We start from the raw sequence: 56,301 nt of genomic DNA, 5'->3' as shown, positions 1-56,301 counted from the left end.
GTGCGGCGGAGGAGGCGGCCGCCGATGCCGTGCGCGGGTGGACCGAACTGCTCGGAGAGAGTGAAATGCGCGCGTTGTATACGCGTTTGGTGCGCATTGCGCCCTACGGTCCGATCAAGCCCGCCTGGTGACGGTCGACCGACCGCGACGGTCATCCCGGTTATCACTGGAAGTTTTTACTGACGCGTAACTTCACAGTTCTGCTACTCGACCGTAACTTGACGAGTGAACAGCATCCTCGTGATCCGGATCACAGGGCGTAGACCCCCACAACTCCCTTGAGCCGCAAGGAGATCACCCGATGCTGCCCTGGAAGCGAGTACTCAGACCCCTGGCCGCGCTGCTTCTGACCACCGCGGTAGCGGTCGTCCCCGCCGCGACAGCGCAAGCCGCCTCCGCCCCCAGCAGTGGCTGGAACAACTACTCCTGCAAGCCGTCGGCCACACACCCCCGCCCCGTCGTCCTCGTCCATGGGACCTTCGGGAACTCCGTCGACAACTGGCTGGCCCTCGCGCCCTACCTGACCAGCCGTGGGTACTGCGTCTTCTCCCTCGACTACGGGCAACTGCCCGGTGTCCCCTTCTTCAACGGCCTCGGCCCCATCGACAAGTCGGCCGCACAGCTCCAGGTCTTCGTCGACAGGGTGCTCGCCGCGACCGGCGCCGCCAAGGCCGACCTGGTGGGCCACTCGCAGGGCGGCATGATGCCCCGCTACTACCTCAAGTTCCTCGGCGGAGCCGCCAAGGTGAACGCCCTCGTCGGTATCGCCCCCGACAACCACGGCACGAACCTCAACGGCCTCGCCAACCTGCTGCCGTACTTCCCGGGCGCCGAGGACCTGCTGTCGACGGCGACTCCGGGACTCGCGGACCAGGTCGCCGGCTCCGCGTTCCTGACCAAGCTCAACGAGGGCGGCGACACCGTCGCCGGCGTCCACTACACGGTCATCGCCACCAAGTACGACGAGGTGGTCACGCCGTACAACTCGCAGTACCTGAGCGGTTCCGACGTCCACAACGTCCTGTTGCAGAACCTGTGCGGGCTCGACTTCTCCGAGCACGTGGCCATCGGGCTCTTCGACCGGATCGCCTACCACGAGGTGGCGAACGCCCTCGACCCGGCACACGCCTCCGCCACCACCTGCGCGTCCGCCTTCAGCTGAGCACGCCGCCGGGGGCTGTCCGGCCTGAGCCGCCGGTCAGCCCCCGGAGTCGTCCCGCGTCCCAGGACCTGTCCGCGCCCTAGCGGCCGTGCCGTCCGTCCGACGCCGCCCGCCGCCGCACCGAGGCGAACAGTGCCGCCGCACCGAGCGCCAGGGCGGCGGCTCCGCCGATCGCGATGTACGAGGTGGAGGCGTCACCGCCGGTCTCGGCGAGGCTCTCGGAGGAACCGGCGGCCTCCGGTCGGTTCTCCGCCGAGTCCGCAGCGGTCCGGGTGTCCTCGGCGGAGTCCTCGCCCTTGCCGCCCTTGTCGTCCTCGGTCATCCCGGCGGCGTCCGCGCTCGCGGTCGGCTCCGCCGACGTACTGGCGTCGTCGTCCCCGTGGCCGTGGTGCTCCACGGTCGACTTGTCGCCGCCGTCCGCGATCTGCTCGTCGGAGGGCGCGGAGGCGCTCGGCGCCGGAGCGCCGCCGCCCGCGTCACTCCCGCCGAACGCGACGTCGGAGCACGAGTAGAAGGCCTCCGGGCTGTCCGAACGCTGCCAGACCGCATACAGGAGCTGCTTGCCCGAGCGCTCCGGGAGGGTGCCGGAGAAGGTGTAGAAGCCGCCCGAGGCGGCCGGGTCGGTGACCGTCGCGACCGGGTGCGCCAGGTCCAGGTCGTTCCAGGCGAGTGGCTGGGACGGGTTGTAACCGGCCTTCGTGATGTAGACCTTGAACGTGCCCTTGTGCGGTGCGGTCACCCGGTACTTGAAGGTGTACGAGCCGCTGCTCACGCTCGTCGCGGGCCAGTCGGAGCGTGCCAGGTCGAGCCCCTTGAACTCGTCGTTGTTCGCGCTGCACAGCTTGCCGTCCGGGATGAGCTCCTCGTGCCGCCCGTTCGCGTCGCCGATGCGGATGCCGTTCCAGTCGTAGAGCGCCTGGGTGCCGCCCGCCGCGACGGCCGCCTTGCAGGCGTCCGACCTGGGGCTCTCCGGACCCTCCGCGTAGCACTGGGACACGCGGCTCACCGGGTCGCCCATCGAGCCGTGCGCCGAGGCCGGCGCGGCGGCCAGCGCGGACAGGGCGAGCGGGGCGATGCCGAGGGCGGCGACGCCGGCGGCCTTGCGGCGTGCAGACATGGGGGAACTCCTCGAACGGTTCTGGTGAGTGGGGAGAGTCCCGCACGGCGTTCCGTGCGGGGGATCCCGTGGGGGGGGGCGATCAGAAAACTAGCCCCTGGAAACCGTGGAATCGCCTGCTGGAGGCGGGTGATGGAGATCCTTATGGCGCCGTTAAGGGAGTGCTGAGACTGCGATCAGGTAGGTAGCGTTCAACGCATGACAGAGACGTCCGAGGAGTACGGGGAGACGCCCGAGGGGTTCGGAGTGCGGCCGGCCGTCGCTGCCGACGTGCCCGTCGTGAAGGCCGTGATCGACGCCGCGTTCCAGCCCTACGTCGAGCGCATCGGGCGCGTCCCGGTGCCCATGGAAGCGGACCACGCCGCCAACGTGGCCGCGGGGCGGGTGTTCGTCACGGGGGAGCCGGTGACGGGGCTCGTGGTCGTCGAGGAGCGCCCGGACCATCTGTATCTCGACATCGTCGCCGTCCGCCCCGATGCCCATGGCCGGGGCATCGGCGGACGGCTGCTGCGCTTCGTGGACGCGCACGCGCGTGCGCTCGGGCTGGACGAGATCAGGCTCTACACGAACGCGATGATGTGGGAGAACCAGAAGATCTACCCGAGATACGGGTACGCCATGACCGAGCGGCGCGTGGAAGGGCCGTACGACCGGATCCACTACGTCAAGCGGCTGGTCTGACGGCGTCCACCACGATGCCGCCGATCCGACGGTGTCCACCGCGAGCCGTTGACCCGACGGTGTCCAGCGCGCGCCTTGATCGCACGGCTCCCGTGGGCCGTGGCGGGCGCGGCGGCTCAGCCGTCCGGCCACCAGGTGCGCGCGATGTCCTTTCGGACCTCCGGGCGCTCGGCGGGGCGCTCGTCGGGCTCGTCCCGTACGCGGCGGGAGTCCGACTTCCTCAGGGGCTTCTGCACGGTCACACGGCGCATGGCTGCCTCCTTGCGTCTACCGGATTCCGCGGTTGTACGGAGGTAGACCCTTTCGGGGAGAGTTCCTCATCGGTCGCGTTCTGTCTGTGGCGGCGGTCACCTGGCGATGGTCGGAGTGGTCACCCGTCGACTGTCAGTGGCGGGTGTCACCCTGGGGCGCATGGTGAGTAACAGTGGCATGAATCCAGGGGCGGGCGTCGACTGGGACGCGGAATCCGTCACCTTCGACGAGGAGCCCGATCACGGCCTGCGTGACCCCCTGGTCCGCGACGCCTGGACCGCCCGCCTGCGCGAATGGCTGCCCGAGCGACCCAGCGATGTGCTCGACGTGGGCTGCGGAACCGGCAGCCTGTCACTCATCGCCTCCGAGCGAGGGCACCGGGTCACCGGGGTCGACCTCTCGCCCCCCATGATCGACCTCGCCCGCGCCAAGCTGGCCGGTCGTGACGCGGCGTTCCTCATCGGTGACGCGGTGGCACCACCGGTCGGCGAGCAGCGCTTCGACGTCCTGCTCAGCCGCCATGTGCTGTGGGCGCTGCCCGATCCCGAGCGCGTGCTGCGGCACTGGCGCGGACTCCTGCGCCCGGGAGGGCGCTGGTGCTCGTCGAGGGCGTGTGGGGGACCGTGAGCCCGGTCGGCATGTCCGCCGAGCGGCTGACCACCCTGCTCCGGCCTCTGATGTCCGGGGCCGCGGACGCCGCCGGCCTGCGCGTGGAGCCGCTGTCGGCCGACGCGCGGCTCTGGGGCAGGGACGTCGACGACGAGCGGTACGCCGTGGTGGCCACCTTCTGAGCATCGCCGCCGTCCGGCCTCGTCGGCCATGCCCGGGCCCCAGGAGCCAGGACCAGGGACCTGGGCGGCCCGGGACCCCTGGGCGGCCCGGGTCCGTTCGGCAGGTCCCGCCGGCTATGCCAGGAGTGCTTCGAAGCCGCCCTCGCGGGCCAGGTGCTCGAGCTCGTCCAGGGCCTTCTCCGCGGCGGCCGCGGCCGCCGGGTCGGTGGTCGCCAGGCCGCTCTCCGCGAACTCGTCCTCGTCCAGGCGCAGTACGTCCGTGCCGTCGGCCGAGCGCCACAGGTCCAGGTCGAGATCCTCGACGACCAGCCGGCCTCCGGAGACGGTGGCCGGGCGGGTGATGTCGCAGTACCAGCCCTTGCGTACGCCCGCGGAGTCGCGGACCTCCTTCACCGCGTACCAGCGGTCCCGCCAGTAGTACTCGGTGAAGACGTCGCCCTGCTCGAACCGTACGAAGCCGAAGTCGCGGGCGGTGTCGCCCGCCCACGGTGCGCGCACGACCACCCGGGTGCCGTCGTCGGCGAGCAGCTCGGCCGGGTAACTGATCTTCGTACGGCCTGCCTTGACGAGCACGATCTCCAACGAGCCGGGCGTGTCAGCCGAGGTCACGGACATACTTCACCTCCGTCGCGCAGATGTCGTAACCGAACCACTTGTTGATCGCCAGCATCGGCCCGTTGCCGGTGTCGTTGCCCGTGAACGCGTCCGTGAAGCCGGCCGCGCGGGCCCGGTGCAGGGAGTCGTTCTTGGCGAGTTTGGCGAGACCCCGGCCCCGGAAGGCGCGGCCGGTGCCCGTCATCACGGTGCCGTAGCGGGTGCCGCCGTCGGTGCGGGCCGCGCTGAACGCCGCCGGGCGGCCGTCGACGAGCGCGACGGAGGTGAGCTCATGGCTCAGCAGAGGGTGCCGCCAGGTCTCCGTCAGCCAGGCCTCGTAGTCCGTGAACTCGCGGTCGACGTCGCTCGGTTCGTCGAGGAGCGTCTCCGCGTCCAGCGTGAACAGCGGTCGCGGGTCGTCCGCGAAGTCCGCCGCGGTGCGCAACTCCACGCCTGGTGGCGGGGTCCGGAGCGGCGGCAGGGAGCCGTTCGCCAGATCGAGGCGGAGGAAGTGCGCGGAGCGGGCCGCGCGATACCCCCGCCTCTCGGCGAAGGAGCGGTACGCGGGCGCGTCCAGCACCCAGGCGTGCAGCCGGGTCGCGCCCAGGGCGGCGAGCCGCTCCTCGGCGGAGCGCGCCAGCAGTGAACCCGCGCCGCGCCCCGTCCGCTCCGGGTGGACATAGACGTTGACGTAACCCTGGCCGGGCTCCGGGCTGTCGTACACGAGGCCCACCTGCGCGGTGCCGATCAGCTCGCCGTCCTCCTCGGCCAGCAACGGCTGGTAGTGGGAGTCGGGATGGGCCTGCTCCAGGTCATAGGCGATGGACTCGGGGGTGAAGAGCATGAACGGGAGGGCCTGGTGACGGATACGGGCGAACCCCGCGGCGTCCGCCGGGTCCCCGCGGCGCAGCTCACGAACGATCACGGTCATGGCATCGCACGCTACGCGTGGGCCGTGTGAGGATGCCTCTCATTTTCCGGCGGGTACGGCGGATTCGCTCTCCGCGGGTACGGGACAATCGCTGCGTGACCCTGAAGATCCACATCGCAGAGGGGGCCGCGCCGTACGAGCAGGTGCGCGCCCAGATTTCCGAGCAGGCACGGTCCGGCGCGCTGCCGGTCGGCTACAAGCTGCCCACGGTACGGGGGCTGGCCGAGTCGCTCGGCCTCGCGGCCAACACCGTGGCCAAGGCCTACCGGGCCCTCGAGTCGGACGGGGTGATCGAGACGCGCGGCCGCAACGGAACGTTCGTCGCCGCCGCCGGGGACGCCGCGTCACGCGAGGCCGCGTCCGCCGCGCAGGCCTACGCCGATCGGGCGCACCGCCTCGGGCTGACCGAGGCCGCCGCGCTGGACGCCGTACGGGACGCCCTGCGCGCGGCGTTCGAGGAGAACTCCTAGGGCCGTGGGTCCCCCTCCGGGCGTCCTGGGACTGTCGAGCCCCGACGTCCTGGAACTGTCGAGCCTCCGGACGTCCGGGGACCGCCACACCCTTCGGACCCTGGGACCCGGGGCCCCTCGGGACCCGGCGCCCCGGACCGGGGAGGGCCGGGAGCCCCTGGGCCGCTACAGGTACAGCCCCGCGTCCGCGCCCTCACGCTGATCCGGTACCGACGTCGGCGTCGTACCGCGGCGCAGCGCGTAGAGCTCCGCGAGGGTCGCGCCCTCGCGCGAGACGCCCTCCTCGGTGCCCAGCCAGCCCACCGCCTCCCGGCGGGTGAGCGGTCCGACCTCGATCCGGGCGAGACAGCGGCCTGGGCGGACGACGGCGGGGTGGAGTCGCTCCAGGTCCTCGTTCGTCGTGACGCCCACCAGGACGTTGCGGCCCTGGCCTAGCAGCCCGTCGGTGAGGTTGAGCAACCGGGAGAGGGCCTGGCCCGCGGTGTGCTTCGCCTCGCCGCGGATCAGTTCGTCGCAGTCCTCGAGCAGCAGGAGCCGCCAGCGCCCCTTGCCCGTGCCGTCCTCCTCGCCGATCGCGATGTCCATCAGATAGCCGACGTCGGAGAACAGTCGCTCGGGGTCCAGAACACAGTCCACCTGACACCAGTCGCGCCAGGAACGGGCCAGCGTACGCAGGGCGGAGGTCTTGCCGGTGCCGGGCGGGCCATGGAGCAGCAGCAGACGGCCCGCGATGTCGTCCGGGGTGGTCTTCATCAGGCGGTCCATGGCGTCCGCCACCGGTGCCGTGTAGTTGGCGCGGACCTCTTCCCACGTACCCGCCGAGATCTGCCGGGTCGTGCGGTGCGGGCCCCGGCGCGGCGACACGTACCAGAAGCCCATCGTCACGTTCTCCGGCTGCGGTTCCGGCTCGTCCGCCGCGCCGTCCGTGGCCTGCTTCAGCACCTTCTCGGCCAGCTCGACGGTGGTCGCGGTCACCGTGACGTCGGCGCCCCGGTTCCAGCGGGACACCAGCAGGGTCCAGCCCTCGCCCTCGGCGAGGGTCGCGCTGCGGTCGTCGTCGCGCGCGGAACGCAGCACCCGGGCGCCCGGGGGCATCAGGGTGGCCCCGGACCGTACGCGGTCGATGTTCGCCGCGTGCGAGTGCGGCTGCTCGCCCGTCGCGAAGCGACCGAGGAACAGCGCGTCGACGACGTCCGACGGCGAGTCGCTGTCGTCGACGTTGAGCCTGATCGGCAGAGCGTCGTGTGGGTTCGCAGACATGTCGCCATGATCTGTCACGCGGGCGCCCCGTGCACCCGGTTTCCGCGGTGCGTCGCGTGTGTCGCGTGTGGTGCCGCCCTTCCGGTGTATCCCTTCCGTCCTGTTACAGGGCTGTGGTGAACGAGATCTGTCCCGCGCCGGATTCCCCCGGTTACTGTGGCCCATGATGGGACGTCATGGGTGGAATTCGGGGGCGGGACGATGGCGCCTCACCGCACTGATCGGCGTGGGGCTCGCCGTGCTGGCCCTGGTCGTGACTCTGATCAACACCCTGCCGGGAGACGGCGGGAGCACCGCGGGCACGACCCGCGACGGGGACAAGGTGCACGGCACCCCGGTCACTCCGCCCGAGTCGCCGCGTCCGGAGGTGGGCTGGGGCTTCACCCACACCCAGTTCAGCGCGGACGAGGGCAGTGACGCCGCCACCGAGCGGGTCGAGGGGCTGCTCGGCGGGAACCAGGTGTCGCTGCCGCAGAACCAGCACATCATGGGCTGGGGAGCGGGCAACCCCGAGCCGTCCGAAGGGCGTTACGACTTCTCCGAGATGGACAGCCGTATCGACTTCGTCCGCAGGTCGGGCGGCACTCCGATCGTCACGCTGTGCTGTTCCCCGGACTGGATGAAGGGCGGCAAGTCCGGCGCCGACAAGACGAACTGGAGCCAGTCCTCGCTGGAGACGGCTCCGGAGCCGTCCCACTTCGCGGACTTCGCCGCGCTCGCCGCGACCGTCGCCAAGCGCTATCCCGACGTACGGCACTTCATCGTCTGGAACGAGTTCAAGGGCTTCTGGAACGACAGCGAGGGCCGCTGGGACTACGAGGGCTACACCAAGCTCTACAACCTGGTCTACAAGGCACTGAAGAAGGTCGACAAGGACATCATGGTGGGCGGTCCCTACCTGGTCATGGACAGCTTCGACCCACGTCAGACCCAGGACGCGTCCCCGACCGTGAAGGGTGCCTGGGGTGCCATGGACCAGAGGGTCCTCGACGCCTTCGACTACTGGAACGAGCACAAGACGGGCGCCGACTTCGTCGTCGTGGACGGCTCCAGTTACACCAACGACGACGACATGCTGCCCGACGAGTTCGCGGCCGCCGACAAGTTCACGGCCGTCGGGAAGTGGGTGCGCGAGCGGAGCGGTCTGCCGCTGTGGTGGGCCGAGTACTACGTCGAGCCGGCCGACGGCAAGGACGAGCGCAAGGGCTGGTCCGAGACCCGCCGCGTCGCCGTCCAGGCCGGCGGCATGATCGCGATGGTCAGGGGCGGCGCCTCCTCCGGCTTCTACTGGAATCCGGAGAAGGAGAAGGGCCCGGCCTGCGCCGGCTGTCTGTGGACCCCGACCGACACCGCGGGCGGGGGGAAGGAACTCCCCCTGTACGACCTGATCTCCCGCTTCGGCAAGGCGTTCCCGCCGGGGACGGCGTACGAGAAGGTCTCCGTCGCCGCGGACGACAGGCCCAACGTGCGCGTTCTCGCCTCGGACCGGACCGTCCTCGTGGTCAACACCCTGGACCGGTCGATCGACGCGAAGGTCGACGGGAAGCGGTTCGAGATGGGCGCGTACGAGGTGAAGTGGCTCAGCCGGCAGTCCGGTTGAGCCGCTTCAGCCACGTCCACCGCTCCGCGCTCACTTCATCGTGAGGAACCGCTGCACCAGTGAGGCCAGCAGCACCGCCAGCAGAGGCAGCGAGAACCAGAAACTGCTCTGCAGCCACTGCAACTGCCGTACGCCGGGCCGCACCGCGACCCGTACGACCTCCCGTGCCGTCAGCAGCACGATGAGGGCGACGGCCGCGAGCCCGCCGACGACCGACCACGGCGTCCACGTCACCTGCGGCCCGATCGGACCGGGCTCGGCCCGCTGGACCTCGCCCTCGGGCTGCTTGCGCAGCGTGTACATCGTGACGTCGTCGTTGACCAGGACCTTCTTCAGCTCCTGCCGGTCGTCGAGGTTCGTGATCAGCCTCGACTCCCAGGTCGCCGAATAGCCCACGTCCAGCTGGAGGTAGACCACCTGGCTACGGTTGATCATCAGATACGAGTTCGGGCCCGCGTCCTTGAGCGCCTTGACGAGCCCGGACACCAGCACCGGGTCGGCGGGCGCGAGGGTGGGCACGTACTGCACCTTCTCCATGTCCCTGGCGCCCCACGGCATCGCGGGTGTCACGTTGTCGACCGTGTCGTTGCTCAGCCACAGCAGCCGGACCGTCGGATCGTCGTGCGCGTAGACGTAGTTCATCGCCGTGACCTCGCCCGGCCTGATCCGCTCGAACGGTTCGTTGCCCCAACGGGCCACCAGGAAGCCGCCCATGAGCAGCAGGCCGGCCATCAGCGCGGCGACCGGCGCGAGGCTCACCCGGTCCTTCTCGCGCTCCTTCGCGGTGACTCCGGTGCGCGGGAAAAGGGCGAGTCCGGCGAGCAGGGCCGCGCCCGGGACGGCGAACATGAAGACGCGCAGGGCCATCTCGCCGCCGTACGACTGCATGCCGAAGCCGAGGAACGGGACGAAGGTGAGGACGAGCAGCGACCGCTCCCGGTACTTGTGGTCGCGCCGCCGCCACCAGCCCCAGCAGGCGAAGGCCATCACACCGCCGGCCAGCAGCACCCGGGTGTACAGCACCAGCTTGTGGGTCGAACTGCCGCCCTGGATACGGCCGGAGACCGACGTCGACACATTGCTGCCGACGCCGCCGACCCCTCCGAACAGGTCGTCGAAATGGCCCGACCAGTACGGCTCGGCCATGAAGCCGACCCAGACGGCGACCAGGACGGCGAACAGGATGGGCAGACCGCGCAGTTCGGAGCGCCCGACGAGGACGAGGACCGCGAGGACGCCCAGCATCACGAACGGCGTGAGCTGGTGCGCCGGGACGGTGGCCGCGAACAGCCCGATCAGGATCATCAGGAGCACGGCCCGCTGCCGGCGATCCGTCGGCTCGACCTCGGCCTCGCCGGGCCGCCGCACCGCCCACAGCATGCGCGGCGCCCGGAACCACACGAGCAGGATCGCCACGAACACGAGATACAGCAGGTAGGTGAAGCCCTGCGGGGAGAAGTAGTCCTGGCCGACCCAGGCGCAGAGGGCGAAGAACCAGATGCCCGTCCACTTCGCGCGCCAGCTCGCCCGCATCGAGCGGACGAGCAGGAACATCGGTGCCAGATAGAGGAGTTGGATCGTCAGCGGCCACCAGCGGATGACCTCGGAGAGGTCGGTGACCCCGCAGGCCTTCGCGACGAACGCGGCCACGGCGAAGAATCCGGGCCAGCTCCATCGGGCGTCCAGATCCGGTACGGCGGACCCCGTGCGGTCGATGTAGTCCAGGAACCCGAGGTGCTGCCAGGCGGTCGCGAACCGTGGTTCGGTCTCGATCACGGCCGGCAGCGCGTGCAGGGACACGACCGTCGCGAGCAGCGTGATCAGCAGCAGGCCTCGGTGCTCGCTGTCCGTCCAGAGCAGCGACGCGAACACCGTGACCAGCAGGGCCGCGCCGATCAGGGTCGGGAGCGGGAGCACCGAGATCAGGCCGAGGCCGCCCATGCGCGCCAGGGAGCCGTCGTCGAGGCTCAGCACCGGAACCCAGTACAGGAGCAGCGCCGAGATCAGGAGACAGCCGAGGACGACGCCGGGCTTCGACGGATGCAGGACGCGCTCGCGCAGGGACAGGGGTGGATCGCTCGGTGGCCGCCGGTCGTCGGTGGCCGGTCGGCTCTCGGCGGCCTGCCGGGCCTCGGCGGGCGAGTCGCCGGACGCCGTGCCCCGCGTTCCGGACAAGGCGCCCCCGGGCCCCTGCGCGTCGAAGGGGGCGTCGACCTCCGGTGTCTCCGACGGGCCCAGCGATGCCTCCGAGCCCGGCTCACGGGCCTCGACCGGCAGACCCACGGACGGCTGCCGCCGCGCCCACGTCGGGCGCCGCACCGCGGGTGTCCCGGTCGGCGGGGTGCCGGGCCCCGGGCGGACGTCGGGCCTGCGTTCCTGGTGGTCGAAGTCGATGTGGAGGCCGAGGGCGAGGGTGTCGGAGTCGAGGGCCCAGGCGGGGCCGCGCCTCGGCTCACGGGGCTCCGCCGCGGCGACCTCGCGCGTCCCCAGGTCGGCGAGGTCCCCGTCCGGCGCCGCGTCCTCGGGCAGCGCGGCCGGCGGGGCGGTACGTACGATCTTGAACAGCTTGGGCGCGGCGATCGCCACGATCACCGCGAGGCTGGAGATCTCGGCGACGCCCGCGCCGGTCAGCCCCATACGCGGCAGCAGGATCACCGTGAGGCCGAGTACGAGCAGGCACAACAGGCCCTGGAGATAAGCGAGTCCCGAGGTGCGGCTCTGGGCGCGCAGGACGGCGAAGTACGTCTCCATGACGACCCGCAGCAGCGCGCCGACGGCGAACCAGCGCAACAGCGGTGTGGCCGCGTGCGCGTAGCCGTCGCCGAACACATGCAGGATGAACGGGGCGCCGAGGAACAGCAGTCCGCACACCGGCAGCATGATCCGTGCCATGCGCCTGAGGGCGGCCCGGGTGTTGGCGGCCAGCCGCGCCGGGTCGTGCGACCCCTCGACGGTCAGCGAGGCGCCCATGTTGATGGCGAGCAGGTTGACCGTGCCGCCTATGGTCGTGGTGATGTAGAAGTACGCGTTGTCGGCGGAGCTGACCTGCGAGGCCACGATCACCGGGACGAGATAGACGACGGCGAGCGAGAACAGCGAGCCGGTGTAGTCGCCGGCGAGGAAGCGGCCGATCTCCTTGAACGACGGCGGCTTGGTGTGGTCCTTCGTCGCCTTCACATGCCGGGGGACCAGCCGCCGGAACACCAGCAGTCCGAGCGGCACCACCGACAGGGCGATCGCGGCGACCCAGGAGGCGAAGACGCCCGAGGTGGGCAGCGCGGCGGCCAGGGCGACCAGCAGCACCAGCTTCACCGCGGAGAACACGGTGTTGCCCACCGGCACCCACAGCGCGCTGCGCAGCCCCGTCAGCACGCCGTCCTGCAGTGTCAGCAGCGACCAGGCGATGACCGCGACGACGAAGCCGAGCCCGTGGAGCGGGCCGTGCAGGAAGCGGTACGAGGGTCCCCACAGATTCAGGGTGAGCAGGAAGACTCCGGCGGCCAGCGCCACGACCACCGAACTGCCCGCGTACGTACGGAAGATGAGCCGACCGGTGGCACGCCCCGCGACCGGGATGAAGCGGGCGAGCGCGCCCGTCAGCGTCACCGCGGTCACGCCGGCGAGGAGCTTCATCGCGGCGATCGCGGCGGAGCCCTGACCGACCGCCGCGTCGGTGTAGTAGCGGGCGGCGATCAGCCAGTACCCGAGCCCGAGCACCGCGGAGATACCGGTGTTGAGCATCAGGGCGTAGGCGTTGCGGAACAGCTGGCTGCCTCCGCCGCCCTCCTTGCGGCCCCGGCCGGGCAGGCGGAGGCGGCGGCCCGGCCGCTGCTCGGGTGCCTCGGGCGTGGGCGTGGAAGCCTGGGTCGTGGTCGTCGTGTCAGACACGGGAACGGATGGCCTTCCGGCGGACCTGTCGTGCTCTTCGGACCATGGCGTACCCCTTGGTGAGGGCGCGGTCCCGGGCGAAGGTGCGGGCGATCGCGCGGCCCTCGACCAGCCGCTCGAACTCCTCGATACCGGTCGTGCGGCGCACGGTGACGCGCTGCAGGGCGTACGGGCCCTGGCGGCGGCGTGCGAGACCGTTGCCCACGGCGAGCGACTGGGCGAACCCCGCCGCACGCACCGTACGGCGCACGCGTGAGCTGGAGTAGCCGTAGGGGTACGCGAACGAGACCGGGCGGGAGCCCAGTTCGTCGGCGATGATCTCCTTGCAGCGCAGCAGCTCGAACCAGAGCGCGTCGTCCGCGATCCGGTCGAGCTGCGGATGGGTGTGGCTGTGCCCGCCGATCTCCACCTGCTCCCCGGCGAGCCGGCGTACCTGGTCCCAGTCGAGCATGGCGTCGAGGCCGCCCCCGGTGTCGTACGCGCCCCTGATCCACCCCGTCGATACGAACAGGGTGGACGCGAAGCCGTATTTGGCGAGCGCGGGCAGTCCGTGCAGGTGCACGCCCTCGTAGCCGTCGTCGAAGGTGATCAGGACGGGGCGCGCGGGCAGCCGGCCGCCCGAGCGCCAACTCGACGCCAGCCGAGCGGTGTCGACGGGCGTGAAGCCGCGGTCGTCGAGCAGCGCCATCTGCTCGGCGAACGCCTCGGGGGAGACGGACAGCGCGCGGGTCGCGTCGTTGGGCGACCGCGCGATCGAGTGGTACATCAGGATCGGTACCGGTTCGGTCATGCCGCCGCCCCCTCGTCGTCCTGAACCCCCTCGACCGCCGCGACCGGGACCACGGAGAACGCGGCGCCGCTCCGGCGGGCCCGGAGACTCCCGAGTACGTACCCCCCGGCCGCGGTCAGTACCCCGGCGACGATCGCGCCCGCGCGGCCCGCGCCGCCCGGACGCGCCAGGGCGGCGTCCCGCAGCCCGCGCAGCACTCCGGCCGGCAGCACCCGCGTCGTGTAGCGGCGCTCCGACTCGAGTCCCTTGCCCGCGCCGACACTTCGGGCGACCAGGGCCTTGGACAGCCCTTCGGCGTAGGCGCGGGTACGGAAGTAGCCGAAGTGCTCGCGGGCCTCGGGGACCCGGTGGTGGATGACCGCGCGGTCGTCGATCAGCAGGATCGCGTCCGGCCGGGCACGGCTGAGACGGATGCACAACTCCGTCTCCTCGCAGCCCAGCGGGCGTTTGTCGCCGTCCCGGCCGATGCCGGTCGCGAAGCCGCCCGCCGCGTCGAACGCCGTCCGGCGGAAGGAGGCGTTGCCGCCGAGGACGTTACGGACCCGTACGCGGCCCGGCGCCAGACCCTTGTACGTGCAGCCCACCACCCAGTCGAACTCCTCGGGGAACCAGGCCGGGCGGCGGCCCGAGGCCCAGACGGGCAGGGTGCGGCCGCCGACGGCCATCACCCGCGGGTCGGCGTAGCCCTCGGCGAAGTGCCGCAGCCAGTCCCGTTCGGCGACGGCGTCGTCGTCGAGGAACGCGATGACGTCCCCGCGCGAGGCGGCGATCCCGGTGTTGCGGCCGGCGGACAGGCCACGGGGGCCCGCGTTGGCGAGCACCCGCACCCCCTCGGTCTCCTTGTACTCCTTGGTCAGGCGCTCCAGGAGAACGGTGTTGTGGTCCACGACCAGCAGCGTCTCCAGGGCGCGCAGGGACTGCGCCCGCACCGAGGAGACCGCCGCGAGGATGTCCCCCCAGCGGTCCTCGGTGTAGACGCAGATCACCACGGAGATGTCCCGCGTGCTCAAGACACCTCTCCTTGGCCGGAGTCGAGCTGGGCGGCGTGCGGCCTGCGGCGCAGCGCACGCCGGTTGGACCGCTCCTTGAGGATCACCTTGAGCACGCGCAGCCCGTCCCGCACGGCGCGCAGATTGCTCGTGCCGTGGATGCGGAGGTACTCGTGGCTCGGGATCTCCTGCACCTTGAGCCCTGCCTTGACCACCCGGATGTTCATCAGGGTCTCGACCTCGAAGCCGGTGCAGTCGAGTTCGATCTTGTCGAGGCAGTGCCGCCAGAACGCGTTGTATCCGTAGCAGAGATCGGTGTAGCGGGCGCCGAACTTGGCGTTGACGGTCGCGCAGAGCATGCGGTTGCCGAGCTTGCGGATCGGCGTCATGTCGGATGTGCCGCCGCCGTTCGCGAACCGGGAGCCCTTGGCGAAGTCCGCCCCGGACACCAGCGCGGAGACGTACGACACGATCTCGTGGCCGTCGGCCGAGCCGTCCGCGTCGACCATCACGATGATGTCGCCGGTGCACGCCTCGAACCCGGTGATCAGGGCGTCTCCCTTGCCCTTCCCGCGCTGCTCGACGACCTTGACGTCGGGCCACAGCTCGCGGGCCACTTCGACCGTGTTGTCGGTGGAGTTGCCGTCCACAAGAACCACTTCGTGTATCCATGAGGGAAGTGTCTTGAAGACGTAGGGGAGATTCTCCGCCTCGTTCATGGCGGGAATCACGACGCTCACCGGTGGCGCGATGGCCAGGTGAGAAGAGATCGGCCGGTACTTGGCGGCCATCGACGGATCATCGCCCGAGATCGCTGGGCGCAGGACTGAGCTCATGAGTCTGGTCCCTCTCGTCCGGTGGACCGCCCGCCCCTGGGCGGTCCGGTTCTTTGTCCGGTTCGAAAGGGGGGTTCTCACTGACGGCATGCCGAAATGAATCTCCGTGCATGCCGGGTGAGCTGGCAAAGCTGGCCGGCTCCGAAAAGAGAAGCCGGTCGCGCGGCACGACTCGGCACAGGTTCGGTCACCGAGTACGGCACCCCCCAACCGCGCCCCGCGCCGGGAACCATCGCGGTCCCTGAGCCCTCCCCTGGAGCCGCTGATGATGGACCGATGCGGGTGAGATGTACGACGGTATTGACGAATGCGTCTGTATGGCAAGACCTGGAACGAGGCCTCACGTTTTTGTTGGTTTGACCGTTACACGACGCCTCGAACGGATTTCTCCCATCCGTTTGAGGATCCCGCAGGTCGGCTCGTACGGCTCCGGCCGGGTGTCACCACCCACCCCTCGGGTACGCGGATGTGCTGTTCCCCCGGGGAGTCTTCGTCATTCCGGCCCCGATGCCTCAGGGGTCCGTCCGGCCGTCGCGCGTCGGCGCCATCGCCGCGCCGACACCAGCAGGAGAATCAGCGAACTGAGTGCGGCCACGGTCACGATCCCGCCGGGAACCGACCACCGGTGCACGGCGATCATGCCCTGGGCAACCAGCATGTTCAGGGTGACCGCTCCGGCGACGGACGCGAGGACGCGGCCGAACGGCTCCAGCCCGCGCAGCGCGGCGGCGATGGCGACCGACGGCGCCGCGAGCAGGAAGAACAGGGTGAACGGCCCGCGCAGGGGTGAGTCCGCGTCGGCGAGCGCCAGATACGCGCCGACACCCGCGACGACGGTCGCGGCGCCCGCGAGCAGCGGCAGCAGGTCCCTCCCCGGACCTGGCCGCGACCGCTCCGCGGTGTCGTATGGAGATGGCTTGATCCCTATGGTCCGCATGGGCGACTTTGCCCCCCGAAGCGCCGGATGTCGGTCTTCAATGTGGCGCAGTGGGCCTGTGGACGTCAAGGCGCGGAAGGTGTTCACGGGCTTCTGGGCGGCCTCCGGCGGCACCCTTCCGGAATTGTCGCCCCTCCTCGGCAACTACTCGCCGGTATATCCGAGTTGACGGTCCGTCATTCGGTGTCATCCAACTGTCATGGACATGTAGCGAAATATGCGGTGAACAGGGATGGAGCCGGTGGCCGGAGTCCGAAAAGTCTTGGCATGGACACTTCCTGTCAACACGCGTAGCTGCTACCAACGTTGTGGCAGAGATCCTGCTAAAGGGAGGTTCCATGAGACGTTCCCGAAAAATTACGGCATACGTGACCTCACTCCTCCTCGCCGTCGGCCTCGCCCTCACCGGGGCGGCGACAGCGCAGGCGCAAACCGCGGCGGCCACCGGCTATGTGGCCCTGGGTGACTCCTATTCCTCCGGTGTCGGCGCCGGGAGCTACATCAGCTCCAGCGGCGACTGCAAGCGCAGCACGAAGGCGTACCCCTATCTCTGGAGCGCCGCTCATTCACCCTCGTCGTTCGACTTCACCGCCTGCTCGGGCGCTCGTACGGGTGATGTCACGGCGAATCAACTCGGCCCGCTCAGCTCCTCCACGGGCCTCGTGTCGATCAGCATCGGCGGCAACGACGCCGGATTCTCCGACGTCATGACGACCTGCGTCCTGCAGTCCGAGAGCTCCTGCCTCTCGCGCATCGCGACGGCGAAGGCGTACGTCGACTCCACGCTCCCCGGCAAGCTCGACTCCGTCTACTCGGCGATCAGCGCGAAGGCCCCGGCCGCCCATGTGGTCGTTATCGGCTACCCCCGCTTCTACAAGCTCAACGGCAGCTGCCTGACCGGACTTTCGGAGAACGAACGGTCCGCGATCAATGGCGCGGCCGACTACCTGGACAGCGCGACCGCACAGCGTGCCGCCGCCCACGGCTTCAGCTTCGCCGATGTCAGGGGCACCTTCACCGGCCATGAGATCTGCTCCGGCGCCGCCTGGCTGCACAGCCTGAACTGGCTGAACATCGGCGAGTCGTACCACCCGACCGCGGCCGGCCAGTCCGGTGGCTATCTGCCCGCCTTCACCGGAGCCGTCTGACCTCCGGACACCCGCACCGGAACCCTTCGAGAAAACACCCGTCCCAGCGGGGGAGAACGTCCGCCCCGCTGAGGGACATCGTCGTCCCCGTCACGGGGATGCGGAGGCGGAGGCCCCGTCCGTCGGGGTCTCCGTCACACAAGTGATCGTGAACGGGACCGAGTTGGACGTCGCCTTGACCGGTCCGCGCACCTCCACGCTGATCTCGTTGGCGAACGCCCCGCTCGTGTCGTACGTCGTCGCCACCACCGTCTTCTGCTGAGTCCTGCCGCCGCCCGCGGGGAAGGCGAGCGTCTTCCAGCTCGGATCGGTCACATCACCGGACTTCGTGACCCAGCGGTACTCGACGTCCACCGGCACGCGCCCCACAGTGAAGGTCGCCGTGAACGACGGAGCCTCCGTGGCAGGCGGCGGGCAGGCGCCCTTGTAGTCGGTGTGGTGACCCGAGACCGTCACCCGCACCGACTGCGCGGGCGGAGCGGTCGTCGAACTTCCGCCCCCGGGAGCGCTGCTGGAGGGACTCGCGCCACCGGTCGCACCGGCGGTGGCACTACCGCTCTCGCTCTTCTTGCCGCCCGAGTTCCCGCCGTCGGAGTCGCCGGTACCCCCACTGTCGGTGGTCCCCTGCCCGGTGTTCCCGCCGTTCCCGCCGTCACGGTTCAGCAGTGCGTACGTCAGTCCGCCCAGGGCGAGCGCCAGCGCGACCAGGCCCGCGATCAGGGCCACCGCCGCGCGACGGTTGCGGTCGGGCTCGGCCGGGGGTGTCGCCGAGGGGACGGTCGCGGGAGGCGGGCCGAACCCCCGCGGCGGCGTCGGTGAAGGGGGTGACGGCTGGTTGAACGCCCCGATCGTCGGTGTGTCGGAGGGCGTCGGCGCAGCGACCACGGGCCGCGTGGGCGCCGTGCCACCGGCCGCGACGACACGCAGCTGCTGCTCGGCGGAGTCGGCACTCGTCCGCTCGGCCGGGTCCTTGGCCAGCAGCCCCTCGAGGACGGGGGCGAGTTCACCCGCGCGTCGGGGCACCGGCAGCGGTTCGTCGACGATGGCCCGCAAGGTGCTCAGCGGCGTGTTCTGCCGGAACGGCGAGTTTCCCTCGACCGCCGCGTACAGCAGCACGCCGAGCGACCAGAGGTCCGACTCGGGGCCGGGGGTGCGGCCCAATGCCCGCTCCGGGGCCAGGAATTCGGGTGATCCGATGACCTCGCCCGTCATGGTCAGGGCGGAGCTGCCCTCGACCGTCGCGATGCCGAAGTCGGTCAGGACGACCCGTCCGTCGTTCGCCATCAGAACGTTGCCCGGCTTCACATCCCGGTGCAGGACCCCCGCCTCGTGCGCGGCGCGCAGCGCGGCGAGCACCTCGGCGCCGATGTGGGCGGCGCGCTGCGGCGTCAACGGCCCTTCGGCGTCCAGCAGATCGGAGAGGGCGATGCCGCGGATCAGCTCCATCACGATCCAGGGCCGGCCGTCCTGCGTGGCCACGTCGTAGACCGTCACCACATTGCGGTTGGAGATACGGGCGGCCGCCCACGCCTCCCGCTCCAGGCGCGCGTACATCCGCTCGATCTCGGACGACTGAAGTCCGGCCGGGGCGCGGACCTCCTTCACGGCGACCTCGCGCTGCAGCACTTCGTCGCGGGCGCGCCACACCGTTCCCATGCCGCCTTCGCCCAACGGCGAGAGCAGCCGGTAGCGCCCCGCGATCACACGTTCACTGCCCGGATCTTCGGACACGTGCGTCCCCCATTCGCATCCGCGCGATTTCTCCCCAAAAGTAGCTCAACCGAGTACGGATGCCGCCCCCTTGAACACCAATCCGGCCCCGAGGGCTACGACGATCAACGCCGATCCCAGGGGTGCGGTCCTGCGGACCAGGAGGACGAGGCGCCCCTCGGCCCACCGGGGACGCCTGGCCAGGGCCCGGGTCATCCCGCCGCCGAGTTTGACGACGGCGAACCCGGCCGCCGTCAGCGTCAGGGCGAGCCCGACGCCGTACGCGAGAACGAGAAGGAGGCCGAACCAGGCCTGTCCGAGGGCCGCGGCGCCCACGAGCACCACGACCGCCGACGGACTGGGGACCAGCCCACCGGCGAAGCCGAGCAGGATCGTCCCACGGAGGGTGGGGGCGATCTCGTGGGTGTGCGTGAAGCCGCCGTGGGTGTGTTCGAGGGTGCGCGAGCGGGGGGTGTTGCCCGCGGGGCGAGCGTGGTCGTGTGGGTGTGGGTGCGGGTGTGGGTGCGGGTGCGGGTGGGTGTGGGTGTGGGGCTGGGGTGCGGTGGTGGTGGGCGCGCTCGTCGTCACCGACGCGGTGGAGTGAGCCAGTACCAGGGGGCGTACGGAGCGGTCGGCGTGCCGGTGCGGCACCCCCGTGTGCTCGTCGTCGTGAGCGTGTTCGTGAGCGTGGTCATGGTCGTGCGAGTGCCGGTGGGCTGGCGTGTGTTCGTGGTCGTGCGGGTGATCCGGCCCGTGGTCGTGGTCGTGGTCGTGGGCCGGGGTCCGGTCCTGGCCGTGCTCGTGTGCGTGGTCGTGCCCGTGAGCGGGCTCGTCGGAGTGGTCGTGCGTGTGGCCCGTGCCGTGCGCATGTCCGTGGTCCCGGTCGTGGTGGTCGTGCGTGTGCCCGGCCGTGCGGGGCCGGTTGCGCCATGCCCGGCGCAGGAGAGTGGCGCCCGCCAGGGTCACCAGGACACCGCTCGCCACACCCAGCCAGGCGATCACGGAGGGGGCCGCCGCCGAGCCCGCCGTCACCAGGAGGCCGAGTGCGACGACTCCGAGGGTGTGGGTGACCGTCACGGAGGCGGCCAGGGGCAGCACGTCCTTCATCCGGGCCCGGCCCCCGCGCGCCGCCGCGGTCGCGGCCATCAGGGTCTTGCCGTGGCCCGGCGCGAGCGCGTGCATCGCACCCAGGGCGACGGCGATGACCAGGGCCAGCGCGGCGAAGCCGAAGGTGAGGTCGTGGCGGGCCACCAGATTGTTCAGGGCCTCGGTCCAGCGGTCGGCGCCGCGCGGGAGCACGGAGGCGGCCGGGGCGTCGGGCCGTTCCTCGACGAGGGCGGGTCCGCCGGGGCGGACCCGCAGCGAAGCCGTGGCGGTGTCGGCCGGCGAGGAGAGCAGCGCCTTGGGATACCGGGTCAGCTCCGCCGACACCGACTTCGCCGGTACGTCCGAGGAGGTGAGCGTCGTCCGGTCGCCACGAGCGGTGATCTCGCGCCAGCCGGGGCCCCGGTCGGCGCCCGCGCTGTGGAAGCCCACGGTGACCGTGTCGTTCCTGGGCAGGGTCGCCGTCAGCCGGCACTCCACGCGCAGGGTGCTGAGCCCCGCCTGTCCCGGCCGCACGCGTGCGTGGCTCGCCCCGGTGGTGAGCGCCACCCTGTGCCCGCCGACGGTCACCTTGCTGCCGCTCGCCGCGCTCTCGCACCGCTGCCGGGCCCAGTCGGCCATCCCGAGCTTGTCGATGTCGGGCTTGGCCTGGGTGGCGGGGATCTCCGCCAGGTCCTCGACGTGGTCGACGCGCAACTGCCCGGGGGCGACGACCAGTCCGTCGTACCGGTTGACGGTGAAGTTGCCGAGTGGATGCGCGCTCGCCTGCCCCGAGGGGACCAGCACGAGCGCGCAGGCCGCGGTCAGGATCGTTCCGCAGACGGCGAGGAATCGAGGTGCCCTCACTGCGCGGCCTCCAGTGCCGTACGGGCTTCGCGGGCGCCCAGCGGTGAGAAGCCCGGGTTCAGGTCCAGGGCCGACCTCAGCGCGGTGCGCGCCTTGCCGGTGTGGCCGGTTGCCTGCTCGATGACGCCGAGGTGGTAGAGGAAGGACGCGTTGCGGTAGCCCGTCGCCGTGGCCCTGCGGGCGTACGGCAGGGCCTCCGCGTCGCGGCCCGACACGTGCAGCGCCCAGGCGAGCGCGTCCGCGGTGTGCACGGTGTGCCGGCGGGCCCACTCGTCGCGGGCCGCCTTCAGCGCGGCCGTGCGGTCACCGTGGTCGGCGGCGGCCAGCGCGGTGTCGAGGTCGGCGTCGACGCCGTTGGCGCGGGCGAGGGAGACCCAGGCGTTCACCAGCGTGTACTGGTCGCGGGCCTTCTGCGCGTCGCCCGCCTTCCCGCGGGCCTCGTACAACTCGCCCAGTTCGACGAGAGGTTGCGGAAGGGGGTAGCGCTGCACGACCTGCTCCATCCCCTTGATGGCCGCAGCGCGGTCTCCCTGCGCGGCCTGCGTGCGGGCCCGGCCCTCGAGGGCGGGGAGATAGCCGTCGTCGGCGGCGAGCGCCCGGGCGAAGTAGGTGAGGGCGGAGTCGTACTCGCCCTGGCTCCAGGCCAGTTGGCCGAGCGCGGTGGCCACGTACGAGATGTCGCCACGGCTGGTCGCCGTGGCGAGCGCCTGGCGCAGCACCCGGCGGGCGGTCTTCACGTCGCCGCGCAGCTCGTGGACGTAGGCGTACCGGGTGAAGACGGGGACGCCCGGGCGCCGGGAGTCGGCCAGGTCGGCCGCCTTCGACGCCTCGTCGTAGCGGCCGAGTTCGACGAGCGCGTCGATCCGTGAGGAGAGGGCGCGCTCGCTGTAGGGGTTCTGTTCCAGTGCGAGGTCCGCGTACTTCAGGGCGCCGGTGAAGTCGTGCCGGGCGGCGGCGAGCGCGGCGCGTCCGGCGAGTGCGGGGTCGTAGTCGGGGCGCAGCTTCAGAGAGCGGTCGAGAGCCTGCTGCGCCTGCGGGTAGCGGGAGGGGTCGCCCTTGGTGCGGGCCTGTTCCACATAGGCGAGGCCGAGTGTCGACCAGCCGCCGAAGTCCTTGGGCTGGGTGCGGAGATGGGCCTGGAGGGACGCGATGCTCGCGTCGAGATCGCCGCTCGCGAGCAACTGCGGTGACACGCCGTTGGACACGGTCGCGACGGCGGGTGTCGTTCCGCCGTCCCGCAGGGCCCCGAGCACCACCGCGCCGGCGGTCATGGCGACGGCCAAGGCGGCGGCGCAGAAGCTGAGTTGAGCCGTCCGCCAGCGAGGCTGCGACGCCGACAGCCGGCGCACGGCGACCACCCGTTCATCGGGCGCCTCCGCGACGTCCGCGGTGTCCTCGCCGGAGTCGGCTGTCGGGGTCCTGTCGTCGGACGCGGCTTCCGCCCTGTTCTCGGCGGGTGTCGCTTCCGCACTGTCCTGAACGGGTGTCGCTTCCGCCGTGTCCCCGGCTGGTGTCGTTTCCGCGGTGTTCTCGTCGCGCACCGGCGTGGTGACCTCGGCGTCCGCCGTGTCCCCGGTGGGTGTCGCTTCCGCGGTGTTCTCGGCGGGCATGGCCCCCACGGTGCTCTCGTCGGGCGTGGCCTTCTCGGCGTCCGGCGTCGCGTTGTCGTTCGTACGCGGGGACATGCCCTCTCCTCAAAGTCCTTGGCGGAACGGTCGTCGTGGGGGGTGGGGGCGGCGCGGCCCGCACGGTGGGGGGTGTGCTGCGTGCGGGCCGCGCCAGTCGGTGAGCCGGGTCAGTAGGCCCGGTTGTACATCCGTCGGCGCCACCACAGCAGACCGGTGCCGATGAGCAGGATGCCGGCGGCGCCCGCCGCGGCGGAGCCCGCGATCAGCACGGTGTCGGTCCCGCCGCCGGAGGTCGTCCCGGCGGGCTGCAGCGCGTCGCCGAGCTGGCTGCGGACATCGGTCCCGCTGGTCGTGCCCTTGGCCAGCGCGCCGCGCGAGCCCGAGGTCGGCTTGGCCACGTACGGGAAGTACTTCTCGAACTTCTTGTCGTTCTTGTCGACCGCGTCGCCCAAGTCGTTCTTGGAACCGACCAGTTCACCCTCGACCACCTGCAGCGAGGCGTCGATCACGTCGTCGGTGAGCCGGCGTCCGTTCGGGAAGCCCGCGTTGTCGCCGTCGAGCACACCGAGCCGCTTGGGGTGCATGGCCGGCTTGATCGAGGTGTTCAGGCGCAGTTCCTCCGCCGGACGCACGTGGGGGGGCTGGTTGAGGCCCTTCACGCCCTTCAGGAACACGTCGACCAGGTCGGTGCGGGGCTCGGCCGGAGCCTTGATCTTGTAGATCCCCTCGATGAGCTTCGGCAGCTCCGGGTTGGTCACGTTCTTCAGGAACTGACCGTCGTTCCAGGGCGCGGACGCGTTGAACTTGTCCTTGTCCTTCTGCGGGTTGACGACCTCGTTGACCAGCGGCATGCCGAGCCGGGAGACCTGCGTGTAGTTGCCGCGGGCGTCCCTGCGCTGCGTGGTGGACCAGATGCCGACGACCGGCTGTCCGGACGACTCGCGGATCATGTCGTTCGGGACCTGCAGGGCTATGGAGTTGACGTTGTAGCCCTTGAGGGTGTCCCGGCCGACCTCGGTCAGGTTCCCGCCGTACAGCAGGTCGAAGACGCGCAGGTCCAGGAAGAACGGGTCGTCCGCCTGGCCGGCGAAGGTCTTCGAGCCGCCCGCGAGCTTGTACACCGCCTGGTCGCGCAGCTTGCCGTAGTCCGGCATCGACGCCTTGCCGACGTTCGACGGGGCGACCGGGACGTCGTCCGCGACCTTGGTCCGCGACACCAGCTTCTGGTTGTGCAGGCGCAGCAGATCGATGTCGTACGTCTGCGTGATGTTCAGGTCGGGGTCGTCGAGGCTGGTGACCGCGCCCGTGTTGTAGAGGAACGTGTCGCCGTTCTTGCGGTGCGTCTTGAAGGTGTAGCGGTACACCAACTCGCCCTGGGCGTCACCGTCGTTGTCGATGTGGATGTCGTACTGGGCGTCGTCGGCGAACGTGTAGAAGTTCGGGCCGCCGGCGGGCTCCTCGAAGGGAATCCAGTTCGCCACGATCGTCGTCGTGTCGGGCTTGTCCGGGCTGACGAACGCGTACACGTCCGTGTTGTCGTACTGGGGAGTGCCCGAGATCAGCGGGGCCTCCCGGTGGCTGGAGGCGGAGGCCGCCCCCGGTACCAGCGTGGTCACGCCGGCGGCTGCGAGCCCCCCGGCGGCCAGCGCACCACATACGAGGGTCGTGAGCGTCCTGCGTCCCACGCCGCTCCTGGAGATAGGTGTCATGCCGTCCGTCCTCATGTCCAACTTGCCTGACGCACGCCATTCGGAGCGGTCGCCGGGGTGGATTGGTCGAATCCCAAACGTGTTTACGGCGGTTCTCTCGGCTTGTTTCATCGGTGAGCCGGTTTCTTCTCGACGGACCCGCGATTCGCCGCGTGCCGGCCCCGCGATCCGCCGGGCGCCGGCCCCGCCAACTGGTCGGCGCCGGACTCGCGTTTTCGGCTCGCTGATCCGTAACCCATCCGTAGACACGTTCGCTGCGAAGACGTAGGGGAAAGGACGGGCCGTGCACGGCCGGAGAGGGGGACGGGTGGAGGCTGACGAACTACTGGTGCTGGTGGCCGGAGGCGACCAGAAGGCGTTCGAGGAGCTGTACGGACTGGTGTCCGGGCCGGTGTTCGGACTGGTGCGCCGCGTGGTGCGGGACCCCGCACAGTCGGAGGAGGTGTCGCAGGAGGTGCTGCTCGAACTCTGGCGCTCCGCGGCGCGGTTCGACCCCGGACGCGGCAGCGCCCTGTCGTGGATCCTCACCCTCGCGCACCGCCGGGCCGTCGACCGGGTGCGCAGCGCCCGCGCGGCCACCGAGCGCGAGCAGCGCGAGGGGCAGCGCAGCCACCGCCCCGCTTTCGACCAGGTCGCCGAGGAGGTGGAGGCCGGGCTGGAACGCGAGTGGGTCCGCCGCTGCCTCGACCGGCTCACCGCCCTGCAACGCCAGTCCGTCACCCTCGCCTACTACGACGGCTACACCTACCGTGAAGTCGCCGAGCGGCTCTCCCTGCCCCTCGGCACCGTCAAGACCCGTATGCGCGACGGGCTCACCCGCCTGCGTGAATGCCTGGGAGGAGTCGCGTGAACGTCCTCGACTGCCTGTCCGGCCATGACCGCCACGGAAGAGAGGGGGGTGCCCCATGAGCGTCCTCGACCGACTGCTGGGCCGCGATCTGCACTCCCTCGCCGCCCCCTACGCCCTCGACGCGCTGGAAAGCGACGAGCGGCGCCGATTCGAACGTCATCTGAAGGGCTGTGAACGCTGTGCCGAGGAGGTGCGTGCGCTGACCGAGGACGCGGTACGGCTCGCCTGGTCCACGACGGCGTCCCCGCCGGCCGCCCTTCGGGAGCGGGTGCTGACCGCCGTACGGACGACACCGCAGGAACCGGCCGCCCGGGAGCCCCGCGCGCGGCCCGCCCATCAGCCCGCGCGGGCGCGTGCCCCCCGATTCCGCCCGCTGTTCGCCCCGCTCGCCACCACCACGGCCGCCGCGGCGCTCGTCGTCGCCTCCCTGTTCGCCGTGCAGGCGACACAGGCTCGGGACGAACTGGACCGGGAGCGTGCGCAGGCACGTGAGATCGCCCACGTTCTCGCGGCGCCCGACGCCCGGGCGACCGGTGAACGGGACGCACGGGGACGCGGAATCGGAGTTGTGGCCTCCGCATCGGAGCGGCGCGCCGTCGTGACGGTGAGCGGACTCGGCACCCCCGCGGGTGGGCGCGTCCATCAGCTGTGGCTCATGCGCCCCAACGAGAAACCGCGTTCCCTCGGCCTGTTCGAGGGCGACACGCCCCTCGTCGCCGACGGGCTGAACACGAACGCGACGTCACTCGCAGTGACCGTCGAACCTCACGGAGGGTCAGTGCGGCCCACCAGTCAGCCGGTTGTCCAACTCGCCCTGGAAACGGTTGGATTCGGAGAGTAATCGTCAACCCCCTTACGGGGAAGGTGAATCCTGTGTCCGAGATACACGAGCGCCACGAGGGGGCGATAGGGTTAGTCTGCCCGGGCCGGGTGGACTTGTACGGGTGGGGAGTGACATGGAACAGATAACAGTGAGCAGCAGGGCTCGTGTCCCTGCGATCACGTGCGGGAGCAGCGCGACCAGTTCGCGCCTCGACCGTCATCTCGCGGTGCTGGGTGGCCCTGCCATACCGCAGCGCGAGACGGTCGAGGCGACGTCACTGATGCGTGAGCTCACGGCGCGTGACACCGCGCACGACAGCGGCTCCATGGGTGCGCGCGTGCGGCGGGTCTCGCTCTTCGCGCCGCTCAGGCGGCTGCGTCGTTCGCTGTTCGGCGGCCACTGATCGGCCGCCGGTACCGGCGTTCCCCGACCCGCGCTCCGGCGGCCCACCGCCCCGGCGCGACGCTGCCTCTCCGCGTCCGTCATCCCCACGGCGAGCAGCGGCGCCCGGTGGTCACCACGGCCGGAGCGCGGGTCACCACATGGCGCTGAGCCGCAGGGCTCAGCGCACCACTCCGTCCCGCCGCAGCTCGGCGACGTCCGCGTCCGTCATGCCCAGCGCCCGCAACACCACCCCCGTGTGCTCGCCGAGCCGCGGGACGGCTCCCATCCGTGCCTCCTCCCCGCCCGGCAGCGTGATCGGAGGCAGCAGCGCCCGCAGCGGTCCGACCGGTGACCCCACCTCCCGCCACCGGTTCCTGGCCGCCAGCTGCGGATGCTCCGCCACCTCCCGGACATCCCGCAGCCGCGCGCACGCGATGCCCGCGGCCTCCAGGCGGGTCACCGCCTCGTCGGCGCCGAGCACGCCCAGCGCCTTCGTCACCAGCGTGTCCACGCGCTCCCGGTTCGCCACCCGCGCCGGGTTCGTCGCGAACTCCGGATCATCCGCCAAGTCGGGCCGTCCCAGAAGTTGTTGGGCGAGCCGCCGCCACTCCCGGTCGTTCTGCACCGACAACAGCACGTGCCCGCCGTCCGCCGTCGAATAGACGTCGTAGGGAACGATGACGGCATGCGCGAGGCCGGTGCGCGTCGGCGGTGTCCCGCCGTGCATCGCGTGGTGCAGCGGATGCCCCATCCACTCCGCGAGCGCGTCCAGCATGGACACCTCCACCGGGCCCCCGCGGCCGGTCGTGCCGCGCCGCACCAGGGCCGCGAGGACTCCCGAGAAGGCGTACATGGCCGCGGCGATGTCCGCGGCCGGGATGCCCGCCTTCACCGGCTGCTCCGGCGTCCCCGTCACCGACACGAGCCCCGCCTCGCACTGCACGAGCATGTCGTAGGCGCGTTTCCCGGCGTACGGCCCGGACGCCCCGTACCCCGAGATGTCCACGGCGATCAGCCGCGGATGCTCGGCGCACAGGGTCACCGCGTCCAGGCCCAGCCGGGCCGCCGCCCCCTGGGCGAGGTTCTGCACGAACACGTCCGCGTCCGCGACGAGCCGGCGCACGACATCCAGTCCGCGCGGGTCCTTCAGGTCGAGGGCGACGGACTCCTTGCCCCGGTTGCACCAGACGAAATGCGAGGCCAGGCCCGCGGCCGCGGTGTCGTAGCCACGGGCGAAGTCCCCGCCGTCGATCCGCTCGACCTTGACGACCCGGGCGCCGAGATCGGCGAGCTGGCGGGTGGCGAAGGGCGCGGCGACGGCTTGTTCGACGGCGACGACGGTGATGCCTTCGAGGGGGAGTGGCTGTGGCTGCATGCGGTGGATCATGGCTCCTCGCCACCACCTTTGTCATGCGCGGACGCTGACGGGGCGGTTCTGTGAGGCCGGTGTGCCCCATCGCCCACGGGAGGTCGCGCCGTCACCGCCCCCGGCCGCTCACCGTCCCCAACCGTTCACCGTCCCTCGCGATTCACCGTCCCCGGCCGCTCGCCGTCCCCAACCGTTCACCGTCCCCGGCGATTCACCGTCCCCCGCCGCTCACCGTCCCCCGCCGCTCACCGTCCCCCGCCGCTCACCGTTCCCCGGTCGCGTACCGGTGGACGGCGAGCGGCAGGAACACGACGAGCAGCGCACCGCACCAGGCCAGCGACCCGGCGACCGGATGGGCCACCGGCCAGGCGGAACCGCCGGGCACCGGGGCGTTCCCGAACAGCTCGCGCAGGGCTGTGGTCACCGCGCTGAGCGGGTTCCACTCCGCGAGCGTGCGCACCGGCCCCGGCAGGTTGTCCGTCGGGATGTACGCGTTGGACAGCAGCGGCAGCATGAACGTCGCACTGCCCAGCTGGCCCGCCGCCTCCTCGCTCCGGGAGAGCAGTCCGAGGAAGATCCCGACCCAGGTGGCCGCGAACCGGAAGAGCAGCAGCAGCGCGAGGGCGCCCGCCGCGTGGAGTGGTGAGCCCTCCACGCGCCAGCCCACCGCGAGTGCGACGAGCAGGAACGGCACGGTTCCCGCGGCCGTCACGAGCAGATCCGCGACCGCCTGGCCCAGTGGCACGGCCGCCCGGCTCATCGGCAGGGTGCGGAAGCGGTCCGCCACACCGCGGTGCGTGTCCTGGGCCGCCTGGAACATCCCCGTCATGACCCCGTTGGCCGCGGTCGCCACCAGCAGCCCCGGTACGAGAAAGGACCGGTACTGCGGTCCCGGCATCGCGAGGGCGCTGCCGAAGACGTACCCGAAGAAGAGCAGCATCGTGATCGGCATGGTCTGGGTGAGGACCGTGAGACCCGGGCTGTTCCGCACGCGCCGCAGCTGGCGGCCGAGCATCGCGCCGCCGTCGTACGCCAGTGTGCTCATGCCACGGGCTCCTTGACGTCGGCCGGCTCTCCGGTCAGCCGGAGGAAGACGTCGTCGAGGGTCGGTTGCCGCAGGGTCACGTCGAGCAACGGCACTCCCGCCGCGTCGAGTTCACGGACGAGACGGGGGAGCGTCAGGGTCGGATCCGAGGTGACGGCCCCGACCGTGCCGCGCGCGGCGTCCAGTGCGGGCTCGTTGCCGGTGAGCCGGTCGAGGACGGCGGCCGCGTCGGCCAGCGCGTCCGGGTGGGCGACCACTGCCTGTGCGTACGCGCCGATGAGTGCCTTGAGTTCGGCGGGCGAGCCGGTGTGGGCGACCCTGCCCCGGTCCATCAGCGCGATGTCGTCGGCCAGTTGGTCGGCCTCCTCCAGATACTGCGTGGTCAGCACCACGGTCGTGCCGTCGTCCTTCAGGGCGCGTACGGCGTCGCGGATCCCGTTGCGGCTCGCCGGGTCGAGCCCGGTGGTGGGCTCGTCGAGGAACAGCACGGCGGGCCGCCGGATCAGACTCGCCGCCAGGTCGAGCCGGCGCCTCATGCCGCCCGAGTAGGTGGAGGCCGGCCGGTCCGCGGCCTCGGTCAGCCCGAAGCGGTCCAGCAGTTCGGCGGCCCGTGCGCCGGCGTCCCGCATCCGGTGCAACCGCGCGAACAGCCGCAGGTTCTGCCGTCCGGTGAGATCGCCGTCCACCGAGGCGTACTGCCCGGTGACCCCGATGCTCCTCCGTACGGCCGAGGCCTCCCGCACGACGTCGTACCCGGCGACCCGCGCGGACCCGGCGTCGGGTCGCAGCAGCGTGGCCAGCAGGCGTACGGCCGTGGTCTTGCCCGCGCCGTTCGGCCCGAGCACCCCGCAGACCGTGCCCTGGGCCACCGCCAGATCGAGCCCGCGCAGGGCGTGGACAGCTCCGAAGTGTTTTTCCAGACCCTCACTAAGTACAGCGTACGTAGTAGTCATGGGGTGACCATAGCGCACTACGTACGCTGTACGTAACTAGGATGGTCGCGAGGTGATCGACCAATGGCAGGGCGCAACGCCGTACCCGAAGTGATCTGGGCCCGTCCCGAGCGAGCGGGCCGTGGTCCGCGGCCGGCTTTCCGGCGCGCGGACATCGCGGCCGCCGCGGTGCGGATCGCGGACGCGGAGGGACTGGACGCGGTCTCGATGCGGCACGTGGCCGCCGAACTCGGCTGCGGCACGATGTCGCTGTACAACTACGTGCCGCGCAAGGAGGACCTGTACGAGCTGATGGTCGACGGCATCAGCGGCGAGCACGACATCCGGGAGCCTTCCGGCGACTGGCGCGCCGACATGCTCCGCATCGCCCACCAGACCCGCGCCCTCATGCACCGCCATCCCTGGCTGCCGCGCCTGATGTCCCCGGTCTACGGCTTCAGCCCCAACGCCCTGCGCTACCTGGAGCACTGTCTGGCCTGCCTCGATCCGCTCGAGGTGCCGTACGGGACCAAGATGGAGCTGATCGCGATGCTCAACGGTGTGGTGACGACGTACGTCGGCAATGAGCTGGCCACCGTCGAGCGGACGCGCTCGCTGCCCTGGTCCGAGGATCAGGAGAACGCGGCCCGGATCGCCTACCTGGGCAGCCAGGTGGCGTCCGGCGCGTATCCGCGGATGGCCGCCGCCTTCATGGAGGACGCCGGTCCGATCGACCTGGAGGCGGTGTTCGCGCGGGCGCTGAGCCGAGTGCTGGACGCCTTCGAGCCGAAAGAGTAGGGCGCGGCCCGGCCGGAAGCGGTCTGTCCGTGGTGACGGTCAGGGCCGACGCGGCTGTGCCCCTGGGCCGGCTGGATCGGACAGGCCGGCTAGATCAGCGCGAACTGGCCCTCCGGGCCCTCTTCGTGGTGGTCGAGCACCGAGGCCGGGCGCCGGGCGGTGTCCGGTACCGGGAGTACGCCGGCCGTGCGCAGTTCGGCCCGGGTGATCGGTGCCCGCTGCTCCAACTCGTCCCGCTGAGGCCGTAGTTCCGCGAGCAGCGCGAGGACTGTGATGAGTTCGAGGAGTTCGGACGTCCAGGCCTGCGGCCAGCCGGCGGGGCCGATCGCCTCCAGGGTGCCAGGCTCGAACCCCCCGGTCCTGGCCGCGAACCACTGCTCGAGGACCCGCACGCCTCCGACCTCGAAGTCCCAGGCCTCGGGCGGCACGGGCGAGATCCTGCCCTCGCCGAGGTGCAGGGACTCCTCGGCGCGGTCGTAGTACGGGTCCGCGAGGAGGGGCCCCTGGGCCGGGCGGGACCCCTGGGCGAGGGTGGTCAGGGGCGCGCGGACGTACGGGCGACGGCCGCCGGGGAGTTTGGGGCGCTCGCCGTCGCGGCACATCAGCCACAGCATCCGTCGGCCCAACTCGACGCCGTACGACCACACTTCGGGGTCGGCGGTGAGCGGGACCGTGCAGCCGTCCCGGCCGTGCCGCGCGACCGCCATCGTCCAGGCGAGGACGTCCACGGGGGCGGGGGAGTGGCCGAGACGGGTACCGAGGTGCTCCAACAGGCCGGGTGCCAGGTTCGGTTCACGGCCGCCGGGGCGCCGGAAGAGGGGACGCACCCGGCCGCCGCGGCCGGCGCTCAGCGGCAGCACGGACGTGGCCAGCAGAACCGGCCCCGCCGCTTCGGGCGCCGTGGTCTGCTCCACCGCGAACACCTGACCCGCGCCCGCCACCCGCCACAACTCGGGGCGGGCGGCGTCGATCAGCCGGTGATCGGGAATCAGCCACTGCTCGTCGAAGGGGGCGCACAGCACGCGAACCGGGTCCGGGCAGGGGTCCGACACACGCGCGAGGCGGCCCGTCCCGCTGGACTGGCCCGGCAGCTGGGCGACCGCTGAGTGCGTCGTGCGCGCCCGCGTCGGCTCGAACAGTGCCTCGCGGTCGGCCCCTTCGGCCCGCACGAGCGCGTCCCAGCGCGCCTTCAGGGATGCCGCGTCCGGTGCCGTCGGCCACCCCCGCCCCAGCCTCGGCGGTGCGACGGACCACGGCATGAGGTCCGCGAGCAGCGGAGCGGCGTCGGGCGTCACGCTCGGCATCGTACGACGTGGGCGCCGCGCGCCGTCCCCGTACGGCATCGTCAGTGGGCGTCGAGGGTGACCGTGAACGAGAAGCGGTCGCCCCGGTAGTGGATGACCGCCACGTCCAGCGCCCGCCCGTCCTGGCCGTAGATGATGCCCGTATAGCGCAGGATCGGGCTGAGCAGCGGCACCTGGAGCAGGCGCGCCGTCTCCGGGTCCGCGAGCCGGGCCTCCACGGTGTCCGTGATCCGGCTGATGCCGACTTCGAGCACGTCCCGCAGCACCTTGGTCATCGGCCAGCGGATCAGATCGTCCCGGTCGATGCGCTCGGCCAGCTCCGGGCGGAGGTAGTTGCGCGCGTGATTCGTCGGCTCGCCCGTCGTCTCGTCGCTGCGCAGCCGGTGGTACGTCGCCACTTCGTCGACATCCGGGAAGAACTCCGCCAGTTCACCCGATACGGGCGCCTTCCCCTGGTCCAGCAGTTCGGTCGTCATGCCGGACTGCTGGGCCACGATCGCGTCCACCGAGCCGAGCAGCCGCACGGGCGCGCCCCGCTGCGCACTCGGCTCGATGAACGTGCCCCGGCGGCGGTGCCGGGTGATGAGCCCCTCGACCTCCAGCTCCTTGAGCGCCTGCCGCATGGTCAGCACGCTCACCCCGTAGTGCCCGGCGAGCTGCTCCTCGGTCGGCAGGCGCAGCGGGTCCTGGGGGGAGCGGCCGAGTATCGAGGCGCGCAGGGACTGCGACACCTGATACCAGAGCGGCAGCTTGCGGTTCAGGACGATCGAGTCCGGAGCGAAGGAGGTCACGAGGGTATCCGTACCGGTCGCGGGCGTGGAAGGCAACGCCCGGTGGGTCTCAGTCGGTCGGGCGGAAGTGCCGCTGGAGGCCCTGCCACACGTCGTCGTACCCCTGCTGGAGGTGCTCCGCCCGTGCCGCCTGGGCCGTCGCGGTCACCGGCCAGCGCGTCTCGAACATGAACGCGAGCCCGTCGTCGATCTTCTGCGGCCTCAGCTCGGCGGCGCTGGCGCGGTCGAAGGTCTCCCGGTCCGGCCCGTGCGCCGACATCATGTTGTGCAGCGAGCCGCCGCCCGGCACGAAGCCCTCCGCCTTGGCGTCGTACGCGCCCTCGACGAGCCCCATGTACTCGCTCATCACGTTCCGGTGGAAGTACGGCGGCCGGAAGGTGTCCTCGCCCACCAGCCAGCGGGGCGCGAAGACGACGAAGTCGACACCGGCCAGGCCCGGGGTGTCGGACGGCGACGTCAGCACCGTGAAGATCGACGGGTCCGGATGGTCGTAGCTGATGGAGCCGATCACATTGAAGCGGTGCAGGTCATAGACGTACGGCACATGGTTGCCGTGCCAGGCGACCACGTCCAGTGGCGAGTGGTCGTACGTCGCCGTCCAGAGGTTGCCGCAGAACTTGTTCACCACCTCGACCGGGCCCTCGACGTCCTCGTACGCGGCGACCGGGGCGAGGAAGTCGCGGGCGTTGGCGAGGCCGTTGGCGCCGATCGGGCCGAGGTCGGGCAGCTGGAAGGGCGCCCCGTAGTTCTCGCAGACATAGCCCCGGGCGCCCGTGCCCGGCTCGCCCTCGGGCGTGCTGTCCAGCAGCTCCACCCGGAAGCGCACCCCCCGGGGGATCAGTGCCATGCTGCCCGGCTCCACATGCAGCAGCCCGAACTCGGTGCGCAGCAGCAGGCCGCCGCGCTCCGGGACGATCAGCAGCTCGCCGTCGGCGTCGCTGAACACCCGCTCCATCGAGGAATTGGCGTGATACAGGTGCACCGCGATCCCGGTGCGCTGGGTCGCGTCGCCGTTGCCGCCGAGGGTCCACAGGCCGGCGAGGAAGTCCGTCCCGGCGGGGGGCTCGGGCAGCGGGTTCCAGCGCAGCCGGTTCGGGTCGGGCACCGTCTCGGTGAAGGGCGCCGTCCGCAGAGTGCCGTTGTCGGTACGCGTGAACGCGGGGTGCGCGGCCGAGGGCCGGATCCGGTACAGCCATGAACGCCGGTTGGACGCCCTCGGCTCGGTGAAAGCCGTGCCGCTCAGTTGCTCCGCGTACAGTCCGAGCGGTGCGCGCTGCGGCGCGTTGCGGCCGTGCGGCAGGGCCCCCGGGACCGCCTCCGAGCCGTGTTCGTTGCCGAATCCGGAGAGGTAGGTCAGCCCCTCGGCCGTCTTCCTCGCGTCCCCGCTCATGATCGCTCCCTCGCGCCTGATTCCTATGCATCACCGTAGGATTCAGTCCCCGCCCGCGCAAGGGGTCGGCCGTGGGCACCGAACGGGATCGGCCACGGGCCGCGCACGGATGGACCAGGGCCGTCGGGCCCGGGGAGGCCGCCGCAATCCCCGCCGGGAGTAGTACTCAAGGGTCGGCGAACGGCCCGAGAACCCGACTTCAGGGGGATCCCGGCCGCCGGAGCCTTGTTCTACGCTCCCGGACATGCGGTGGACGCGTGGACTGCTCACCGCGTTCGCGGTCTGCGTTTCACTCGGCGGATCCGCGGGCTGCGGCGCCGGTGATGCGCACGAGCGGAGGGACGGAGTGTCGGCCTCGCCCGTGGGCACGTTGCTCGACGAGATGGACGAGGAGGGGCGGCTCTATCGTGAGGTGGACAAGAAGGGGGCGCCCGAGGTCGGGATCGAGATCCAGCCCGACTCCGCCGACAGCTGGGACGTGCGGCTGACCCTCCGCAACTTCCGCTTCTCGCCCGCGGGCACGCGGCCCGTTCCGGTCGCCGGGCGCGGCCTCGCCCACCTCTATGTCGACGGCCGGACCGTCGCCCGGCTGCGCACCGCCGAGTACCACCTGGCCGGGAACCTCGTGCCGCGGGGCACCCACCACGTCACCGTGCGCCTGTACGCCGACGACGGCACCGCGTGGGCCGTCCACGGCGAGCCGATCGAGAGGACGGCCGACATCACGGCGTCGGGAGCCGGGCGGAACACGGCGACACCGACGTCCTCACCGATCGCGGCCCAGGTCACACCGCACGCGGCGGTCCCGAGGGTGAAATGAGTGGTCACGGCATCGAGGTGCGTACTGAAGGGGGAGGTTCACCGGATCCCTGCGGAAAGGCATCATGAAGACCGTGCCCCATGCGACCTCGCTGCGCAGAGCGCCCGTACAGCGGCGCAGCGCAGAACGACTGACCAGAATCCTCGACGCCTGCGCCGACCTCCTCGACGAGGTGGGCTACGACGGTCTGAGCACCCGGGCCGTGGCTCAGCGGGCCGGAGTGCCCATCGGCTCCGTCTACCGTTTCTTCGGCAACAAGCGCGCGATGGCCGACGCTCTCGCCCAGCGCAACCTGGAGCTCTACGCGGAGCGCGTCACCCAGCGTCTGCGAGAGGGGGACGGGGGAGACTGGCGGGCCGCGATGGACGCGGTGCTCGACGAGTACCTCGCCATGAAGCGCACCGCGCCGGGCTTCTCCCTCGTCGACTTCGGCAACCAGATACCGGTCGGCGCCCGCCACGCCGAACCCAACACCCGGGTGGCCGACCGCCTCACCGACCTGCTCTCCGGCTATCTCGACCGCGCCCCGGACGAGGATCTCCGCCGCTCCTTCCTGATCGCGGTGGAGACCGCCGACACCCTCGTCCACCTGGCCTTCCGGGTCGCGCCCGAGGGGGACGAGCGGATCATCGAGGAGACACGCGAGCTGCTGCGGGCGTATCTGGCCAGGGTCCTCGACTGACCTGCCGGCGCCGGCACCGGCGTGCGCGGATTTCCGACCTGACCCCCGGCAGCCCCTCCCCGCCATCCGTACCGGTCGGTATGCTCGGTCGCGTCCGTGTGCCACCGAAGCCACCGCCCTCCGGGAGGACCCGTGTCCCGCACCTCCGGCACCACCCCAGACTCCCGAACCGCCCTGCGCGTCTGCCCCCTGTGCGAAGCCACCTGCGGGCTGACGCTGACCATCGAGGGCACCCGGGTGACCGGCGCCCGGGGTGACCGGGACGACGTCTTCAGCAAGGGCTTCATCTGCCCGAAGGGCGCCTCTTTCGGCGCCGCCGACGGCGACCCCGACCGACTGCGCACCCCCCTCGTCCGCAAGGACGGCGAACTGCGCGAGGCCACCTGGGAGGAGGCCTTCGACGCGGTGGCCGCCGGACTGCGCCCCGTCGTCGAGCGGCACGGACCGCACGCCGTCGGCGTCGTCCTCGGCAACCCGAACGTGCACACCATGGCCGGCGCCCTCTACCCGCCCGTCCTGCTCGGTGCCCTGCGCACGCACAGTGTCTTCACCGCCTCCACGGTCGACCAGATGCCCAAGCACGTGTCGAGCGGCCTGCTCTACGGCGACGCCAACGCGATCCCCGTGCCGGACCTGGACCACACCGACCACCTCCTGCTCATCGGCGCCAACCCGCTGGAATCCAACGGAAGTCTGTGCACCGCCCCCGACTTCCCCGGCAGGCTCCGTGCGCTGCGGGCGCGCGGAGGCACGCTGACCGTCATCGACCCGCGCCGGACCCGCACGGCCAAACTCGCCGACCGCCATGTGGCCATCCGCCCCGGCACCGACGCGACGCTCCTCGCGGCGATGGCGTACGTCCTCTTCGAGGAGAAGCTCGTCGACCTCGGCGCGCTCGCCCCGCACGTCCAGGGCGTCGACGAACTCCCCGAGGCGCTCCGGGACTTCACCCCCGAGGCGGCGAGCGCGGCCTGCGACGTGGACGCCGGCACCATCCGGGAGCTGGCACGCGAGCTGGCCGCCGCTCCCACCGCCGCCGTCTACGGCCGCATCGGCAGCTGCACCGTCCCGCACGGCACCCTGGCGAGCTGGCTGGTGGACGTCCTCAACATCCTCACCGGCAACCTCGACCGGCCCGGCGGTGCCCTCTTCCCGATGGCCGCCACCGACCGGACACCCCGCCCCGCGGGCCCGGGTCACGGCTTCGCGCTCGGCCGCTGGCACAGCCGGGTGAGCGGGCACCCCGAGGCCAAGGGCGAACTGCCGCTGGCCGCCCTGGCGGAGGAGATCGACACGGTGACGGCGGAGGGCAGCCCGGTCCGCGCCGTCATCGCCGTCGCCGCCAACCCCGTCCTGTCCGCACCCGACGGCCTCCGGCTCGACAAGGCGCTCGAATCGCTGGACTTCATGGTCAGCGTCGACCCGTACCTGAACGAGACCTCGCGCCACGCCCACGTCGTGCTGCCGCCGCCCCCGCCCTCGCAGAGCGCGCACCACGACTTCGCGTTCAACACCCTCGCCGTCCGCAACCAGGTCCGCTACAACCGCCCCGCCGTCCCCCTGGAGGAGGGCCGGATGGCGGAGACCGAGATCCTCGCCCGGCTCGTCCTCGCCGCGACCGGCATGCACGGCGCCGACCCGTCCGCCGTGGACACGATGGTCGTCGACAGCACCCTGGGCAAGGCGGTCGGTGACACCGCGTCGCCGGTGCACGGACGCGACCCACGTGAACTCGCCGCCGCCCTGGGCGGCGAGACCGGCCCCGAGCGCCGGCTCGACATGATGCTGCGCCTCGGCCCGTACGGCGACGGCTTCGGCGCCCGCCCCGACGGCCTGACCCTGGACAAGCTGCTCGCGCACCCGCACGGCATCGACCTGGGGCCGCTCGCCTCCCGTCTGCCGCAGCGGCTGAAGACCCGCAGCGGAAGGATCGAGCTGCTGCCGGAGCCGATCGCGGGCGATCTGCCGCGCCTGCGCGACGCGCTGCACGAGCGCCCGGCGGCGCTCGTGCTCGTCGGCCGCCGTCATCTGCGTTCCAACAACAGCTGGATGCACAACGTCCCCGCGCTCACCGGCGGTTCCAACCGCTGCACCCTGCACATCCACCCCGACGACGCGGCCCGCCTCGGGGTCGCCGACGGGGCGGCCGTACGCGTCAAGGGCGCCGGGGGAGAGGTGATCGCCCCGGCGGAGCTCACCGACACCGTCCGGCGCGGCGTCGTGAGCCTTCCGCACGGCTGGGGGCACGACCGCCCCGGCACCCGGATGAGCCACGCCGCCCTGGACCCCGGCGTCAACGTCAACCAGCTGCTCGACGGCTCGCTGCTCGATCCGCTGTCCGGAACGGCGGTACTCAACGGCGTTCCCGTGGAGCTGGCGGCGGCCCGCCCGTGACCCACCACGGCGCCCCGGCACGGTGACCCACCACCGTGCCAGGGGCACCGTGACCCGTCACCGTGCCCGTCCGTCTGCCGGCTCTCTGCCCCGTCCGCTCGCCGAGACAAGGCTGTGACCTGGAGTTTTGCGCTTATTGCTCGCGTGTCAACGTCTTGTTAACGCCTTCTGGCCCGACCTAACGTCATCGCACCGCCGTCCCTGGTGGGAGTTCAAGGGCGAACGTTAGGTGTCCATTCCATGCTGACCATCCTCGGCTTCACCATGATCGCGACCTTCCTGGTCCTGATCATGGTGAAGAAGATGTCGCCGATCGCGGCGCTCGTACTGATCCCGGCGCTCTTCTGCGTCTTCGTCGGAAAGGGCGCCCGGCTCGGCGACTACGTCATCGACGGCGTCACCGGCCTCGCCCCGACGGCGGCGATGCTGATGTTCGCGATCGTCTACTTCGGAGTGATGATCGACGTCGGGCTCTTCGACCCGATCGTCCGGGGGATCCTCAGGTTCTGCAAGGCCGACCCGCTGCGGATCGTGGTCGGCACGGCGCTCCTCGCCGCGATCGTCTCCCTGGACGGCGACGGCTCGACCACCTTCATGATCACCGTCTCGGCGATGTATCCGCTCTACAAGCGGCTGAAGATGAGCCTGGTCGTGATGACCGGCGTCGCCGCCATGGCCAACGGCGTGATGAACACGCTGCCCTGGGGCGGCCCGACAGCCCGCGCCGCGACCGCGCTCAAGCTCGACGCGAGCGACATCTTCGTCCCGATGGTCCCCGCCCTCGCCGTCGGTCTGCTGGGCGTCCTCGCCCTCGCCTACGTCCTCGGCCGACGCGAGCGCAAGCGGCTCGGCGTGCTGACGCTGGACGAGGTGCCGGAGCCGCGGGAGGCCGTGCTCGTCGGCGCTGGCGGCCCGGGCGCGGACGCGGCGACGGGCTCGGCTCCCGGCAAGAGGCCTGCGCACAGCGGCGGTTCGGGCTCGGCCTCGGGCGGGCTGCCCGCGCACGGCTCCGCCTCGGGGTCCATGGGCGATGCGGACGCGGACACGGACACGGACCCGGCCGACGAGGGCGACGACTTCCAGGGCCTCGACCCGCACCGCGCCACCCTGCGGCCCCGGCTCTACTGGTTCAACGCGCTGCTCACCGTCACCCTGCTCACCGCCATGATCATGGAGTGGCTGCCGATCCCGGTCCTGTTCCTGCTCGGCGCCGCGCTCGCGCTCACCGTCAACTTCCCCCACATGCCCGACCAGAAGGCCCGCCTCGGCGCCCACGCCGAGAACGTCCTCAACGTCTCCGGCATGGTCTTCGCCGCCGCCGTCTTCACCGGTGTCCTCCAGGGCACGGGCATGGTCGACCACATGGCGACGTGGCTGGTGGACAACATCCCCGACGGCATGGGCCCGCACATGGCCCTCGTCACCGGCGTCCTGAGCATCCCCCTCACGTACTTCATGTCCAACGACGGCTTCTACTTCGGCATCCTCCCGGTGCTCGCCGAAGCCGGTCAGGCCCACGGCGTCTCCTCCCTGGAGATCGCCCGCGCCTCACTCGTCGGCCAGCCCCTGCACATGTCGAGCCCGCTGGTGCCCGCCGTGTACGTCCTGGTCGGCATGGCCAAGGTCGAGTTCGGCGACCACACCCGCTTCGTCGTGAAGTGGGCGGCGCTCACCTCGCTGGTGGTGCTCGGTGCCGGGCTCCTGTTCGGCATCGTCTGATCACGCGCGACCGGAGGACATCACCATGAGGCCCGGCGGGAACCGCGGCTGGCTGCTCCGTCTCGTCATCGCCTTCGCCTGTACGCAGGGGGCGGTGTCGATGGCGCGGCCCGCGGTCTCCTACCGGGCCCTCGCGCTCGGCGCCGACGAGCGGGCGATCGGTGTCATCGCGGGCGCCTTCGCGCTGCTGCCGCTGTTCGCGGCCGTACCCCTGGGACGCCGGACCGACCACGGGCGGTGCGCGCCCCTGCTGCCCGCGGGTGTCGTCCTGATCGTGGCGGGCTGCGCCCTGAGCGGCACGGCCGCCACCGCGGCGGCCATGGCGGCCTGGAGCGGTGTGATGGGCCTCGGCCATCTCTGCTTCGTCATCGGCGGGCAGTCCATCGTGGCCCGCCAGTCCGCCCCGCACGAACAGGACCGCAACTTCGGCCACTTCACCGTCGGCGTCTCGCTCGGCCAGCTGATCGGCCCCGTCGCGGCCGGCGCCCTGATCGGCGGCCACGACAGGGCGGGCGGGAGTTCCCTCGCCCTGCTCGTCGCGGGCGCGGTGGCGGCGGTCTCGTTCACCTCGCTGTGGCGCATCGAGACCCGGACGACGCCCGAGTTCCCGGCGGCCCGCGGCGAGCGCCCGCCCGTGCACCGCATCCTGCGCGCCCGGGGTGTTCCCGCGGGGATCTTCGTCAGCGCCGCCGTATTGTCCGCCACCGACATCCTCACGGCCTATCTGCCGGTCGTCGGCGAGCACCGGGGGATCGCGCCCGCGGTGATCGGCGTCCTGCTGAGCCTGCGCGCGGCGGCGACCGTCGCGTGCCGGCTGGTGATGACGCCGATGCTGCGGATGCTCGGCCGGAACACGCTGCTCACCGTGACCTGTCTGCTCGGCGGCGTCCTGTGCGCGGGCATCGCGCTGCCGGTGCCGGTGGGAGTGCTGGCGGCGATGCTCGTGCTCCTCGGCTTCTGCCTGGGAGTGGGCCAGCCGCTGTCCATGACCACGGTCGTCCAGGCCGCCCCCGAGGGGGCACGCTCCACGGCGCTCGCGCTGCGGCTGACCGGCAACCGGCTGGGCCAGGTCGCCGCGCCCGCCGCCGCGGGCCTGGTCGCGGGGGTGGCGGGCGTCGCGGCACCGTTCGTGATGCTGGGCGCGCTGCTGCTGCTGTCGTCGGGCATCGCGGTGAAGTCGCCGGCGGAGCCGGAACGGGTGCGGGACCGGCCGCGGCCGCCCCGGGTGCTATTGCGCCGGAAGAGCGATACCTGACGGGGCACTGGGCGCAGTTGCGATCTTTTCCGGGCCGCATGTGAAAGGTAGTCAGACGAAGTGAGATTTGTATGAAAATCATCTGACTCGGAGGAACCCGCATGTCCACCTCGCCCCTCTCGCGCCGCTCCGGCCCACGTCGCGGCGCCGGCGCCCTCGTGACGCTCGCCGTCGCGGGCACCGCCCTCCTGGGGGCCCCGGCCGCTGTCGCCGCCCCCGGTGACAACGGCGACGTCAAGGTCCACGACTCGGGCACCGGGGTCGACAACCCGCGGGAGGATCCGAAGGTCTGTCACTTCTACCTCGACGGCTTCGACTTCGACCCGGGTCAGCAGGTCACCTGGTTCATCGTCACCCAGCCCCTGGTCGCGGGCGGAGCCAACCTCAGGGGCAGCCTCGACCTGCCGACCGGGCACGGCCGGACACCCGAACTCACCCTGCCCGACGGCCAGTACAAGCTCACCTGGAGGTTCGTGGGTGAGAACGGCGCGGGCAAGAGCAAGGTCTTCAGGGTCGACTGCCCCGTCGGCGTGCCGACCTCGAGCCCGACCGCGTCGCCCACCGGTCCGGGCGGTGGTCCGGGCGGTCCGGGCGGCGGTCCCGGTGGCCCCAACGGCGGACCCCCCGCGGGCGGCGGCGGCATGGCCCCCCAGGACTTCTCACCGGTCGCCGGTGCCGCGGCCGCGGGTCTCGTCGTAGCCGGTGGAGTCGTGTTCATGCGGCTGCGCCGACGCCCCGATGGCGCCGCGTAGGCGACCGAGGCCCTGGTACCGGACGCGCGCCTACCGCCTGACGCGGACCCTGGTGGTCACCGTCGCACTGGTGGCCGGCGGCGTCTGGTGGGCGGGGGACGGCGAGCCGGCCGGGACGGTGGCGTCCGGCGCCGTGCGCGACGACGGCGAGGCGTCCTCCGCCCCGGCCGGGGCGGAGGAGGTCCGGCACGGGCCGGACTCCCACCGCCCCGGCGGTGGCGCGCCCACCGCGCGGCCGCGTCGCTCCCCGGCCGTCCGCCGGGTCCGGCCCGCACCCCCGCCCGCCCCGCTGCCGCGGTCCCGGGCCACCTCGCTCCGCATCCCCTTCCTCGGTATCGAGGCGCCGGTCATCGGGCTCGGGCTGGACCGCGAGCGACGGCTCGCCGCTCCGCCCGGGGACGATCCGAAACTGGTCGGCTGGTACACGGACGGTCCCACCCCGGGCGAACGCGGCACGGCCGTCGTGGTCGGCCATCGCGACACCCGGACGGGACCGGCCGTCTTCCTGGGGCTCGAACGGACCCGGCCCGGTGGACGCGTCGAGGCCCGGCGCGTGGACGGGCGGACCGCCGTCTATACGGTGGACGCCGTACGGACGTACGCGAAGGCGCACTTCCCCGACACGGAGGTGTACGGCGACCGGGGGCGCCCCGAACTGCGTCTGATCACCTGCGGTGGCTCCTTCGACCGGAAGACCGGATACGCCGCGAACGTCGTCGTCTTCGCCCATCTCACGGGGGTCCGGGGGCGGGCCGGCGGCCACTGACGCGAGCCGTCGGGCGCCGGGCCGCGGCACCGGCGCCCCCGGGCCCCGCTTCCGGCCCGTCCGGTATCCGATCGTCCGTTTCCGCCCGTACCGAACCGGACCGTCCGATGACGCCGCGCGTCTTCCCCCGGACGTGTGCGGTCCGTTAACTTCCGTGACTCAAAGGTCCCGTACGACCCGCACGGGGCGATCGACCGCGGAGCACCAGCGCCTTGCACGCCCCCGGGGGCACCTGTCATGACACGCGCCATCTCCCTGCACCACGTCAGTAAGTCCTACACCCGCGGCGTCCGCGTGGTGGAGCGGCTCTCGCTGGACATCAGGCCCGGCGAGTTCCTCGTGCTGCTCGGCCCCTCGGGCTGCGGCAAGTCGACCGTGCTCAGGATGATCGCGGGGCTGGAGGAGGTCACCGAGGGCGAACTGCGGCTGGACGGGGAGTACGCCAACGATCTGCCGCCGTCCGGGCGGGACATGGCGATGGTGTTCCAGAACTTCGCCCTCTACCCGAGCATGACCAGCCGCGACAACATCGGGTTCCCGCTGCGCATCGAGGCGCCCGGCCAGGACCCGCGGGCCCGCGTGGACGCCACCGCCCGCATGCTCGGCATCCAGGACCTCCTCGACCGCTTCCCCAGCCAGCTCTCTGGCGGCGAGCGGCAGCGCGTCGCGATGGGCCGGGCCATCGCGCGCCACCCCTCCGCCTTCCTGATGGACGAGCCGCTGTCCAACCTCGACGCCAAGCTCCGTAACCATCTGCGCGCCGAAATCTCCCGGCTCACCAGGGAATTGGGTGCGACCACGGTGTACGTCACCCACGACCAGGCCGAGGCGATGTCGCTCGGCGACCGTGTCGCCGTGCTGCGCGGCGGAGTCCTGCAGCAACTGGGCACGCCCCGAACCGTCTACGGGCTGCCCGCGAACGTCTTCGTCGCCGCCTTCATCGGCACCCCGCGGATCAACCTGCTGCGCGGGCTCGTCCGGGCCCCGCTCGACGGCGCCATGACGATCAGCCTCGGCAAGCAGTACCTGCGTCTGCCCGAACCCCTTTGCCTCGACCACCAGTTGCTCAGGGTGCAGCAGGGCCGTGAGGTGATCGTCGGCCTGCGCTCCGAGGCCGTACGGCTCGGCAGACCGTCCGACGCACGGCCGGGCGAAGTGCCGATCAGCGGTCTGGTCGAACACGTGGAGTTCCAGGGGCACGAGGTGCTCGTGCACTTCAACACCGGCTCGCGTCCCGCCCTCGTACCGGATCTGGAATCGCCGCGCCCGGCCCGTCAGGCCCGGCGGCGGCGCCGCGACGGCACCGTCCTGGACCGGCTGCGGGAGCGCGCCGGGGCACGGCGGGCCGGGCCGGTCGTCGTCCTCGATCATCCGTCGGACGGGGAGTCCGACCTCCCCGACCAGACGCCGCCCGAGGGCCGGCTGCCCGGCGATCTCGTCGTGCGCACCACGCCCGACATCGCCCTCCGCCACGGGATGCAGGTCCCGCTCCTGGTGGACCTGGCCCACCTGTTCGTCTTCGACCGGAACGGCGAACGGATCTGTCCGGCACCGGCACGGCTGCCCGACCTGGACGAGTGAATCCCGGGCACGCGTGGCCGAACCCCTCCCCGGGTCCGGGGGCCGCGGCGGGGCCGTGGACCCGGGCCGGGGCCTCCCGTGCGGCGGGTCCCCCTGGCGCCGCAAAACTATCATCGCTAGTTTAGGGCGCGGACGACGCGGCCCCGCCCGGGAGGAACACGATGAAGGCACATGACGGCATGTACATCGACGGCGCCTGGCGCCCCGCCGCAGGACGGGACACGATCGACGTCGTGAACCCGGCCGACGAGCAGGTGATCGGCCAGGTTCCGGCGGGCACGGTCGAGGACGTCGACGCCGCCGTGCGGGCCGCCCGCGCCGCGTTCCCCGGCTGGGCCGCGACCGCGCCCGCCGAGCGGGCCGCCCGCCTGACCGCCCTGCGGGACGTCCTGGCCGCCCGGAAGGACGAGATCGCCGAGACCGTCACCGCCGAGCTCGGCTCACCGCTCGCGTTCTCGCAGACGGTGCACGCGGGCGTCCCGGTACTGGTCGCCGGTTCCTACGCCGAGCTGGCGGCGACGTACGCCTTCGAGGAGAAGGTCGGCAACTCGACCGTCTACCAGGAGCCCGTCGGCGTCGTCGGCGCGATCACGCCCTGGAACTACCCGCTGCACCAGATCGTCGCCAAGGTCGCTCCCGCGCTCGCCGCGGGCTGCACGGTGGTGCTGAAGCCCGCCGAGGACACCCCGCTCACCGCCCAGCTCTTCGCCGAGGCCGTGGCCGAGGCGGGCGTCCCGGCCGGCGTCTTCAACCTCGTCACCGGCCTCGGTCCGGTCGCGGGCCAGGCCCTCGCCGAGCACCCGGACGTCGACCTGGTCTCCTTCACCGGTTCCACCGCGGTCGGCCGGCGGATCGGCGCGACCGCGGGCGCCGCGGTCAAGCGCGTCGCCCTCGAGCTCGGAGGCAAGTCCGCCAACGTCATCCTGCCGAGCGCCGACCTCGCCAAGGCCGTGAACGTCGGCGTCGCCAATGTGATGTCCAACTCCGGCCAGACGTGCAGCGCCTGGACCCGCATGCTGGTGCCCGCCGCGCGCTACGACGAAGCGGTCGAGCTCGCCGCGACGGCCGCCGCGAAGTACGGCGACCGCATCGGCCCCGTCGTCAACGCCAAGCAGCAGGCCAGGGTGCGCGGATACATCGAGAAGGGCGTCGCCGAAGGCGCGCGGATCGTGGCGGGCGGCCCCGAATCCCCGCGTGAACAGGGCTACTTCGTCAGCCCCACCGTCTTCGCCGACGTGACCCCGCAGATGACGATCGCCCAGGAGGAGATCTTCGGCCCGGTCCTGACGATCCTGCGCTACGAGGACGAGGAGGACGCCCTGCGGATCGCGAACGGCACCGTGTACGGGCTCGCCGGCGCGGTGTGGGCGGGCGAGGAGTCCGAGGCGGTCGCCTTCGCGCGGCGGCTCGACACCGGCCAGGTCGACATCAACGGGGGACGCTTCAATCCCCTGGCCCCCTTCGGGGGATACAAGCAGTCGGGCGTGGGGCGCGAACTCGGCACCCACGGCCTGTCCGAGTACCTCCAGACCAAGTCCCTCCAGTTCTAGGAGCGTTCACGTGGTTCGCGCCGCTGTCCTTCCCGCCGTGGGTGCCCCGCTGGAGATCGCCGAGATCGAACTCCCCGACCCGGGACCGGGCCAGGTCCGGGTCAGACTGGCCGCCGCCGGGGTCTGCCACTCCGACCTGTCCCTGTCCAACGGCACCATGCGGGTGCCGGTGCCCGCCGTCCTCGGCCACGAGGGCGCCGGGACCGTCGTCGCGGTCGGCGAGGGCGTCACCCAGGTCGCACCCGGTTCCGAGGTCGTCCTCAACTGGGCTCCTTCCTGCGGCAGTTGTCATGCCTGCTCGCTGGGCGAGGTATGGCTGTGCGCCGACGCGCTGACCGGCGCCGGGAACGTGTACGCCCGCCGCGCATCCGACGGGAGCGACCTCTACCCCGGTCTGAACGTCGCCGCGTTCGCGGAGGAGACGGTCGTCCCGGTGTCCTGTCTCCTGCCCGCCCCGGACGGCATCCCGCTCACCGACGCCGCCCTGCTCGGCTGCGCGGTCCTCACCGGATACGGCGCGGTCCACAACTCCGCGAAGGTCCGGCCGGGGGAGACCGTCGCGGTGTTCGGGGCCGGCGGGGTCGGGCTCGCCGCCCTTCAGGCCGCCCGGATCGCGGGCGCCTCGAAGATCGTCGCGGTCGATGTCTCGCCCGAGAAGGAGGAACTCGCCCGCGAGGCCGGGGCCACCGACTATGTCGTCGCCTCCGACACCACCGCCCGCGAGATCCGCGCCCTCACCGGCAGACAGGGCGTCGACGTCGCCGTCGAATGCGTCGGCCGCGCCGTCACGATCCGTACGGCCTGGGAGTCGACCCGCCGCGGCGGCCGCACCACGGTCGTCGGCATCGGCGGGAAGGACCAGCAGGTCACCTTCAACGCTCTCGAGATCTTCCACTGGGGCAGGACCCTCGCGGGCTGCGTGTACGGCAACTCCGACCCGGCGCGCGATCTCCCGGTGCTCGCGGAACACGTCCGCGCGGGCCGCCTCGACCTCGGCGGTCTGGTCACCGACCGCATCGCCCTGGACGGCATCCCGGCGGCCTTCGACAACATGATCGCGGGCAAGGGAGGCCGGGCGCTGGTGGTGTTCTAGAAGTACGCCGGAGCCGCGTTCGCGGCGCCGGACCGGGGTCGAACCCCGGGCCGGAACTCCGTCGCCGGTGGATTCCGGGACCGGCGACGGACGGGACGGCAGGCCGGCACTCCGGCACACCGGCAGGCCGGCCGTACGTCAGGTCTGTTCGGCCTCCGACTCGTGTTCCGGGGCCGTCGCGGGCACCTGGGCCGAAGCCCCGGACGGACCCGACGCCGGAACCTGTGCCGTGACCGCGTCCGGTGCGGCCGTCTCCGTCGCTCCCGGACGCGGCCGGGAGCGCGAGACCGCCACACCCGCCAGGCACAGTGCCCCGCCCGCCAGCGTCAGCAGCCCCGGGACCTCGTCGAGGAACAGCCAGGACATCAGCACCACGAGGGCGGGCACCGCGTACGTCGTCGCGCCCATGCGGCTCGCGCTCGTCCGGGCGAGGGCGTACGCCCAGGTCGTGAACGCCAGCGCGGTCGGGAAGACGCCCAGATACACCATGTTGAGGGTGGCCGAGACGGGGGCGTCGGCCGCGTCGTGGACCAGCTGACCCGCGAACGGCAGACACACCACGGCCCCGACCAGACAGCCGAAGGTCGTCACCTGGAGGACACTCGCGCGCCCCAGGGCCGGCTTCTGCGCGACGACCCCGCCGGCGTACGCGACGGCGGCGAGCAGGCACAGCACGACACCGAGGACCGAGGAACCGCCGCCCCCGGACATCGACAGCCCCACCGCGACCGCGCCCGCGAACGACACCGCCATGCCCGCCAGCAGCCGCGGCGGCATCGCGTCCCCCAGCAGCCGGGAGCCGAGCAGGGCGATCAGGATCGGGCCGATGTTCACCACCAGCGCCGCCGTACCGGCGTCCACCTGCTGCTCACCCCAGTTCAGGGCCACCATGTAGAAGCCGAACCAGAGCACCCCGGATATCGCGATCCCGCGCCAGGCGCCCCGCGGCGGCAGGCCTTCGCCGCGCACCACACAGACCGCACCGAGCACGATGACCCCCGCGAGCAGCCGTCCCAGCGCCAGCGCGCCGGGCGAGTACGCGGCGCCGGCGCTGCGGATCGAGACGAAGGCGGAGGCCCACAGCCCGACCGTGACGGCCGCCGCACCGGCGGCGAGCAGGTGCGCACGGCGGTGGGGCGACGCGGTGCGGGAGGTGTTCATCATGCTCCTGAGACTAGGCGGGGCGCAGGGATCGGTCTCGCGGATTTCGGACGCCCAGGTCGGCGCGGGCCCGGCCCGCGGAGGCAGGGACGGCATACGGAGGCTCGGACGGAAAGCGGAGGTCGGAGGGCGGGACGGGAGTAGAGGTCGGAGGGCGGGACGGGAGTAGAGGTCGGAGGGCGGGACGGAGGTAGAGGTCGGGGGGATCCGGACGCGGAGGACGCCGAGGGTCCGCGCCGGGCAGGGCCGAGGGTCTGGGCCGGGCAGGAGGGCGTCGATCCGGGCCGCATCCGGTGTGTTGCGGGGGTCGGGACGGCGAGGCGCAGGGAGGGGCGGCGGCTCAGCGCAGCGCCGTCGCCTCGACCCCGAGGAGTTCCGCGAAGGCGCGCTCGCCCTCCGGGGTCGCCCTGACCGCCCGGTCCGATCCGATGCGTACGCACCACCGGACGTCCAGCGCGTGCCGGCACAGCGCCGCTCCGGCGGTGCCCGCGAGGTGCGGACGCCGTTCGGTCCAGTCGAGACAGGCACGGGCGAGAGGACGGCGTCCGGCGCGGTCCAGGGAGATGCCCACGGCGTCGAACCACCGCAGTCCGGTGTCGGTGAGGGCGAACCCGGTGTCCTGGCGGAGCAGTCCGCGCCCGGTCAGCGCGTCGGTGAGGGCGATGCCGAGCCGTCCGGCGAGATGGTCGTAGCAGGTCCGGCCGCGCGCCAGCGCCGAGCCCGTGCCGGCCTCCCGCAGTGTCCGGGGACGCGCGGCGGCGCCGGGCGCCACATGGGCGGCGAGGTCCTCGACGAGCTGGGCGACGCGGTCGTCGGCGAGCCGGACGTAGCGGTGCCGTCCCTGGCGCTCCTCGGTGAGCAGGCCGCCGGATACGAGCTTGCCGAGGTGTTCGCTGGCGGTCGACGGCGCGACGCCGGCCTGCCGCGCGAGCTCACCGGCGGTCCACGCCCGCCCGTCGAGCAGCGCCAGCAGGAAACCGGCCCGGGTCTCGTCCGCCATCAGCCCGGCCAGCGCGGCGAGCCCCGGCCCGACCGGATCTTTCGGCCTTGTCATGCCGTCCAGCATGCTCCATGGACACTTCGGCGTTCACCGAAGGATCGCGCATCGCCGCACGGGCCCGATCAGACTTCCCGGACCAGCTCGCTCAGCTTTCCCGGACCAGCCCCGTGTACTGCACCGCGAGGCCGTCCAGCAGCGCCCTGAGCCCCGTCTCGAAGGCCCGCTCGTCGATCTTCTCCTGCTGCTCGGCGAGAAGGTGCGCCTGCCCCAGATGCGGATAGTCGGCGGGGTCGTACGCGCTCTCGTCGTCCACGAAGCCCCCGGCGAACGACCCCAGCGCGGACCCCATGATGAAGTACCGCATCAGCGCCCCGATCGAGGTGGCCTGGGCCGGCGGCCAGCCCGCGTCGACCATGGCCCCGAACACGGCGTCGGCGAGCCGCAGTCCGGCCGGCCGGCGGCCGGGCCCGCGGGCGAGGACCGGGACGATGTTCGGGTGGTCGCGCAGGGCGGCGCGGTAGGAGACGGCCCAGTCGTGCAGCGCGGTCCGCCAGTCGCGGCCGTCCTCGAACATCGACAGGTCGACCAGCGCGCTCACCGAGTCCGCGACCGCCTCCAGGATCTGGTCCTTGGTGCGGAAGTGGTTGTACAGAGAGGGCCCGCTCACCCCGAGTTCCGCGGCGAGCCGGCGCGTCGAGACGGCCGCGAGGCCCTCGGCGTCCACCAGCGCCCGTGCCGTCTCGACGATGCGGTCGGTGCTGAGGAGGGGCTTGCGCGGTCGGGCCATGGCGCACATAGTAGGGCTGCGTCAGGAAACTAGCAGTGCTAATTTAAATGTACGGCTTTCAATGTCCGCTATCTGTGGGGTGACTCGGCATGAACCTTGGGCTCAGTGAAGAGCAGACCGCCGTCCGGCAGCTCGCCCAGGACTTCGTGCAACGCGAGATCGCCCCGCACGTCGTCGAGTGGGACCGCGCGGAGGAGGTCGACCGGTCCATCGTGAAGAAGCTCGCCGATGTCGGCTTCCTCGGCCTCACCGTCGACGAGAAGTACGGCGGCAGCGGCGGCGACCATCTCGCCTACTGCCTGGTCACCGAGGAACTGGGGCGCGGCGACTCCTCCGTGCGCGGGATCGTCTCCGTCTCGCTCGGGCTCGTCGCCAAGTCGATCGCCCACTGGGGGAGCGAGGAGCAGAAGCGCCGCTGGCTGCCGGGGCTGACCGCCGGCGAGTACGTGGGCTGCTTCGGGCTCACCGAGCCGGGCACCGGCTCCGACGCGGGCCAGTTGTCGACGAGAGCCGTACGCGACGGCGACGACTACGTCATCAACGGCACCAAGATGTTCATCACGAACGGCACCTGGGCCGATGTCGTGCTGCTCTTCGCCCGCTCCACCGACGCGCCGGGCCACAAGGGCGTCTCCGCCTTCCTGGTGCCCACCGACACCCCCGGTCTGACGCGCCGCACCATCCACGGCAAGCTCGGGCTGCGCGGCCAGGCCACCGCCGAACTGGCCTTCGAGGACGTGCGCGTGCCCGCGAGCGCCATGATGGCGCCCGAGGGCAAGGGCTTCGCGGTGGCCATGTCGGCGCTGGCCAAGGGCCGCATGTCGGTGGCCGCGGGCTGTGTCGGGATCGCCCAGGCCGCGCTGGACGCGGCGGTGCGGTACGCGACCGAGCGGGAGCAGTTCGGCAGGACCATCGCGCACCACCAGCTCATCCAGGAGCTGATCAGCGACATCGCCGTCGACGTGGACGCGGCGCGGCTGCTCACCTGGCGGGTCGCCGATCTCGTGGACCGCGGGCTGCCGTTCGCCACCGAGTCCTCGAAGGCCAAGCTCTTCGCGTCCGAGGCCGCCGTACGCGCCGCGAACAACGCCCTCCAGGTCTTCGGCGGCTACGGCTACATCGACGAGTACCCGGCCGGCAAACTGCTGCGCGACGCCCGCGTGATGACCCTCTACGAAGGCACCAGCCAGATCCAGAAGCTGGTCATCGGGCGCGCCCTGACGGGCGTCTCCGCGTTCTGACTCTGAGTACGTCCCTGAGTACGACGGCGGATGTGGCGGCGGCCACGTCCGCCGATCCTTGTCCCATGAGTGAGACACCGGTCAAACAGCAGAACACGGCCGCCTTCTACGGTCAGGCCGTGGCGTCCTTCTCCGTCGCGATGGCCGCCACCGCCCTCGGCATCTTCAAACTCCACGCCGACGCCTGGGTCCGGGGCTTCCTGGCCATCGCCGTCCTGTACCTGGTGACGTCGTCCTTCACGCTGGCCAAGGTGATCCGCGACCGTCAGGACGGCGGCCGTCCCGGCGGCCGGATGTACGACCCCTTCGAGAAGCTCTGAGCCCCGCGCGGCCATGACCCGGCCAAGGGTGCTAAGCGCCCGCTCAGGTTCGGGGGTATGGTGTTCACCCTGTCAGTGGAGAAGGGGCGAACAGCGATGAGTACGGCGCAGGAGACGCCCGGCGGCGAGATGCAGCCGTGGGCCGAGGTCACCCCGGACGCGGCACGGCGGCTGCTCGTCGCCGCCGTGGAGGCCTTCGCCGAGCGCGGGTACCACGCGACGACGACCCGGGACATCGCCGGCCGCGCGGGCATGAGCCCGGCCGCGCTGTACATCCACTACAAGACCAAGGAAGAGCTGCTCCACCGGATCAGCCGGATCGGGCACGACAAGGCGCTGGACATCGTGCGCACCGCGGCCGAGGGCGAGGGCACGGCCGCCGAACGGCTCTCCGACGCCGTACGGTCCTTCGTGCGGTGGCACGCGGGCCAGCACACCACCGCGCGTGTCGTCCAGTACGAACTCGACGCCCTCGGGCCCGACGCGCGCGCCGAGATCATCGCGCTGCGCCGACAGGTCGACGCGGAGGTGCGCAGCATCATCCAGGACGGTGTCGAAGCGGGCGACTTCGACGTCCCGGACGTCCCCGGCACCACCCTCGCCGTGCTGTCCCTGTGCATCGACGTGGCCCGCTGGTTCAACGTCGGCGGTCCCCGGACCCCGGACGAGGTCGGAGCCCTCTACGCCGACCTGGTCCGGCGGATGGTGGGCTACAAGGGGTAGGTCCCTGCCCCGGACGCGGACGTCCCCGATCCCGGACGCGATGACGCACCCCGGATCCGGAGACGTCGGCGTGGGGTCGGTCTCAGACGTAGTAGCGCGAGACCGACTCCGCGACGCAGACCGGCTTGTCGCCGCCCTCGCGCTCCACGGTGAAGGCCACGGACACCTGGACGCCGCCGGGCACGTCGTCCACCCCGGTGATCGTCGCGGTGGCGCGCAGCCGTGAGCCGACCGGTACGGGCGAGGGGAAGCGGACCTTGTTCGTCCCGTAGTTGACGCCCATCCTCACGCCTTCGACGTTGATCAGCTGCGGGCCGAAGAGCGGCAGCAGCGACAGGGTGAGATAACCGTGCGCGATCGTGGTGCCGAACGGACCCGCCGCGGCCTTCTCGGGGTCGACGTGGATCCACTGGTGGTCGCCGGTGGCCTCCGCGAAGAGGTCGATCCGCTTCTGCTCGATCTCGACCCAGTCCGTGTACCCCAGCTGCTCGCCCACGGCGCCCCGCAGTTCGTCGACCGTCGCGAACGTCCTCGGCTCTGCCATGTCCCTGGCCTCCCGCATCTCGAAGTCTAAGCGACTGCTTAGCATGGTCGGATGCGAGGCGCATGTCAACGGACCGGACGTGTGACGCGGTGGGTAGGTTGGAGAGGTGCCCCAGATCCCCGAGACGGTCCACGAGCTGACCGTCGGACAGTTGTCGGCCCGCAGCGGCGCCGCCGTCTCCGCCCTGCACTTCTACGAGTCCAAGGGCCTCATCAGCAGCCGCCGCACCACCGGCAACCAGCGCCGCTACCACCGTGACGCGCTGCGCCGCGTCGCCTTCGTCCGGGCCGCCCAGCGCGTCGGCATCCCGCTCGCCACCATCCGCGAGGCCCTCGCCGAACTCCCCGAGGAGCGCACCCCGACGCGGGAGGACTGGGCCCGGCTCTCGGAGGCCTGGCGCTCAGAACTCGACGAACGCATCAAGCAGCTCGGACGGCTGCGCGACCACCTCACCGACTGCATCGGCTGCGGCTGCCTCTCCCTGGAGAACTGCGTGCTCTCCAACCCCGACGACGTCTTCGGCGAGCGCCAGGCCGGCTCCCGCCTCATGGTGGAGCGGTCCGGCGCCCGGGCGGCACCGAGGCCGCGCGAGCGGCACCCGGGACAGGCAGGGGAATGCGACCCCGAGCCCGGCCGGGAGCCACTCGGCGACTGCCGCTGACCACTCCCCGCCCGGCCGCGGTGATCCGCGCTGTCCGGCCTGCGGGTCATCCGCCTTGCCCGGTCCGCGCGTTCACGCCCCGGCAGGTCCGGGGGTCGTCCGGCCCGCCCGACCGGGCGCCAGGCCCAGCAGGGCGGGCCGGACGACGCCCCGCCCGCCCTGGGTACTCCGGGTCGCCCCGGGCTACTCGTACTCCGTGCCGCCCTTGCGCGTCAGATAGGCCGGACTGACCGCCTTCGCTATCGCCCGTCCGCCCGTCACCGGGCTGTACCGCTCGGCGGCCACGAGGGTTCCCTCCGGCCCGGCGGGGGCGGGAGCCCCGGGGCGGATCACGACGCCCTCGCGCAGATGCAGCGCCCGGCCCGACACCGTCTCCCGGCCGGAGGCGATCTCCAGGACGCGCTCGATGTCGTACGGACCCTCGTACAGCCGCGGCACCAGCGGGAGTTCGCCCGTCAGCAGCTCCTGCGCGTCCAGCCAGCGCACCTCGCCGTCGATCTCCGCGGAGACGTCGAACACGGCGTAACCGACTGTCTCGCGGCGGCCGTCGGCGCCGTACGGCAGGTCCTGGACGCCCGCCCCGTACACCTCGCCGAAGATGCCGACGCGGCGCGCGCCCAGGCGGGCGGCGAGCAGGGCGGCGGCCTCCGCGACGCCGTGACCGCGCACGGCGCGCCAGTACAGATTGCGCGGATCCTCCTTCAGGGCGAGGGACTTGGAGCCGAAGCCCTTCGAGGAGACGTGCACGCGGCCCTCGTCGGCGAGGTAGGTCAGCAGACAGGCCGTACCGTGCAGCTTCTCCGTCAGGACGACGGGCTCGCCCGGGGAGAAGATGTCCGGGTAGCGCTGGATGTTCTCGATGTCGACCCAGGGCAGCAGATCGGGTGCCGACTCGACGTCGCCGTCCATGGTGGGCGGGATCGGCGGCACCCATTTCACGATGCCGAGCATCTCCGCGAAGTCCGTGCCGTCCTCGGCGGCCCGCGCCAGGTCCACGTCCGCCAGCGCCTCAGGACGGCACACGATGCCCTGCGACAGCTCGCCGCGCAGCCGCACCGCCCTGACCCGGTTCGAGGCGCTGCCCGCGAGCCGCCCGGTCAGCCCCAGTTCCTCGATCAGTCCGGCCGGCAGCACGGACTGTTCCGGGATGTAGACGGCCCGCTCGCCGGTGCGGTACGCGCCCTTGGCGACCACGGCCCGATACAGGCCCACCTGGGCCAGTTCGAGCGCGTCGGCGTTCGGATGCTCATGGATGGTCAGCACTTCGGCGGTCACGCGCAGCGTCGACATGGGGAACTCCAGGGGTTGCTCAGCCGTGTTTCATCACCCCCGACTCTCCGCGGGGGAAACGGCTGGAACCAGCGGATTTACGGCTGCTACCGTCAGTCGCTTCGTCCCGTCGGCGGCGGGCGCCGGGCCGCCCCGTACTGAGCGAGTCCCTCCGTCACCAGCCGCGCGTTGGACAACGCCCGCTCCCCGTCCGGGAGTACGAGGGTGTCCTCGAAGCCGGTCCGGGTGGCGAGGCCCAGCCGTCCCGCCAGGCGCAGCACCGGCCAGGCGCCGCCCTCCTCGCCGTGCAGCAGGACGGGGCGGCCGGACGCGGTGCCGAGCGCCGCGAGCAGGGCGTGGGCCGAGTCCTCGGCGGTCCACGGCGAGGTGTCCGTCACCTCGGCCAGGACACGCAGCACGCGCGGCGCGAGCGGCGATGCCAGGAACCGGGCCGCGCCGTCCGTGCCGGACCAGATGCCCGCCTCCACGCCGATCCCGCGCTCCAGGAGCGCCGCCGCGACGTCGTCCGCGCCCGGCTCGTGCCAGTTCACCGAGGCGTGGTCGGGCAGTACGGTCCAGGAGCGGACGCGATCGGCCCGGGCCACCGGATCGGGCTCGGCCCAGGCACCGGTGGTCACTCCGACCGGGACGCGCACCCGCGCCCGTATCGCTTCGAGCGTCGCCGCCACCACCCTGGGCGACAACGTGTCGCGTCCGCACGGGGTCTTGGGATGGACATGGATGTCCGTGGCGCCGGCCGCGACCGCCTCGGCCGCGGATCGGGCCATCGCCCCGGGCGACATCGGCACGACGGCGCCGTCGGCCGATCCGCGCGCTCCGTTCAGACAGACCTGCACCATGCCCCCGATGGTGCCGGACACCACTGACAATCGGGCGCCGGGAACTGCGTGCCCGGCCACGGACCCTCCGCGGCCGACGGCTCACCCGCAGCTCCCTGCCCCGTGCCGCTCAGCCCGGCGGCGTCCCGGCCGCCCGGCCCGGCGGGGCACTCACGCCGACACGAGCAGCCGGCCGCGCCTGGCCCCCGCCAGGGCTTCCGGGGTCAGGACGGGCCGCGGCACCACGATTCCGCAGCTCGTGCAGACGGGACCCGACGAGGGTTCGTGGGCCAGGTCGTACATCCAGAGCAGGCGTTCACCGGCGCACACCGGGCAGACGGCGCCCGGCTCGCGCTCCAGGGCGGCGATCAGCCGGCGCAGCACCTCGGCCAGTGACGCATGAGGGTGGACACGGGGGTTGTCGCACCAGGCGACACCGAACCCGCCCCAGGTCAGCCGGTGCCAGTCGTCGACACTGCCCGGCCTGCGCAGCCCGTCGTGCTTCTCCTTCTTGCGACGCTGCGCGAACTCGACCTCGTAGGCGAGCCAGACGGAGCGGGCCTCCTCCAGCTCCTCCAGTGCGGCCACGAGCCGCACCGGATCGGGGGACCGGTCCTCCGGACCGAACCCGGCCCGGGAACACAGATGGTCCCAGGTCGCCCGATGCCCGTAAGGGGCGAACCTCTCCAGGCACTTGCGCAGTGAGTACCTCCGCAGTGCCAGATCACACCTCGGATCTCGCACCTGTCTCGCCAGACTCCGGAAACCGGCCATCGTCCTGCACCTCCGTCACACCTGCACCTGCACTCCGGTCACTTCGGCGTCGTCTCGTACGGACGTCGTCGAGTAGACGTATCGACAAGCGATTCGGCTCCATCGAATTTTCCGATGACCGCCGCGAGCCGCCCACCGAGTGCCCTCGGCCTACCTCCCGTTGCTGTCAGCCGGCTGTCGACCGGTCCCCGCGCTCGCGATGAATCCCAAAAACTGACGCATGTTCATCTTCAAACTCGGG

51 protein-coding genes and 1 pseudogene (1 of these 52 cut by a window edge) are annotated in these 56,301 nt (G+C 71.8%); 25 read left to right on the top strand and 27 right to left on the bottom strand.

Translation table 11 applies throughout. The features are described 5' to 3' along the window. Together OG788_RS11860 and OG788_RS11855 are read left to right on the top strand one after the other, a co-directional pair. Positions 1–131 carry the end of a MarR family winged helix-turn-helix transcriptional regulator gene (locus OG788_RS11860; protein WP_351549346.1) on the top strand. 316 nt of this gene lie to the left of the window's left edge, so 131 of the gene's 447 nt are visible here — the last part of the coding sequence; the start codon falls outside the window, past its left edge; its stop codon occupies positions 129–131. 170 nt (positions 132–301) lie between these two features. Beyond that, positions 302–1,162: an esterase/lipase family protein gene (locus tag OG788_RS11855; protein WP_406370596.1), complete on the top strand. Its 861-nt coding sequence runs from the start codon at positions 302–304 to the stop codon at positions 1,160–1,162. 79 nt (positions 1,163–1,241) lie between these two features. On the opposite strand, the gene OG788_RS11850 is transcribed toward OG788_RS11855, so the two are convergent. Next, positions 1,242–2,279, bottom strand: a complete 1,038-nt coding sequence (locus OG788_RS11850) for a lytic polysaccharide monooxygenase (RefSeq protein WP_406370594.1) — start codon at positions 2,277–2,279, stop codon at positions 1,242–1,244. Between the two features lie 198 nt (positions 2,280–2,477). Between OG788_RS11850 and OG788_RS11845 the strand changes: the two genes are divergently transcribed. Continuing rightward, a complete protein-coding gene (locus OG788_RS11845) occupies positions 2,478–2,960 on the top strand; it encodes a GNAT family N-acetyltransferase (protein ID WP_406370593.1) in 483 nt (160 codons plus the stop codon). A gap of 116 nt (positions 2,961–3,076) precedes the next feature. Here the strand turns inward: OG788_RS11845 and OG788_RS11840 are convergent, their stop codons facing one another. Continuing rightward, positions 3,077–3,211 (bottom strand): hypothetical protein, encoded by a 135-nt coding sequence (locus OG788_RS11840; protein ID WP_263974428.1) that lies wholly within the window; start codon positions 3,209–3,211, stop codon positions 3,077–3,079. 160 nt (positions 3,212–3,371) lie between these two features. On the opposite strand from OG788_RS11840, the pseudogene OG788_RS11835 reads away from it, so the two are divergent. Next, positions 3,372–4,003, top strand: a pseudogene (locus OG788_RS11835) (class I SAM-dependent methyltransferase). A gap of 114 nt (positions 4,004–4,117) precedes the next feature. On the opposite strand, the gene OG788_RS11830 reads toward OG788_RS11835, so the two are convergent. Both OG788_RS11830 and OG788_RS11825 read right to left on the bottom strand, forming a co-directional pair. Further along, on the bottom strand, positions 4,118–4,618 hold the full coding sequence (locus OG788_RS11830; RefSeq protein ID WP_406370591.1) for a DUF402 domain-containing protein: 501 nt from the start codon (positions 4,616–4,618) through the stop codon (positions 4,118–4,120). Then, complete coding sequence (locus OG788_RS11825; protein WP_406370589.1) at positions 4,599–5,528, bottom strand: GNAT family N-acetyltransferase; 930 nt, start codon at positions 5,526–5,528, stop codon at positions 4,599–4,601. Before OG788_RS11825 ends, OG788_RS11830 begins: the two co-directional genes overlap by 20 nt. 95 nt (positions 5,529–5,623) lie before the next feature. Between OG788_RS11825 and OG788_RS11820 the strand changes: the two genes are divergently transcribed. Next, complete coding sequence (locus tag OG788_RS11820) at positions 5,624–5,998, top strand: GntR family transcriptional regulator (RefSeq protein WP_351549368.1); 375 nt, start codon at positions 5,624–5,626, stop codon at positions 5,996–5,998. 165 nt (positions 5,999–6,163) lie between these two features. Here OG788_RS11820 and OG788_RS11815 read toward each other — a convergent pair whose 3' ends face one another. Beyond that, entirely contained in the window at positions 6,164–7,258 is a 1,095-nt protein-coding gene (locus OG788_RS11815) for a DUF5925 domain-containing protein (RefSeq protein WP_406370587.1), read from the bottom strand. A 166-nt stretch (positions 7,259–7,424) separates the two neighbouring features. Between OG788_RS11815 and OG788_RS11810 the strand changes: the two genes are divergently transcribed. Next, positions 7,425–8,858, top strand: a complete 1,434-nt coding sequence (locus OG788_RS11810; protein ID WP_406376727.1) for a GH39 family glycosyl hydrolase — start codon at positions 7,425–7,427, stop codon at positions 8,856–8,858. Between the two features lie 30 nt (positions 8,859–8,888). Here the strand turns inward: OG788_RS11810 and OG788_RS11805 are convergent, their stop codons facing one another. From OG788_RS11805 to OG788_RS11785, 5 genes are all read right to left on the bottom strand, one after another. Then, the gene (locus tag OG788_RS11805; RefSeq protein WP_406370585.1) at positions 8,889–12,746 is read right to left on the bottom strand and encodes a lipopolysaccharide biosynthesis protein; all 3,858 of its coding nucleotides are present in this window, start codon (positions 12,744–12,746) and stop codon (positions 8,889–8,891) included. Next, positions 12,739–13,536 (bottom strand): polysaccharide deacetylase family protein, encoded by a 798-nt coding sequence (locus OG788_RS11800; RefSeq protein ID WP_406370583.1) that lies wholly within the window; start codon positions 13,534–13,536, stop codon positions 12,739–12,741. The genes OG788_RS11805 and OG788_RS11800 overlap by 8 nt, the downstream gene beginning before the upstream one ends. Beyond that, positions 13,533–14,546 carry a glycosyltransferase family 2 protein gene (locus OG788_RS11795; RefSeq protein ID WP_406370582.1) on the bottom strand — a complete coding sequence of 338 codons (1,014 nt, stop codon included), beginning with the start codon at positions 14,544–14,546 and terminating at the stop codon, positions 13,533–13,535. Before OG788_RS11795 ends, OG788_RS11800 begins: the two co-directional genes overlap by 4 nt. Further along, positions 14,543–15,361 (bottom strand): glycosyltransferase family 2 protein, encoded by an 819-nt coding sequence (locus tag OG788_RS11790; protein WP_406370580.1) that lies wholly within the window; start codon positions 15,359–15,361, stop codon positions 14,543–14,545. The genes OG788_RS11795 and OG788_RS11790 overlap by 4 nt, the downstream gene beginning before the upstream one ends. Positions 15,362–15,854: 493 nt before the next feature. Continuing rightward, positions 15,855–16,298, bottom strand: a complete 444-nt coding sequence (locus tag OG788_RS11785) for a hypothetical protein (protein WP_406370578.1) — start codon at positions 16,296–16,298, stop codon at positions 15,855–15,857. Between the two features lie 338 nt (positions 16,299–16,636). Here OG788_RS11785 and OG788_RS11780 point away from each other — a divergent pair, with 338 nt between their 5' ends. Beyond that, on the top strand, positions 16,637–17,446 hold the full coding sequence (locus OG788_RS11780; RefSeq protein ID WP_351549392.1) for an SGNH/GDSL hydrolase family protein: 810 nt from the start codon (positions 16,637–16,639) through the stop codon (positions 17,444–17,446). 90 nt (positions 17,447–17,536) lie between these two features. Here OG788_RS11780 and OG788_RS11775 read toward each other — a convergent pair whose 3' ends face one another. The 4 genes from OG788_RS11775 to OG788_RS11760 form a co-directional block, all read right to left on the bottom strand. Continuing rightward, positions 17,537–19,177 carry a serine/threonine-protein kinase gene (locus tag OG788_RS11775; protein ID WP_406370575.1) on the bottom strand — a complete coding sequence of 547 codons (1,641 nt, stop codon included), beginning with the start codon at positions 19,175–19,177 and terminating at the stop codon, positions 17,537–17,539. Positions 19,178–19,222: 45 nt separating this feature from the next. Beyond that, positions 19,223–21,106, bottom strand: coding sequence for a sulfite exporter TauE/SafE family protein (locus OG788_RS11770; protein WP_406370574.1), 1,884 nt, complete (start codon positions 21,104–21,106; stop codon positions 19,223–19,225). Continuing rightward, the gene (locus OG788_RS11765; protein WP_406370572.1) at positions 21,103–22,791 is read right to left on the bottom strand and encodes a tetratricopeptide repeat protein; all 1,689 of its coding nucleotides are present in this window, start codon (positions 22,789–22,791) and stop codon (positions 21,103–21,105) included. Before OG788_RS11765 ends, OG788_RS11770 begins: the two co-directional genes overlap by 4 nt. A 110-nt stretch (positions 22,792–22,901) precedes the next feature. Then, the gene (locus tag OG788_RS11760; protein ID WP_406370570.1) at positions 22,902–24,443 is read right to left on the bottom strand and encodes a DUF4331 domain-containing protein; all 1,542 of its coding nucleotides are present in this window, start codon (positions 24,441–24,443) and stop codon (positions 22,902–22,904) included. A gap of 307 nt (positions 24,444–24,750) precedes the next feature. Between OG788_RS11760 and OG788_RS11755 the strand changes: the two genes are divergently transcribed. The 3 genes from OG788_RS11755 to OG788_RS11745 all read left to right on the top strand — a co-directional run bounded on the left by OG788_RS11755 (position 24,751) and on the right by OG788_RS11745 (position 26,519). Next, a complete protein-coding gene (locus tag OG788_RS11755) occupies positions 24,751–25,293 on the top strand; it encodes a sigma-70 family RNA polymerase sigma factor (protein WP_351549406.1) in 543 nt (180 codons plus the stop codon). 55 nt (positions 25,294–25,348) lie between these two features. Next, positions 25,349–26,134: an anti-sigma factor domain-containing protein gene (locus OG788_RS11750; RefSeq protein ID WP_406370568.1), complete on the top strand. Its 786-nt coding sequence runs from the start codon at positions 25,349–25,351 to the stop codon at positions 26,132–26,134. Between the two features lie 115 nt (positions 26,135–26,249). Continuing rightward, positions 26,250–26,519, top strand: a complete 270-nt coding sequence (locus tag OG788_RS11745; protein ID WP_266756988.1) for a hypothetical protein — start codon at positions 26,250–26,252, stop codon at positions 26,517–26,519. Positions 26,520–26,678: 159 nt separating this feature from the next. Here the strand turns inward: OG788_RS11745 and OG788_RS11740 are convergent, their stop codons facing one another. From OG788_RS11740 to OG788_RS11730, 3 genes are all read right to left on the bottom strand, one after another. After that, on the bottom strand, positions 26,679–27,875 hold the full coding sequence (locus tag OG788_RS11740; RefSeq protein WP_406370567.1) for a CaiB/BaiF CoA transferase family protein: 1,197 nt from the start codon (positions 27,873–27,875) through the stop codon (positions 26,679–26,681). Positions 27,876–28,131: 256 nt separating this feature from the next. Then, on the bottom strand, positions 28,132–28,914 hold the full coding sequence (locus OG788_RS11735) for an ABC transporter permease (RefSeq protein WP_406370565.1): 783 nt from the start codon (positions 28,912–28,914) through the stop codon (positions 28,132–28,134). Continuing rightward, positions 28,911–29,867 (bottom strand): ATP-binding cassette domain-containing protein, encoded by a 957-nt coding sequence (locus OG788_RS11730; RefSeq protein WP_406370564.1) that lies wholly within the window; start codon positions 29,865–29,867, stop codon positions 28,911–28,913. The genes OG788_RS11735 and OG788_RS11730 overlap by 4 nt, the downstream gene beginning before the upstream one ends. Positions 29,868–29,930: 63 nt before the next feature. Between OG788_RS11730 and OG788_RS11725 the strand changes: the two genes are divergently transcribed. Beyond that, positions 29,931–30,644, top strand: a complete 714-nt coding sequence (locus OG788_RS11725; protein ID WP_406370563.1) for a TetR/AcrR family transcriptional regulator C-terminal domain-containing protein — start codon at positions 29,931–29,933, stop codon at positions 30,642–30,644. An 89-nt stretch (positions 30,645–30,733) separates the two neighbouring features. Here the strand turns inward: OG788_RS11725 and OG788_RS11720 are convergent, their stop codons facing one another. Genes OG788_RS11720 through hmgA form a run of 3 tightly spaced genes read right to left on the bottom strand, consistent with a single transcriptional unit; the run spans position 30,734 to position 34,129 of the window. Continuing rightward, on the bottom strand, positions 30,734–31,948 hold the full coding sequence (locus OG788_RS11720; protein ID WP_406370561.1) for a type ISP restriction/modification enzyme: 1,215 nt from the start codon (positions 31,946–31,948) through the stop codon (positions 30,734–30,736). Positions 31,949–31,989: 41 nt separating this feature from the next. Then, a complete protein-coding gene (locus OG788_RS11715) occupies positions 31,990–32,739 on the bottom strand; it encodes a GntR family transcriptional regulator (protein ID WP_356748854.1) in 750 nt (249 codons plus the stop codon). Positions 32,740–32,788: 49 nt separating this feature from the next. Beyond that, positions 32,789–34,129, bottom strand: a complete 1,341-nt coding sequence (gene hmgA / locus OG788_RS11710; protein WP_406370559.1) for a homogentisate 1,2-dioxygenase — start codon at positions 34,127–34,129, stop codon at positions 32,789–32,791. 244 nt (positions 34,130–34,373) lie between these two features. Between hmgA and OG788_RS11705 the strand changes: the two genes are divergently transcribed. The 10 genes from OG788_RS11705 to OG788_RS11660 all read left to right on the top strand — a co-directional run bounded on the left by OG788_RS11705 (position 34,374) and on the right by OG788_RS11660 (position 46,741). Then, on the top strand, positions 34,374–34,949 hold the full coding sequence (locus OG788_RS11705; RefSeq protein WP_406370557.1) for a hypothetical protein: 576 nt from the start codon (positions 34,374–34,376) through the stop codon (positions 34,947–34,949). 64 nt (positions 34,950–35,013) lie between these two features. Beyond that, positions 35,014–35,631: a TetR/AcrR family transcriptional regulator gene (locus OG788_RS11700; RefSeq protein WP_351550298.1), complete on the top strand. Its 618-nt coding sequence runs from the start codon at positions 35,014–35,016 to the stop codon at positions 35,629–35,631. 132 nt (positions 35,632–35,763) lie between these two features. Beyond that, entirely contained in the window at positions 35,764–38,025 is a 2,262-nt protein-coding gene (locus tag OG788_RS11695) for a molybdopterin oxidoreductase family protein (RefSeq protein ID WP_406370556.1), read from the top strand. Positions 38,026–38,265: 240 nt separating this feature from the next. After that, positions 38,266–39,744 carry a CitMHS family transporter gene (locus tag OG788_RS11690; RefSeq protein ID WP_406370554.1) on the top strand — a complete coding sequence of 493 codons (1,479 nt, stop codon included), beginning with the start codon at positions 38,266–38,268 and terminating at the stop codon, positions 39,742–39,744. A 25-nt stretch (positions 39,745–39,769) separates the two neighbouring features. Next, entirely contained in the window at positions 39,770–40,999 is a 1,230-nt protein-coding gene (locus OG788_RS11685; protein ID WP_406370553.1) for an MFS transporter, read from the top strand. A 101-nt stretch (positions 41,000–41,100) separates the two neighbouring features. Then, entirely contained in the window at positions 41,101–41,751 is a 651-nt protein-coding gene (locus OG788_RS11680; RefSeq protein ID WP_406370551.1) for a hypothetical protein, read from the top strand. After that, positions 41,738–42,517: a class F sortase gene (locus OG788_RS11675; RefSeq protein WP_406370549.1), complete on the top strand. Its 780-nt coding sequence runs from the start codon at positions 41,738–41,740 to the stop codon at positions 42,515–42,517. Before OG788_RS11680 ends, OG788_RS11675 begins: the two co-directional genes overlap by 14 nt. 237 nt (positions 42,518–42,754) lie before the next feature. Further along, positions 42,755–44,098, top strand: a complete 1,344-nt coding sequence (locus tag OG788_RS11670) for an ABC transporter ATP-binding protein (RefSeq protein ID WP_406370548.1) — start codon at positions 42,755–42,757, stop codon at positions 44,096–44,098. A gap of 161 nt (positions 44,099–44,259) precedes the next feature. Then, positions 44,260–45,648 carry an aldehyde dehydrogenase family protein gene (locus tag OG788_RS11665; protein ID WP_406370546.1) on the top strand — a complete coding sequence of 463 codons (1,389 nt, stop codon included), beginning with the start codon at positions 44,260–44,262 and terminating at the stop codon, positions 45,646–45,648. A gap of 10 nt (positions 45,649–45,658) precedes the next feature. Then, on the top strand, positions 45,659–46,741 hold the full coding sequence (locus tag OG788_RS11660; protein ID WP_406370544.1) for a Zn-dependent alcohol dehydrogenase: 1,083 nt from the start codon (positions 45,659–45,661) through the stop codon (positions 46,739–46,741). A gap of 138 nt (positions 46,742–46,879) precedes the next feature. On the opposite strand, the gene OG788_RS11655 is transcribed toward OG788_RS11660, so the two are convergent. From OG788_RS11655 to OG788_RS11645, 3 genes are all read right to left on the bottom strand, one after another. Then, the gene (locus OG788_RS11655) at positions 46,880–47,905 is read right to left on the bottom strand and encodes a DMT family transporter (protein WP_406370542.1); all 1,026 of its coding nucleotides are present in this window, start codon (positions 47,903–47,905) and stop codon (positions 46,880–46,882) included. A 337-nt stretch (positions 47,906–48,242) separates the two neighbouring features. Next, complete coding sequence (locus OG788_RS11650) at positions 48,243–48,968, bottom strand: winged helix-turn-helix domain-containing protein (RefSeq protein ID WP_351550327.1); 726 nt, start codon at positions 48,966–48,968, stop codon at positions 48,243–48,245. A 79-nt stretch (positions 48,969–49,047) separates the two neighbouring features. Next, complete coding sequence (locus tag OG788_RS11645) at positions 49,048–49,689, bottom strand: TetR/AcrR family transcriptional regulator (protein WP_356748881.1); 642 nt, start codon at positions 49,687–49,689, stop codon at positions 49,048–49,050. A gap of 89 nt (positions 49,690–49,778) precedes the next feature. Here OG788_RS11645 and OG788_RS11640 point away from each other — a divergent pair, with 89 nt between their 5' ends. The 3 genes from OG788_RS11640 to OG788_RS11630 all read left to right on the top strand — a co-directional run bounded on the left by OG788_RS11640 (position 49,779) and on the right by OG788_RS11630 (position 51,973). Continuing rightward, positions 49,779–50,930: an acyl-CoA dehydrogenase family protein gene (locus OG788_RS11640; RefSeq protein ID WP_406370540.1), complete on the top strand. Its 1,152-nt coding sequence runs from the start codon at positions 49,779–49,781 to the stop codon at positions 50,928–50,930. Positions 50,931–50,995: 65 nt separating this feature from the next. Further along, positions 50,996–51,250 (top strand): YiaA/YiaB family inner membrane protein, encoded by a 255-nt coding sequence (locus OG788_RS11635; RefSeq protein ID WP_351550336.1) that lies wholly within the window; start codon positions 50,996–50,998, stop codon positions 51,248–51,250. Positions 51,251–51,346: 96 nt separating this feature from the next. Beyond that, complete coding sequence (locus tag OG788_RS11630; protein WP_406370538.1) at positions 51,347–51,973, top strand: TetR/AcrR family transcriptional regulator; 627 nt, start codon at positions 51,347–51,349, stop codon at positions 51,971–51,973. Positions 51,974–52,055: 82 nt separating this feature from the next. On the opposite strand, the gene OG788_RS11625 is transcribed toward OG788_RS11630, so the two are convergent. After that, positions 52,056–52,517, bottom strand: coding sequence for a MaoC family dehydratase (locus OG788_RS11625; protein WP_406370536.1), 462 nt, complete (start codon positions 52,515–52,517; stop codon positions 52,056–52,058). A gap of 106 nt (positions 52,518–52,623) precedes the next feature. On the opposite strand from OG788_RS11625, the gene soxR reads away from it, so the two are divergent. Continuing rightward, positions 52,624–53,178 carry a redox-sensitive transcriptional activator SoxR gene (soxR, locus tag OG788_RS11620; RefSeq protein ID WP_406370534.1) on the top strand — a complete coding sequence of 185 codons (555 nt, stop codon included), beginning with the start codon at positions 52,624–52,626 and terminating at the stop codon, positions 53,176–53,178. A gap of 183 nt (positions 53,179–53,361) precedes the next feature. On the opposite strand, the gene OG788_RS11615 is transcribed toward soxR, so the two are convergent. From OG788_RS11615 to OG788_RS11605, 3 genes are all read right to left on the bottom strand, one after another. Continuing rightward, on the bottom strand, positions 53,362–54,468 hold the full coding sequence (locus OG788_RS11615; protein ID WP_406370533.1) for an RNA ligase (ATP): 1,107 nt from the start codon (positions 54,466–54,468) through the stop codon (positions 53,362–53,364). 92 nt (positions 54,469–54,560) lie between these two features. Beyond that, complete coding sequence (locus tag OG788_RS11610) at positions 54,561–55,307, bottom strand: 3-keto-5-aminohexanoate cleavage protein (protein ID WP_406370531.1); 747 nt, start codon at positions 55,305–55,307, stop codon at positions 54,561–54,563. Between the two features lie 150 nt (positions 55,308–55,457). Beyond that, positions 55,458–56,060, bottom strand: coding sequence for a hypothetical protein (locus OG788_RS11605; RefSeq protein WP_351550353.1), 603 nt, complete (start codon positions 56,058–56,060; stop codon positions 55,458–55,460). Positions 56,061–56,301: the final 241 nt, after the last annotated feature.

Origin of the sequence: Streptomyces sp. NBC_00647 (assembly GCF_045207245.1) — a bacterium.
Classification (GTDB): Bacteria; Actinomycetota; Actinomycetes; order Streptomycetales; family Streptomycetaceae; genus Streptomyces.
Note: the sequence above shows the minus strand (reverse complement) of the source record. Positions and strands in the feature narration are given on the sequence as shown.

Coding starts and splice junctions, on each gene's coding strand:
- OG788_RS11855 (WP_406370596.1), top strand. CDS start 302: ATGCTGCCCTGGAAGCGAGTACTCAGACCCCTGGCCGCGCTGCTTCTG.
- OG788_RS11850 (WP_406370594.1), bottom strand. CDS start 2,279: ATGTCTGCACGCCGCAAGGCCGCCGGCGTCGCCGCCCTCGGCATCGCC.
- OG788_RS11845 (WP_406370593.1), top strand. CDS start 2,478: ATGACAGAGACGTCCGAGGAGTACGGGGAGACGCCCGAGGGGTTCGGA.
- OG788_RS11840 (WP_263974428.1), bottom strand. CDS start 3,211: ATGCGCCGTGTGACCGTGCAGAAGCCCCTGAGGAAGTCGGACTCCCGC.
- OG788_RS11830 (WP_406370591.1), bottom strand. CDS start 4,618: ATGTCCGTGACCTCGGCTGACACGCCCGGCTCGTTGGAGATCGTGCTC.
- OG788_RS11825 (WP_406370589.1), bottom strand. CDS start 5,528: ATGACCGTGATCGTTCGTGAGCTGCGCCGCGGGGACCCGGCGGACGCC.
- OG788_RS11815 (WP_406370587.1), bottom strand. CDS start 7,258: ATGTCTGCGAACCCACACGACGCTCTGCCGATCAGGCTCAACGTCGAC.
- OG788_RS11810 (WP_406376727.1), top strand. CDS start 7,425: ATGGGACGTCATGGGTGGAATTCGGGGGCGGGACGATGGCGCCTCACC.
- OG788_RS11800 (WP_406370583.1), bottom strand. CDS start 13,536: ATGACCGAACCGGTACCGATCCTGATGTACCACTCGATCGCGCGGTCG.
- OG788_RS11790 (WP_406370580.1), bottom strand. CDS start 15,361: ATGAGCTCAGTCCTGCGCCCAGCGATCTCGGGCGATGATCCGTCGATG.
- OG788_RS11785 (WP_406370578.1), bottom strand. CDS start 16,298: ATGCGGACCATAGGGATCAAGCCATCTCCATACGACACCGCGGAGCGG.
- OG788_RS11780 (WP_351549392.1), top strand. CDS start 16,637: ATGAGACGTTCCCGAAAAATTACGGCATACGTGACCTCACTCCTCCTC.
- OG788_RS11765 (WP_406370572.1), bottom strand. CDS start 22,791: ATGTCCCCGCGTACGAACGACAACGCGACGCCGGACGCCGAGAAGGCC.
- OG788_RS11760 (WP_406370570.1), bottom strand. CDS start 24,443: ATGACACCTATCTCCAGGAGCGGCGTGGGACGCAGGACGCTCACGACC.
- OG788_RS11750 (WP_406370568.1), top strand. CDS start 25,349: ATGAGCGTCCTCGACCGACTGCTGGGCCGCGATCTGCACTCCCTCGCC.
- OG788_RS11745 (WP_266756988.1), top strand. CDS start 26,250: ATGGAACAGATAACAGTGAGCAGCAGGGCTCGTGTCCCTGCGATCACG.
- OG788_RS11740 (WP_406370567.1), bottom strand. CDS start 27,875: ATGCAGCCACAGCCACTCCCCCTCGAAGGCATCACCGTCGTCGCCGTC.
- OG788_RS11735 (WP_406370565.1), bottom strand. CDS start 28,914: ATGAGCACACTGGCGTACGACGGCGGCGCGATGCTCGGCCGCCAGCTG.
- OG788_RS11730 (WP_406370564.1), bottom strand. CDS start 29,867: ATGACTACTACGTACGCTGTACTTAGTGAGGGTCTGGAAAAACACTTC.
- OG788_RS11725 (WP_406370563.1), top strand. CDS start 29,931: ATGGCAGGGCGCAACGCCGTACCCGAAGTGATCTGGGCCCGTCCCGAG.
- OG788_RS11720 (WP_406370561.1), bottom strand. CDS start 31,948: ATGCCGAGCGTGACGCCCGACGCCGCTCCGCTGCTCGCGGACCTCATG.
- hmgA (WP_406370559.1), bottom strand. CDS start 34,129: ATGAGCGGGGACGCGAGGAAGACGGCCGAGGGGCTGACCTACCTCTCC.
- OG788_RS11705 (WP_406370557.1), top strand. CDS start 34,374: ATGCGGTGGACGCGTGGACTGCTCACCGCGTTCGCGGTCTGCGTTTCA.
- OG788_RS11700 (WP_351550298.1), top strand. CDS start 35,014: ATGAAGACCGTGCCCCATGCGACCTCGCTGCGCAGAGCGCCCGTACAG.
- OG788_RS11690 (WP_406370554.1), top strand. CDS start 38,266: ATGCTGACCATCCTCGGCTTCACCATGATCGCGACCTTCCTGGTCCTG.
- OG788_RS11685 (WP_406370553.1), top strand. CDS start 39,770: ATGAGGCCCGGCGGGAACCGCGGCTGGCTGCTCCGTCTCGTCATCGCC.
- OG788_RS11680 (WP_406370551.1), top strand. CDS start 41,101: ATGTCCACCTCGCCCCTCTCGCGCCGCTCCGGCCCACGTCGCGGCGCC.
- OG788_RS11675 (WP_406370549.1), top strand. CDS start 41,738: ATGGCGCCGCGTAGGCGACCGAGGCCCTGGTACCGGACGCGCGCCTAC.
- OG788_RS11670 (WP_406370548.1), top strand. CDS start 42,755: ATGACACGCGCCATCTCCCTGCACCACGTCAGTAAGTCCTACACCCGC.
- OG788_RS11665 (WP_406370546.1), top strand. CDS start 44,260: ATGAAGGCACATGACGGCATGTACATCGACGGCGCCTGGCGCCCCGCC.
- OG788_RS11655 (WP_406370542.1), bottom strand. CDS start 47,905: ATGATGAACACCTCCCGCACCGCGTCGCCCCACCGCCGTGCGCACCTG.
- OG788_RS11650 (WP_351550327.1), bottom strand. CDS start 48,968: ATGCTGGACGGCATGACAAGGCCGAAAGATCCGGTCGGGCCGGGGCTC.
- OG788_RS11645 (WP_356748881.1), bottom strand. CDS start 49,689: ATGGCCCGACCGCGCAAGCCCCTCCTCAGCACCGACCGCATCGTCGAG.
- OG788_RS11640 (WP_406370540.1), top strand. CDS start 49,779: ATGAACCTTGGGCTCAGTGAAGAGCAGACCGCCGTCCGGCAGCTCGCC.
- OG788_RS11635 (WP_351550336.1), top strand. CDS start 50,996: ATGAGTGAGACACCGGTCAAACAGCAGAACACGGCCGCCTTCTACGGT.
- OG788_RS11630 (WP_406370538.1), top strand. CDS start 51,347: ATGAGTACGGCGCAGGAGACGCCCGGCGGCGAGATGCAGCCGTGGGCC.
- OG788_RS11625 (WP_406370536.1), bottom strand. CDS start 52,517: ATGGCAGAGCCGAGGACGTTCGCGACGGTCGACGAACTGCGGGGCGCC.
- OG788_RS11615 (WP_406370533.1), bottom strand. CDS start 54,468: ATGTCGACGCTGCGCGTGACCGCCGAAGTGCTGACCATCCATGAGCAT.
- OG788_RS11610 (WP_406370531.1), bottom strand. CDS start 55,307: ATGGTGCAGGTCTGTCTGAACGGAGCGCGCGGATCGGCCGACGGCGCC.
- OG788_RS11605 (WP_351550353.1), bottom strand. CDS start 56,060: ATGGCCGGTTTCCGGAGTCTGGCGAGACAGGTGCGAGATCCGAGGTGT.